At 59.2% G+C, this 57,671-nt stretch carries 39 protein-coding genes and 5 pseudogenes (1 of these 44 running past the window's edge); 30 read left to right on the top strand and 14 right to left on the bottom strand.

Going from position 1 to position 57,671, the window contains the following annotated elements; translation table 11 throughout:
• From I6F37_RS36130 to I6F37_RS36065, 14 genes are all read left to right on the top strand, one after another.
• Positions 1 to 547 carry the 3' portion of a Crp/Fnr family transcriptional regulator gene (locus I6F37_RS36130; RefSeq protein WP_225129786.1) on the top strand. The gene continues 173 nt to the left of window position 1, outside the view, so the window shows 547 of its 720 coding nt (coding positions 174–720); its start codon lies off the left edge, out of view; the stop codon is at positions 545 to 547.
• Positions 548 to 1,009: 462 nt separating this feature from the next.
• The gene (locus I6F37_RS36125; RefSeq protein WP_225129784.1) at positions 1,010 to 2,530 is read left to right on the top strand and encodes a porin; all 1,521 of its coding nucleotides are present in this window, start codon (positions 1,010 to 1,012) and stop codon (positions 2,528 to 2,530) included.
• Between the two features lie 310 nt (positions 2,531 to 2,840).
• A complete protein-coding gene (locus tag I6F37_RS36120) occupies positions 2,841 to 3,827 on the top strand; it encodes a DMT family transporter (protein WP_225129782.1) in 987 nt (328 codons plus the stop codon).
• A gap of 1,389 nt (positions 3,828 to 5,216) precedes the next feature.
• A complete protein-coding gene (locus tag I6F37_RS36115) occupies positions 5,217 to 5,576 on the top strand; it encodes a hypothetical protein (RefSeq protein ID WP_225129780.1) in 360 nt (119 codons plus the stop codon).
• 37 nt (positions 5,577 to 5,613) lie between these two features.
• On the top strand, positions 5,614 to 7,077 hold the full coding sequence (locus tag I6F37_RS36110; protein WP_225129779.1) for a trehalose-6-phosphate synthase: 1,464 nt from the start codon (positions 5,614 to 5,616) through the stop codon (positions 7,075 to 7,077).
• A gap of 1,150 nt (positions 7,078 to 8,227) precedes the next feature.
• The gene (locus I6F37_RS36105) at positions 8,228 to 8,713 is read left to right on the top strand and encodes a hypothetical protein (protein WP_225129777.1); all 486 of its coding nucleotides are present in this window, start codon (positions 8,228 to 8,230) and stop codon (positions 8,711 to 8,713) included.
• A 122-nt stretch (positions 8,714 to 8,835) separates the two neighbouring features.
• Positions 8,836 to 9,504 (top strand): hypothetical protein, encoded by a 669-nt coding sequence (locus tag I6F37_RS36100; RefSeq protein ID WP_225129775.1) that lies wholly within the window; start codon positions 8,836 to 8,838, stop codon positions 9,502 to 9,504.
• Positions 9,501 to 10,325, top strand: coding sequence for a prolyl oligopeptidase family serine peptidase (locus tag I6F37_RS36095; protein WP_225129773.1), 825 nt, complete (start codon positions 9,501 to 9,503; stop codon positions 10,323 to 10,325). Before I6F37_RS36100 ends, I6F37_RS36095 begins: the two co-directional genes overlap by 4 nt.
• Positions 10,326 to 11,051: 726 nt before the next feature.
• Positions 11,052 to 11,258, top strand: coding sequence for a cold-shock protein (locus I6F37_RS36090; protein ID WP_122406874.1), 207 nt, complete (start codon positions 11,052 to 11,054; stop codon positions 11,256 to 11,258).
• A 1,108-nt stretch (positions 11,259 to 12,366) separates the two neighbouring features.
• Positions 12,367 to 14,499 (top strand): prolyl oligopeptidase family protein, encoded by a 2,133-nt coding sequence (locus I6F37_RS36085; RefSeq protein WP_225129771.1) that lies wholly within the window; start codon positions 12,367 to 12,369, stop codon positions 14,497 to 14,499.
• 37 nt (positions 14,500 to 14,536) lie between these two features.
• Positions 14,537 to 15,271, top strand: coding sequence for an aspartate/glutamate racemase family protein (locus I6F37_RS36080; RefSeq protein WP_225129769.1), 735 nt, complete (start codon positions 14,537 to 14,539; stop codon positions 15,269 to 15,271).
• Between the two features lie 601 nt (positions 15,272 to 15,872).
• The gene (locus I6F37_RS36075; protein WP_225129829.1) at positions 15,873 to 16,139 is read left to right on the top strand and encodes a helix-turn-helix domain-containing protein; all 267 of its coding nucleotides are present in this window, start codon (positions 15,873 to 15,875) and stop codon (positions 16,137 to 16,139) included.
• Positions 16,114 to 17,403 (top strand): type II toxin-antitoxin system HipA family toxin, encoded by a 1,290-nt coding sequence (locus I6F37_RS36070; protein ID WP_225129767.1) that lies wholly within the window; start codon positions 16,114 to 16,116, stop codon positions 17,401 to 17,403. Before I6F37_RS36075 ends, I6F37_RS36070 begins: the two co-directional genes overlap by 26 nt.
• Positions 17,404 to 17,413: 10 nt before the next feature.
• Positions 17,414 to 17,575 carry a hypothetical protein gene (locus I6F37_RS36065; protein WP_225129765.1) on the top strand — a complete coding sequence of 54 codons (162 nt, stop codon included), beginning with the start codon at positions 17,414 to 17,416 and terminating at the stop codon, positions 17,573 to 17,575.
• 593 nt (positions 17,576 to 18,168) lie between these two features.
• Here I6F37_RS36065 and I6F37_RS36060 read toward each other — a convergent pair.
• Positions 18,169 to 18,777: pseudogene (locus I6F37_RS36060) on the bottom strand (DDE-type integrase/transposase/recombinase); the annotation flags it as partial.
• A gap of 521 nt (positions 18,778 to 19,298) precedes the next feature.
• Positions 19,299 to 19,592, bottom strand: a complete 294-nt coding sequence (locus I6F37_RS36055) for a hypothetical protein (protein ID WP_225154040.1) — start codon at positions 19,590 to 19,592, stop codon at positions 19,299 to 19,301.
• Positions 19,593 to 20,553: 961 nt separating this feature from the next.
• On the opposite strand from I6F37_RS36055, the gene I6F37_RS36050 reads away from it, so the two are divergent.
• From I6F37_RS36050 to I6F37_RS36035, 4 genes are all read left to right on the top strand, one after another.
• Positions 20,554 to 21,825 carry a DNA repair exonuclease gene (locus I6F37_RS36050; protein WP_225129761.1) on the top strand — a complete coding sequence of 424 codons (1,272 nt, stop codon included), beginning with the start codon at positions 20,554 to 20,556 and terminating at the stop codon, positions 21,823 to 21,825.
• 3 nt (positions 21,826 to 21,828) lie between these two features.
• Positions 21,829 to 25,371 carry a YhaN family protein gene (locus I6F37_RS36045; RefSeq protein WP_225129759.1) on the top strand — a complete coding sequence of 1,181 codons (3,543 nt, stop codon included), beginning with the start codon at positions 21,829 to 21,831 and terminating at the stop codon, positions 25,369 to 25,371.
• Between the two features lie 296 nt (positions 25,372 to 25,667).
• On the top strand, positions 25,668 to 26,717 hold the full coding sequence (locus I6F37_RS36040; protein ID WP_225129757.1) for an SIR2 family protein: 1,050 nt from the start codon (positions 25,668 to 25,670) through the stop codon (positions 26,715 to 26,717).
• 161 nt (positions 26,718 to 26,878) lie between these two features.
• Complete coding sequence (locus tag I6F37_RS36035; protein WP_225154044.1) at positions 26,879 to 28,453, top strand: ATP-binding protein; 1,575 nt, start codon at positions 26,879 to 26,881, stop codon at positions 28,451 to 28,453.
• Positions 28,454 to 28,741: 288 nt separating this feature from the next.
• On the opposite strand, the gene I6F37_RS36030 is transcribed toward I6F37_RS36035, so the two are convergent.
• The 7 genes and pseudogenes from I6F37_RS36030 to I6F37_RS36010 all read right to left on the bottom strand — a co-directional run bounded on the left by I6F37_RS36030 (position 28,742) and on the right by I6F37_RS36010 (position 32,801).
• A complete protein-coding gene (locus tag I6F37_RS36030; protein WP_225129753.1) occupies positions 28,742 to 29,218 on the bottom strand; it encodes a hypothetical protein in 477 nt (158 codons plus the stop codon).
• Between the two features lie 127 nt (positions 29,219 to 29,345).
• A pseudogene (locus tag I6F37_RS45680) lies at positions 29,346 to 29,768 on the bottom strand (HipA domain-containing protein); the annotation flags it as partial.
• Entirely contained in the window at positions 29,710 to 29,967 is a 258-nt protein-coding gene (locus I6F37_RS45675) for a HipA domain-containing protein (protein WP_345944125.1), read from the bottom strand. The pseudogene I6F37_RS45680 and the gene I6F37_RS45675, both read right to left, overlap by 59 nt.
• Before the next feature lie 122 nt (positions 29,968 to 30,089).
• Positions 30,090 to 30,713: pseudogene (locus tag I6F37_RS45670) on the bottom strand (HipA N-terminal domain-containing protein); the annotation flags it as partial.
• Positions 30,713 to 30,964: a helix-turn-helix domain-containing protein gene (locus I6F37_RS36020; protein WP_225129751.1), complete on the bottom strand. Its 252-nt coding sequence runs from the start codon at positions 30,962 to 30,964 to the stop codon at positions 30,713 to 30,715. The gene I6F37_RS36020 and the pseudogene I6F37_RS45670, both read right to left, overlap by 1 nt.
• Before the next feature lie 272 nt (positions 30,965 to 31,236).
• The gene (locus tag I6F37_RS36015) at positions 31,237 to 31,581 is read right to left on the bottom strand and encodes a hypothetical protein (RefSeq protein WP_225129749.1); all 345 of its coding nucleotides are present in this window, start codon (positions 31,579 to 31,581) and stop codon (positions 31,237 to 31,239) included.
• A gap of 53 nt (positions 31,582 to 31,634) precedes the next feature.
• Positions 31,635 to 32,801: a GSU2403 family nucleotidyltransferase fold protein gene (locus I6F37_RS36010; RefSeq protein WP_225129747.1), complete on the bottom strand. Its 1,167-nt coding sequence runs from the start codon at positions 32,799 to 32,801 to the stop codon at positions 31,635 to 31,637.
• 330 nt (positions 32,802 to 33,131) lie between these two features.
• Here I6F37_RS36010 and I6F37_RS36005 point away from each other — a divergent pair, with 330 nt between their 5' ends.
• The 6 genes and pseudogenes from I6F37_RS36005 to I6F37_RS46060 all read left to right on the top strand — a co-directional run bounded on the left by I6F37_RS36005 (position 33,132) and on the right by I6F37_RS46060 (position 41,405).
• Positions 33,132 to 34,658 (top strand): Wadjet anti-phage system protein JetA family protein, encoded by a 1,527-nt coding sequence (locus I6F37_RS36005; protein WP_225129745.1) that lies wholly within the window; start codon positions 33,132 to 33,134, stop codon positions 34,656 to 34,658.
• Positions 34,651 to 35,289, top strand: a complete 639-nt coding sequence (locus I6F37_RS36000; protein WP_128932111.1) for a DUF4194 domain-containing protein — start codon at positions 34,651 to 34,653, stop codon at positions 35,287 to 35,289. The genes I6F37_RS36005 and I6F37_RS36000 overlap by 8 nt, the downstream gene beginning before the upstream one ends.
• Positions 35,286 to 38,720: an SbcC/MukB-like Walker B domain-containing protein gene (locus I6F37_RS35995; RefSeq protein ID WP_225129743.1), complete on the top strand. Its 3,435-nt coding sequence runs from the start codon at positions 35,286 to 35,288 to the stop codon at positions 38,718 to 38,720. Before I6F37_RS36000 ends, I6F37_RS35995 begins: the two co-directional genes overlap by 4 nt.
• Positions 38,721 to 38,722: 2 nt before the next feature.
• Entirely contained in the window at positions 38,723 to 39,892 is a 1,170-nt protein-coding gene (locus I6F37_RS35990; RefSeq protein ID WP_225129742.1) for a Wadjet anti-phage system protein JetD domain-containing protein, read from the top strand.
• A 925-nt stretch (positions 39,893 to 40,817) separates the two neighbouring features.
• Positions 40,818 to 40,943, top strand: a pseudogene (locus tag I6F37_RS35985) (integrase core domain-containing protein); the annotation flags it as partial.
• Positions 40,944 to 41,192: 249 nt separating this feature from the next.
• Positions 41,193 to 41,405: a class I tRNA ligase family protein gene (locus tag I6F37_RS46060; RefSeq protein ID WP_368736805.1), complete on the top strand. Its 213-nt coding sequence runs from the start codon at positions 41,193 to 41,195 to the stop codon at positions 41,403 to 41,405.
• Between the two features lie 310 nt (positions 41,406 to 41,715).
• On the opposite strand, the gene I6F37_RS35975 is transcribed toward I6F37_RS46060, so the two are convergent.
• From I6F37_RS35975 to I6F37_RS35965, 3 genes are all read right to left on the bottom strand, one after another.
• Positions 41,716 to 41,901 (bottom strand): hypothetical protein, encoded by a 186-nt coding sequence (locus I6F37_RS35975; RefSeq protein ID WP_225129740.1) that lies wholly within the window; start codon positions 41,899 to 41,901, stop codon positions 41,716 to 41,718.
• Positions 41,902 to 41,975: 74 nt separating this feature from the next.
• On the bottom strand, positions 41,976 to 42,524 hold the full coding sequence (locus tag I6F37_RS35970) for a hypothetical protein (RefSeq protein WP_306469178.1): 549 nt from the start codon (positions 42,522 to 42,524) through the stop codon (positions 41,976 to 41,978).
• Between the two features lie 204 nt (positions 42,525 to 42,728).
• The gene (locus I6F37_RS35965; RefSeq protein WP_225129738.1) at positions 42,729 to 43,118 is read right to left on the bottom strand and encodes a hypothetical protein; all 390 of its coding nucleotides are present in this window, start codon (positions 43,116 to 43,118) and stop codon (positions 42,729 to 42,731) included.
• 1,209 nt (positions 43,119 to 44,327) lie between these two features.
• Here I6F37_RS35965 and I6F37_RS35960 point away from each other — a divergent pair.
• Both I6F37_RS35960 and I6F37_RS35955 read left to right on the top strand, forming a co-directional pair.
• Positions 44,328 to 45,626 (top strand): glycoside hydrolase family 28 protein, encoded by a 1,299-nt coding sequence (locus tag I6F37_RS35960; protein WP_225129736.1) that lies wholly within the window; start codon positions 44,328 to 44,330, stop codon positions 45,624 to 45,626.
• 214 nt (positions 45,627 to 45,840) lie between these two features.
• Complete coding sequence (locus I6F37_RS35955; RefSeq protein WP_225129734.1) at positions 45,841 to 46,878, top strand: pectinesterase family protein; 1,038 nt, start codon at positions 45,841 to 45,843, stop codon at positions 46,876 to 46,878.
• A gap of 672 nt (positions 46,879 to 47,550) precedes the next feature.
• Here I6F37_RS35955 and I6F37_RS35950 read toward each other — a convergent pair.
• Positions 47,551 to 48,753, bottom strand: a complete 1,203-nt coding sequence (locus tag I6F37_RS35950; RefSeq protein ID WP_225147989.1) for an NEL-type E3 ubiquitin ligase domain-containing protein — start codon at positions 48,751 to 48,753, stop codon at positions 47,551 to 47,553.
• A 23-nt stretch (positions 48,754 to 48,776) separates the two neighbouring features.
• On the opposite strand from I6F37_RS35950, the pseudogene nopM reads away from it, so the two are divergent.
• From nopM to nolL, 4 genes and pseudogenes are all read left to right on the top strand, one after another.
• Positions 48,777 to 50,099: pseudogene (gene nopM, locus I6F37_RS35945) on the top strand (T3SS effector NEL-type E3 ubiquitin ligase NopM); the annotation flags it as partial.
• 728 nt (positions 50,100 to 50,827) lie between these two features.
• Positions 50,828 to 50,965 carry a nucleotidyl transferase AbiEii/AbiGii toxin family protein gene (locus tag I6F37_RS35940; protein WP_225129825.1) on the top strand — a complete coding sequence of 46 codons (138 nt, stop codon included), beginning with the start codon at positions 50,828 to 50,830 and terminating at the stop codon, positions 50,963 to 50,965.
• Positions 50,966 to 51,431: 466 nt separating this feature from the next.
• Positions 51,432 to 53,687 carry a hypothetical protein gene (locus I6F37_RS35935; protein ID WP_225147987.1) on the top strand — a complete coding sequence of 752 codons (2,256 nt, stop codon included), beginning with the start codon at positions 51,432 to 51,434 and terminating at the stop codon, positions 53,685 to 53,687.
• A gap of 711 nt (positions 53,688 to 54,398) precedes the next feature.
• Positions 54,399 to 55,481 (top strand): nodulation factor fucose acetyltransferase NolL, encoded by a 1,083-nt coding sequence (gene nolL / locus I6F37_RS35930; protein ID WP_225129823.1) that lies wholly within the window; start codon positions 54,399 to 54,401, stop codon positions 55,479 to 55,481.
• A 245-nt stretch (positions 55,482 to 55,726) separates the two neighbouring features.
• On the opposite strand, the gene I6F37_RS35925 is transcribed toward nolL, so the two are convergent.
• Complete coding sequence (locus I6F37_RS35925; RefSeq protein ID WP_225129821.1) at positions 55,727 to 57,016, bottom strand: carbohydrate porin; 1,290 nt, start codon at positions 57,014 to 57,016, stop codon at positions 55,727 to 55,729.
• Between the last annotated feature and the right edge of the window lie 655 nt (positions 57,017 to 57,671).

Raw genomic sequence — 57,671 nt, 5'->3', positions numbered from 1 at the left:
TGTCACCTCCGGCATTATCCTTGAAACGGCGGTAATAGGATTTCGGGGAGCGGTCGGCGCTTCGGTTCTATTGGGAGGTCATCTTTCGACGCATCAATCTGTCGTGCTTTTTCCTGGAACCGCTCTCAGGATCCGCGTCAAAGATTTGCGTCAGCTGATGAACGAGCGTCCGCAAATCCGGGAACAGCTATCTCGCTACGTCGACGCGCTATCATTGCATTGCGCTCAGACAGGATTTTGTGGCGTTTGGCACCATCGCGAAAAGCGGCTCGCGAGCTGGCTCTGTCTATCGAGTGACTCAGCTGACACTCATGTTCTTCCAGTTACCCATGACTACCTTTCGTCCGTCTTGGGATTGCCTCGTCCGGGGATAACCGAGACCCTGAACAAGTTTGCTGAACAGCGTCTTATTCGCAAGGTGCGCGGCGTGTTGCGGATCGATGAACGCAAGTGCCTCGAGCAAAGGGCATGCACTTGTTACAAGCTTGTTTCCGAAGCGTATGCCTCCTTGGGATCCGCAATTGCAGCGAAAGAGTCGACCAACTAAAACAAGTGCAGCCAATTTCGGCTTCGCCTCTTCTGTTCAATTTGTAAACGACTTGTACGGCAGGTGTCGCCTGGAGGTGCGCATGCATATGCCTCGGCTAATGCTTTCACGGCGTTCAGCTCTAATCTCATTGAGGCGCAAGATGCGTTGCTATGAAGCATACGTTCTTAGCCGATTGCAGTCCGAAGCATACCGTTGTGAGACGATTAGAGCACACCTGCCAGAGCGAGCGTGAAGGTTCGTCTGTTTCCTACACAGTTTCCGCGCCGATAACGAGGGTGATCTGACATCATAGCGATGCGAGCTGCGGAATGGTCCGCGCCGCGACGTTCACTGGTTCAATCAGTCAGGTGGCGTTCGAATAGAGCCCTTTCTGTCGAAAGTGATTGGGGGGCGAAGGTGATGGTCTCTTCGGTGCGCCTTGCTGGCCGCCTTTGAGATGGTACAGTTTAGAGGCCAGTTATGAAGTTCGTGGAGAAGTTTTTGTTCGGTTCGGCGGTCGGTCTGATCGCCGTGGTCGAGGCGCATGCAACCGATCTTCCCTGGAAGGCCAGGCCAATCGAGTACGTGAAGATTTGCTCGTTGTATGGGGCCGGCTTCTATTACATTCCCGGCACCGATACGTGCATCAAATTGGGCGGGTATCTGCGCGTTGAAACCACACTGAACACGAGCGGCCACTATGACATGCCCAGCAGCGGCGTCCCTGGGGCTCGTAATCGCCTGACGGACTATTACAGTACACGTTCTCGCGAATATCTTTCTATCGATACACGCACTGCGACCGAGTATGGTGTAGTGCGCACCTTCTTCGATGGCGCCTTTACCTGGACCACAGGTACCTATGCCGGCGTGGGTACAACTGGCGTGAATGGTTCGACAGCGTATACGTCGTCACTCGGTTCTGCGGTTGGCGCTGGTTCCCTTGGTGTCTACGACGCCTTTATCCAGTTCGCTGGGTTCACTTTCGGCAAGGCGGCTTCGCAGTTCAGCTCGCCTTGGACGGGATATCCCGGAAACAACATCGAACTGCCTGGCGGCGGCGGCTGGGAGCCCGTGAACCAGTTCACTTACACCGCTGACCTCGGTCAAGGAGTCACGGCTTCGTTCTCAGTCCAGGATCAAGTCGCCAATTACACGAGCAATGTCTGGAACGTGAGTGGTGCGACAGCCAGCGGTCTAGCCGTCGGCGCATACGGTGCCAACGACATCGGCGGTTCGCGCACACCAGACCTTGTCGGTATGGTGCGCGTTGACCAGGCTTGGGGCCTCTTTCAGGCGTCGGTTGCTGCACATGACAACCATGCTGCATATTATGGCGCATCCGAAGTCACCGGCAATCCGAGTGACAAGTGGGGCTGGGCCGGTCAGTTGGCATTGTCCATCAAGAACGTCCCGACGGGGCCGGGTGACACCGTCAACATCCAAGGCGTGTATACGAGCGGCGCGAGCCGCTACAACTTCGATAGCTATAAGTCGACCACCTACGCGATGTATGGTGGCACCGGACTTTCGGGAGCCTACCAAAGCATCGGGCTTGCTGGCATCTCTGACTCTGTGTTCATAACTGGCGCCGGCCAGGAGTTGACCACGAGCTACGGCTTTAACGGCGCGTACACCCACAATTGGGATCCTCATTGGAGTAGTGCCATCTACGGTGCGTGGACGGCTGTGCGGTACAACAACACGGCCAAGGGCTACGTCTGTGGCACGTTCGTCACGTCCCTCGCGTTGTCAAGCGGCGGTTCCGGCTGTAATCCCGATTTCAACTATGCCGTTCTTGGTACAGTTACGCGTTGGACTCCCGTCAGGAATCTGACTTTCTCGGCTGAACTCTCCTACATGGTGCTCGACCAGAAGTACGCGAGCGGAAGCACTGTGACGCTGCCGCAGCAAGCCAATATCGCTAAGCCGGGTACTGTGTACGAACTCAAGGATCAGAATAGACTGACGTTGCTGCTGCGCGCTCAGCGCAACTGGTAGATCTTGCGAACTAGGGAAAGGAGAAAAGTAACGGCTCCATAGATCAGCGTTAAACACCCAAGAAGGCTTTCGGCATGTCCGCCGGAAGCCTTCCAACTAGACGCGATGATCCGACACGAGATCGTGAGTCCACATTAGTTCCAGCGAGGTAGGCGAGCCTAGCCGCGAAACATGCTTTCAGCCGAGGACACTACAAATGTTGATGCGTTGGAATGCTCGCGGAGCGGCACTGAAGCTCGTATGTTCTTGACGTGGTTCCCACGCCGATGACGAACGCGACCTGCGAACGCAACCATGCTTACGCGGACTTATGGGCGCCGAGATGTTCGCTGGCTTTTCCAATCGTTTCGCCAACATAGCCGATCCTGAGCGATCATTTAACAACAAAACTATCGCTGGGAGGATTCCAGGCGTGAAAAGTGTCAAGAAGGTTCTTGTACAGGCCGGGCTTGTTTTGGCCTGGAGCTCAGGTTTCATCGGTGCACGGATGATCAATGGCGGAGAATCGGTTTACCTGGTCCTCTTCTGGAGGTTCGCAATAGCTGCAGTCATATTCTCTCCATGGCTGGGCTTGACATTGATCCGAGGGGTGGCGCTCCGCGACGTTGCGAACCAAAGCTGTCTTGGCTTCTTAGCAATGTTCTGCTCCACCACCTTTGCAGTAAAGGCCGTCGCAACAGGCCTGCCTCCTGGAACGGCAGCATTGATAAGTGCATTGCAGCCTCTTGCAACGACAATTTGCGCTGGGCCTGTATTAGGCGAGAAGATTTCTGCCAGAAAGTGGCTGGGGTCCTTGATTGCTCTTGCAGGCGTAGCACTTGCAACGGGAGGGCCAACAGGGCATGCCCCGCTTTCGGCGTATGGATTGGCGGTAGCAGCTAGTCTATGTCTGGTGTTGGCGACGCTTATTTCAAAGCTGAGTTCCAACTCTATGTCCATTTTTCCTGCATTAGCAGTACAAAGCGCGGTCTCAGCGCTTTGTATGCTCCCCTTCGCCGTTCTGGATGGAAGACTCGCTCCTCACATGACGGCGCAATTTGCCACTGTCGTCCTGTGGTTCGTAATTATCTCAACCGCCGTGGGTTATGGACTTTACTGGTTCTGCCTACGGGAAAATGCGGCGAGTGAAGTTGCAACGCTGATCTATCTTACTCCCGTGATTACGGCGGCCTGGGCGTACGTTGTGTTTGGCGAGCCGACGACAATGAAGGCAACTCTCGGATATTTTGTGTGCGTGATAGGTATAGCTATAGGAACCAGCGCGTTCACAACCAAACTAAACTTAAGCAAAAAGTGAGATTGCCGGTTTTCCAAATAATCGATTTCTCAATTCACGCTTCCGCCGCCGCGTGGGAAGAACTTCGGGCCATCCGCCAGTGCCCCTGGAACGAATAGCGCGGTTCCCAAGTTGCTGGACGGCGAGGCTAAGCTGGATCAAAATTACTCACGCCGGGCTCTCCTTTGTGAAGGTGCACTCCGCGATCAGCAGATCTTCGCTGGTGTTGATTTCGGAGCATAGCATCTGAGGTCGTCGCGACGTGCCGCTGTCACCTGTAGGACACGCTTTCCACTGGCTAAACAAGAAGCTAGTCGGTGTAGTCCTGCCCAGCACGGGACCTCATTATATAGTCCGGCGCTGGAACGATCATCGTGCTGAGGGTTGTCGCTGAAAATTGTAGCAGGTTCATGGTCTTGAAAAGTCCTCGGCGTTCGCGCTCCGGTCAAAGGTGGTGTATCCCTTCTTCGGACGAAGCCGAAGCAATCGATCAATTTGCCCAGTCTTTTCGCCGGCAGACGCCGGCCGAGCTATTCGCGCGGCAATGGCTAGTGCCATACTTCGTGCGTTTTCCTGGCAAGTGCCCGGAATTCGAGTGATCTGAACCCGACCATTTATCTCAACCTTGTCGTGCGATGTGCTCCCACTGGAGGAGCACGTGCTCAAAGACACACGCTTAGGCCGTTAAGCCCGACAACTGACCTCTCGAACGTAGTTCGGCTGTTTCCGGAATTCGAAGCTGCCGCCCAGCCGGCTTCGCAATCCGAATCCGCCTGGGCAACAACCCGCAACGTCGACCAGGAAGCCGTCGCCGGTGTCGAGAACTGGCAACAACTGCCATAGCGGCGCAGGCTGTCCGGCAGCAGGCGGCGAGGCCGCCGGTTAATGATCGCCATCTGTCCGTCGCACGGCAACCAATTGTTGCACCGACGACGATCGTGCGGTTCACCTCTGCGTTAGCTGTAGATCACGACCAGGCGCGATGCCGCACTTGCGACCTTTCTTTGCGATGCCCCAACATGATGATCGGATTCTCAGCAGCACCAAGCTGGCACCGTAGGCGATGTGGAGATGACTCCTATGCGAAAGAGTGCCACGGGACGAGGGCATCTGGTGCGCTCCACAGCTGCACATGAATGGCCATGCGCACCACCATTCCTGCGATGAGCGGAAGAACGTCCAAGGACACTTCGAAGGATCGACCACTTGACCACGCAAATCTTGTCATCAGCACCGTGGCTGGCCGCACAAAGTGCGTCTGATTAGCGGGGGGCGGCTGGAGAGTGATGCGCGGTGCTGGTCATCCAGAACCTTCGATCCTGCTATCTAGCTCGGCGACCGGTCAGCTTTCGGAAAGCTAGACCCGGCATCCTAGCGTAGTGGAAAGTTGCGGCCAAAGGGAGTTACGAGATGGTTCGAATCCATGACGCGCTCGATACCGCAACGGTGGATTCCGGCGGTACATCAGGCGCAACCCAGGAAGATGAAACCTCAGCCCAAGCGGCCTTCGCCCTGCACCTCGACGAGATACCGTTGGAGCAGGAGCAAGAAGGAGGTGCAGGTCCTTCTCATGCTGTTGCCTCGGGCGACGCGGAGCATCGCTCGGTAAACCAGCAACCCGACATGAAGCTGGTCGTGATTTCGAACCGCGGCGCGCCGTTCGACCCCAATAAACCCCAGACCGGCGGACTTGCCGCAGCCCTCGAGTCGGTCGTCGAACGTTCCGGCGCGGTCTGGATGTTCTCCTCGGAGAATCGGCGACGGGACTGAGCGGCCCCTGCCACTCGTGAAGGCTGGCGAAGGCCATGTGGCCGAACTCGATCTTCCGGCCGCGCACCATCGCGGCTACTATCGAGATTATTCGAATTCAACCTTGTGGCCGGTATTACACTCCCTGTCCGACCGGATGTCGCGCGCGGAAGAGGGATACGACAGCTATCGACAGATGAACAACTTCATCGCGCGTGCGGCGTTCGACTTGCGGGATCGGGACGCATTCTGGGTGCATGATTATCACTTGCTCCCGCTCGGGGGCGATCTGCAAAAGCTCGGCATCGAGCGGCCGACCGGCTTCTTTCTGCACACGCCGTGGCCGACGCCCGACATGATAGAGCGAGTACCCAATCATCGCGAACTGATGAAGTCGATGCTGGAATACGATCTGCTCGGCTTTCAGACGAACCGGGATCTGAACAATTTCTCGGCCTGCCTGCGAACCTATTTCGGGCTGGAGAGCAAGGATGGCGTCGTGACCACGGAACGTGGGCAGTCGCGACTTCAAAAATTCCCAATCGGTATCGATCCCAGGCAGTTCGCAGAGTATCTTTCGGCAGAGCTCTCGCCCGCAGAGCAAGAAAAAATCTCGTCATTATTGCAAAACTTTGAGGGCGCGAGGTTTGCGATCGGCGTGGACCGCCTAGACTACACGAAAGGTATCGACAAACGCGTCGAAGCATTTAACCAACTATTGGCGGTCGAGCCGGGCAGCATATCGCTGTTGCAGATCGCGCCGTCCTCGCGCGCCGACGTCGACGAGTATCGAAAGTACAAGGAGGACGTGGAGAATGCGATCAACCATGTCAATGCCGAGCATGGCACAGAGGAGTGGAGGCCGATCCACTACACGAATGACCCGTTCAGCCAGGCTGCACTCGCGCGTCTTTACCGCGCGGCACATGTAGGTGTCATCACGCCGCTGCGGGACGGCATGAATCTGGTAGCGAAAGAATATGTTGCTGCCCAAGATCCGAAGGATCCCGGCGTTCTGGTACTATCGAAGTTTGCTGGGGCGGCTGAAGACTTCAACGAGGACGAGGCGCTGCTGGTGGATCCAAACCATCCCGAAGAAATCGCAGCCGCCATTTCGAAAGCGGCCAATATGCCGCTTGAGGAGCGTGTCAGGCGCTGGCGGTCGATGATGGATAAGATCGAATCCTATACCATCCACGACTGGTCGGCGGACTACCTCCGGGAGCTGGACAAGAGCCGCATCACCGTTCCGGCTGATCAGTTCCACCATCTCGGTCTCGGATGGACCAACGAGGCTCAAATGCCCCTGTACCAAAACTATGCCGCGGCGCTGACCGCCTATAACGACATCGATCCCGCTGATGCCGCTTTGAAGGAGGCTGCCTATGCAGACGTGAAGTTGGCCTTTGTGGCTTTAGCGGCTCCACTGAAGCATACACAGGACAGACTCTGGGATCTGCCGGCGCCGGCAGCTTCACGCGATGGTCATCACGGACAAGAGTTCGGTGCCAGCGAGGACTGACCGCGAAAAGCATAGCACGGCGGATGAGGCTTCTATAGCAGGACGGAGGAGCAATCCAGGGCGATGACGCGGTTCTTGCGCGCGGCGCAGGGCCGCAGGAAATCAAGACATCATGCGAGTGGTCCATGATCAGAAGGGGGCGATGCAGTCAACTCAGGTTGTATCTCTAAACGACGCTGATGCGGGTGGTGGCGGCGGCAGCCGGCGCGCTGCTGCCCGTTGATCGTTCCGCCCGGAAAGCGGCGCTTGTTCTGGGCCGCAACAGCACCGTTACGGAACAGTTCGCACTGAGGGTTGCACTAGCCTTGAACCAGCCCGGGTGATCTGGTCGGAGCGGGCGTTCTCGACCGAAAATCTCGCCCTTGATCTCGTTTGTGCAATAGGGCTTCGATGAGGATCACGGCTCGTGCGTCGGTCCCCGCCGGGTGGATCAGGATCGTTTAAGCTGGACCGTAGCTCCCTCAATTGCTGCTCATGCCCAGCTTCATTTCGCCGTTGCGCCGAAGAACCTGATCTGGTGCTTGTACTTGTTGTTGATTGTTGGCTCAATCTCAAGACGTAGCGTAACTAGCCCGTTTCTAGGGCGTTTTTACTCTCTTCGCTCGAGCGCAATCCTCTCGACAATCAGTCAACGAACCGAGCTATCGGCTTGACTTGTGGGTTTCGCGAGGACAAAGCTCGTCCAAATCGGCAACGCTTGCAGTCAACGACCAGGAGGTCGCCATGCATACCACCCTTGCCGATGTCGATCTGGCTTCTGATCAATGCGCTGCTCTTCGTGGGGATGATGCCCGTCGACAAGTCTGCCCGGTGACGCCAGCGAGAAGGCGCAAGCTCATATGCGGAGGAAAGCAGCATCGCTGCGTCCCGGTTTTTGACGCTGGCGCTGTCTGGCAGGCGCTTCGCCGACCCGCTGTGATGTCCGCTTGGCAAGCAATGTCGGCAACCGAACAGGGTCGTGCAGCTCCGAACGGCTGAAACTCACGACTCTTTAGCCGGCACGCAGCTTGCAATAAGGGGGCGCGACACAGCGTAAGCCGCGCTACGTCATGCGCTTGCGTGCTTTCCGCCGCTTCTGCTTGACGCGCCAGGGCCCGCGACTGTGGCCACTCGACCTCGGCCGGAGCAAGTCCCTGACGAAATCACTCCTATGCGCCACGTTGCTTTCGATTGCCTGCGCACGGCGCTTTCACACAAGCGAACGGATGCGGCGGTGACTGATGACCCATTCCTTTGGCTCGAGGAGATTGAAGGGCCAAGCGCGTTGGCTTGGGTTCGCGCCGAGAACGAGAAGACGCTCGGGGTACTCCAGTCGGATCCTCACTATCGGCGCTTCTACGAACAGGCGCTCTCCATCCTGCAGTCCAACGATCAAATCGCAGATGTTCGATCGGAAGAGCGCGGTTTGGAGAGTTTCTGGCGAGACGAGGACCACATACGCGGCGTCTGGCGGCGCACCACGCCTGAGAGCGATCGTAGTCAAGATCCAACGTGGGAGACCATCCTCGACGTGGACGCCTTGGCAGTCGCCGAGAAAAGAAACTGGGTCTTTCAAGGTGCGAACTGCCTTCCGCCTGAACAGCGCCTCTGCCTGATTAGTCTTTCCGATGGCGGCAAGGATGCCGCGTCCATATGAGAGTTCGACTGCGACGCCAAAACCTTCGTTGCGGATGGCTTTTATCTCCCAGAGGGCAAGCAGACGTCAGCTGGGTCGATGGTGACACACTCCTTGTTGCACGGGAGTGCGGTGAGGGGACTTTGACGCAAGCCGGCTACCCCTTTGTGGTGAAGGAGCTCAAACGCGCTCAGCCGCTCAGTGAGGCTCGCGAGATGTTTCGTGGCGAGCCCACCGACGTTCTGACGTCCCCCTTCGTGCTTCGTGACAGCGAGGGCAATATTCATGCGACCGGCGCGGGCCGCGCGATCAGCTCTTTTGAGTTCGAGTATGTGGTCTTTCGCCCCGACGGACCCGTCAAGCTCAATCTGCCGACGAAGGCCGCGATGAATGGCCTAGCGGGTGGTCGCCTGCTTGTAACGCTTGATGAAGATTGGACGCCGCCGGGCGATATCAGCTTCACCGCCGGATCGCTGATCTCGTATGACCTCAACGAATGGAAACAGGATCCGCTGCGCGCCAGACCATCGCTTGTTTTCCAACCTGGGCCCCGCCAGGCCCTGAGCGGGTGGGGCGCCACAAAGAATTTGTTGATACTGACGATCCTTGAGAACGTTCAGAGCAAAGCGTTCGTTTATAAGTACGATCGGGGAGCTTGGTCGGCGGCGTCGATCCCGCTACCGGAACATGCATATGTCAGCCTGTCAGGCATCTCCGATGAAGCGGACCAGGCCATGTTCACCGTCTCGAGCTATCTCAGCCAACCTCAGTCTGGTATTTTGATGCCGAAAGCAAAAACCTTAAGGAATTGAAGACGACACCGGCTGCCCTCGATGCGTCCAATCATGTCGTGGAGCAGCTCGAAGCCACTTCGCGCGATGGCACGTCAATTCCCTATTCTCTGGTACGGCCGAAAAACGCAAGGTTTGACGGCACAATTCCGACACTTCTCTATGGCTATGGCGGTGTCCTGGAGTCGCTTCTGCCCTCTTATCTGGGACCGGTCGGGCGGCTCTGGCTCGAACAGGGCAATGCCTATGTCGTGGCGAACCTGCGCGGGGGCGGCGAGTTTGGTCCAGAATGGCACCAAGCGGCGCAGGGAGCAACGAAGCAGACGACATGGGATGATTTCATTGCCGTTGCAGAGGACCTGATCCGCCGCAAGATCACGAGTCCACGCCGGCTAGGAGTCATTGGCGGCAGCCATGGCGGCCTGCTCGTTGGCGCTGCAATCACCGAACGTCCCGAGCTCTTCAACGCGGCGATCATCCAGGTGCCGCTGCTTGATATGCTTCGATACACCAAACTGGGCGCCGGCACCGCCTGGATCGGCGAGTACGGTGATCCCGCCATTGCCGAGCAGCGTGCGTGGATCGAACGCTACTCGCCCTACCAGAAGCTGGTCGCGGGCAACACCTATCCTGCTCCCTTAATTCTTACCTCCACCAAGGACGACCGCGCGCATCCAACGCATGGCCGCAAAGCTGCCGCGAAGCTCGCCGGGCTGGGCCAGCCTTACTTCTATTACGAGAACATCGACGGGGGACACAGCGCCGCGGCCATTCTCATGGAAGATGCGCGTCAACTGGCTCTTGAATACACCTATGCATCGAGGCGGCTTTGTTCTGAGTAAAGTCGGTGGACGGGCTGATCGAAGCAGACAAATAGAGACCATCGGTTATCTCAACCTCTTCACGGTGCTCAGCTGAATTCATCGAACCCAAGGCGAGAGGCTGATGAACCGCCGGCGGCGCGAGGAAGTTCGTCAGTAGTTACCGTTTTGAACAAGCTCCACAGTTGCCGAGCGGGTTTGCTGGCTTCCCAAATACAACATGACGAGCGGATAACTTGCCAAATGCGCTTTATTCAGGATTGTCTCGGCAGACCCTGCTCGTTCGATGGGACTCGACGTGCGGTTGACATCCGAAGGCGAACAGCCAAAGCGCAGCCCTGCGGGCCGTCTTCAAAGCACGTCAGGTAGCTTCAATACAGGCATGCGCGGATTGACAATCCTGCTCTAGGCTGCGCAAAGGAGTTCACGACCGCCCTGTTGTTCAACGTCGATGAAAACGATCCGCCGGCTCAGGATGAGCGCGGCATGTTCGAGGCTCCGCAAGCCTTCTGTAAGCCGGTCGCGCACGACGAGTGAGGCGAAGGTCAAACGTCATCTGGGCAGAAGCCTTGAGGCGAACTGTCGTCGACGTCAGGACGCTTTAGTCGCTTGCACAATGCGGCCTCAGCTAGACCACGCGGTGAAAAACGAGCACGTGACTAGCGCAGCGACTCGTCTCTTGCCGACCCTCTTGATGGCCGGGAGACTCTTCGCTAGATCACAACGGTTCACTATGGAGATGCTGCCGTGGCAATGGGTATTGTGAAGTGGTTCAACTCGACCAAAGGTTATGGCTTCATCAGGCCTGAGGACGGAAGTCCCGATGTCTTCGTGCACATCAGTGCCGTCGAAAAAGCCGGTTACACCACTCTCGAAGAGGGGGCCCGGGTAAGTTATCAGCTCAAGGCCGGGCGTTCGGGTAAGATGTCAGCTGAGGATCTCCGGGTTGGCTGATCCGACTCGCCTCCGGAAACTGCTCTCTGCAAAGCGGGTTCTCGCACCCCGTCGGGCGATGCCTTTGACGGCGCGCTGGGCGTTTGGCCTTTCTACGGTCGGGGGCGGCGGTCTTGCGGACCGGATCGCGCCGGCCCGGCGCGGTCTTACAATCAGGATCATCGGGGTATCCGAAAGGGCTTCTTCCGCCCAACGTTCGACGAACCGCTCCAACACGCAAACTCTAAAATCCCGGTCGATCAGAACTATCAGGATCGGCTGATGGAAGTCATGAGAACGGCGATCTAGCTGGAAGCCTGGAAAACCTTATCCCCACTCCGGCACTTAACTTCTAAGCCTTCAATCGGAATTCGCAGATGTAGAGCGAGATCGCCCGCGCCAGTACTCGTCAGCATCATACAAAGGCGCGCGGCTGGCCCGACACGGCACGCGTTGGGGTGGTGCCGTTACATGGAATTGATCGGCAATTATCTCCGGTGGATCGCGTACGCGTGTCCTTTATCTCAGGCGCAAAAGCACAGCGCATCCCGAAATCCCTGCGCTTGGAGGAGATAGATAAATTGGCCCTCACTTCACGTTGCCTTTCAGCGTCCCAATGAAATTAAGCTGGTAGTGTCGTGTTGCGACATCCTCAAATCGGCGTTCGCAGGTGTGCCATGAACACGGCCTTTTCCTGGCGGCGATTTGGCTACTGCTAAACGAGCTCTTCTTTGTCGCACGATGCCCGCTCGCAAATCAGGCCGCCAACACTCAGGCCGCTAAGAGCTCACACGCCCTCTGTCCGAACGCAAGCGAGAAGCAGCCCCGCCGCAATTTCGCACTGCTGATGCGGTTCCGCGGTCGAACCGGCGGCCTCAAAGGGTGATGCCGAAACGTTACTCGGCGGACACCTGATTGTCACTTCAGAGCCAATGTCGGGAAACTGGCATGGCGATGCGGCACGATGCGGCGGAAACCTGCTGTTTGTCGGCGGCATGCTGCTTGCACAGATCGAGCTGCGAGTGGCGCGACACAGCGCGTGCACGGTCGCAACACGAATTTCGCTACCTTCGCCCACACGCAAGAACTTGTGGGCTCGGCCTGCGTGCCTGGTCCGAGGATAAGCCAAATGAAGAAGTCCCTTCTGCGCGCCGCGTTGCTCTCGATGATGTGTTTCACGGTCGCGCTGCTCCATGGGCAGTCTGGTGCGACTCCAGTGGACGATCCGTTCCTCTGGCTCGAGGAGGTCGAGGGACCGCGCGCATTGGCCTGGGCACAGGCCGAGAACGAAAAGACGCTCGGCTTGCTGCAATCGGATCCTCGCTACGATCGCTTTTACCGGGACGCGCTGACGATCCTCCAGGCAAAAGACCGGATTCCGTTCGTTTCGCTGCAACGGCAAGGTCTCGAAAATTTCTGGCAAGACGAGAGCCATGTGCGCGGCATCTGGCGGCGCACTACGCTTGAGAGCTACCGCGGCCAGGATCCCCGATGGGAGACCATCCTGGACATTGACGCGCTCGCTCTCGCCGAGAACAAGAACTGGGTCTACAAGGGTCGCAGCTGCCTTGGGCGGCGCTGCCTCGTCAAACTCTCCGACGGTGGCAAGGACGCCGTGTCGATACGCGAGTTCGACAGCGAAGCCAAAAGCTTTGTTGCAGGTGGATTCCAACTGCCCGAGGGCAAGCAGAGCGTCAGCTGGATTGATCGTGACACCGTCCTTGTTGCACGTGATTGGGGCGAGGGGACCGCGACCGAGGCCGGCTTCCCTTTCGTGTTGAAGGAACTCAAGCGCGCTCAGCCGCTCGATCAGGCGCGCGAAGTCTTTCGCGGCCAGCACACCGACTTCAGGACCTTGCCGTTTGTGCTTGGTGAAGGGTGGATGGATGTAACCGGCGTGGTCCGTCAAATCAACGGCTTCGAGCGGCAGTATGTGCTGTTCGGGCCCGCCGGGCCGATCGAGCTCGATCTGCCGAAGAAGGCCTTGATCGTCGGCATCGCGAGTGGCCGGCTGCTTGTGAGACTGGACGAAGACTGGATCCGCTCCGGCGATACCAGCTTCAAGGCTGGCTCAATGATCTCGTATGATTTGGCCGAATGGAAGCAGCATCCGCTGCGTGCGAAACCCTCTGTCGTTTTCCAGCCGAACTGCCGGCAGGCACTCAGCGGATTTGGCAGCACCAGGAATTTCCTGGTCCTGACCATTCTTGATAACCTTCAAAGCAAGGCGTTCGTCTACAGGTACGATCAAGGTGCCTGGCTTGCCACACCAGTCCCGCTGCCGAAGAATGCGACCGTAAGCCTATCAGCCACTTCCGCGCAAAACGATGAAACGACATTTACCGTCTCTAACTATCTCACGCCAACATCGCTTTGGTACTTTGATGTCGAAAGCAAACGGCTCGAGCTTTTGAAGACGGCACCTGCGACGTTCGACGCATCGAAGCATGTCGTGGAGCAGCTCGAGGCGACTTCGCGCGATGGCACGCGGATCCCGTACTTTCTGGTGCGGCCCAGGAGCGCCAGATTTGACGGCTCGACCCCGACGCTTCTCTATGGTTATGGCGGGTTTCAGATTCCGCTTCTCCCCTCCTATGGAGGAGCTTTGGGTCGGCTATGGCTCGAACAGGGCAATGCGTACGTCGTTGCCAACCTGCGGGGAGGCGGCGAGTTCGGTCCACTATGGCACCGGGCTGGCCAGGGAGCAACGAAGCAAAAGACATGGGATGATTTTATCGCGGTCGCCGACGATCTGATCCGTCGGAAAGTCACAAGTCCGCACCGGCTCGGCGTGATCGGCGGCAGCCAAGGGGGCCTGCTGGTTGGCGCCGCAATAACCCAGCGCCCCGAGCTTTTCAACGCGGCGATCATAGGGGCGCCGCTGTTCGACATGCTTCGATTCACCTACTTGGGCGCGGGCGCGTCCTGGACCGCCGAGTATGGCGACCCGGCCATTCCCGAACAACGAGAGTGGATCGAAGCCTACTCGCCGTACCAAATGCTGGTACCGGGCAAGACCTACCCGGAGCCTTTCATTTTTACCTCCACCAAGGACGACCGCGTGCATCCTGCGCACGGCCGTAAGGCCGCCGCGAAGCTCGCTGCGCTCGGCCAATCTTATTTTTACTTTGAGAACATCGATGGGGGGCACAGCACTGCCGCAAATCTCATCGAACGTGCACGCCGGCTGGCTCTGGAATACACTTATGCATCCAGGCGGCTTTGCAACAACGCCGAGATTTTGCCGCCGAAAGCGCGGTAAACCTGTGCCACCTTCGCAATGAAGTGGAGATCTCAAAGTGCAGCGGACGATTGGGCTGATCGGAGGGATGAGCTGGGAAAGCACGGCCATCTATTACAAGGAAATCAATGAAATCGTCCGTCAGCGCCGCGGCGGTCTCGCCTCGGCAGACATCTTGCTGCGCTCGGTTGACTTCGGCTATATCGTCACCCTTCAGAACGCAGGAGATTGGAAGCAAGCCGCGGCTTATTTAACGAGGATAGCCCGGCAGTTGGTTGACGCGGGCGCCAGCTGCATCCTGATCTGCACCAATACGATGCATGTGATTGCCGACATTGTTGCTGCCGAGCTGAGTGTGCCGCTCATCCACATCGTCGATGTGACCGCTGCGGCTCTTCTCGCTGCTTCCTTCAAGCGACCACTGTTGCTTGCGACGCGCTATACGATGGAGCAGCCGTTCTATTGTGATCGCCTGCGGCAGCGCTTCGGCCTTTCACCTGTCATACCGGGGGAGGGCGAGCGGAGCCGGATCCACAATGTCATCTTCGATGACCTGTGCTGCGGCACTGTTTCTGATCTGTCGCGCCAGGAAGTTATCGACATGATCGCGCGCGGTCGTACACGGGGCGCCGACGCCGTTATCCTCGGCTGCACGGAGATTGGGCTTCTCATCGGCCCGGAACATTCAGAATTACCGGTGTTCGATTCGGCGAGGCTGCACGCCACAGCGGCAGCTGATTTTGCTGAGGGTAAGCTGTCAGTTGGTGCCGTCTCCATAAACGCGCAGCGATGATCGTCTTGCCGATCGACACTTGATCTTGTCCTCGGTGATGCCGACCTCGGCCTTAGCCGGGGTCCCAACGCCATGGCGGGCAGCGCGGTCGCGCAATGCAATTGTCAGCTTGTGGCAAGATCAAACCGGCGTCCCGATCACGATGAGCTGCCGCCGCCTACAACATCGCCGAGATCGTTGTGGGGCCGGCAGCGCCGCTCGACACCGAGCGGACGCTAAGGAACATGCTTCGCTCGACGGAGATTAGCGCGGATTTTCCCGCCGGTCGTCTCGATTCTCCTTTTCAAGGAACCCAGTGCTCGGGGAGCAGAATTCCCGACCGGTAACTTTTTGGGCCGCTCACCGTTGGCTTGAGGTAAATGTTCCCGCCCGGTAACTTTATCCTTTCTTTCCATTGGAATGGTAACAAAAGTTCCTGATCGGTAACTTTTTCCTGGACATTTGCTGTTTCAACCCATAAAGTTCCCGTTCGGTAACTTATAACGAGAGAGCTATGAACAAGCCTCCAAACGGCACTCCCCCCTCGGGCGGAAACGAGGCTCCTGGCGAGACCGGTGTCGCCCGCCAAGCCGCCGAGTTCGCTGCAGCATTCGGTCGCCTCATCCAGAAAGAACGCAAACGCCAGGGCCTCCGGCAGGACGAGCTGGCCATGGTGAGCGGGACAGGAAAGCGCTTCATCGTCGACCTCGAGGCCGGAAAAAGCACCTGTCAGCTCGGGCGCAGCCTGCACGTGGCAAACGTGCTCGGGCTGCGCATCGAGGATGTTCTCAGGGATGCCCAAGCCCGCCGCGCGAACACTTCCGAGACACCGGACATTCCCGACAGCGACGAGGAGGAGCCTCATGGACCGTCTTCCGGTCTACTTTGAGACGCGAGAGGTCGGCTGGATCACGGCCGCCGACGAAGCGTCAGGCTTCACCTATGCCGAATCCTGGCGCGGGCTGACCGGCGCCTTCCCTGTGTCGCTCACCATGCCGCTCTCGCGGGCGTCGTACGATGCCTCGGTAATTCTGCCATGGGCGGCAAATCTGCTGCCGGAGAACGCAACTCTCGGGACCGTAGGTCATATGCTCGGCAAGTCGCCGGCCGATGTCATCGGTCTTCTTGCCGAGATGGGCCGCGACACCGCCGGCGCGCTCTCCGTCGGACAGCCTGGCACCGGGCTGATCGCCGGCAAATGGCGAGAGATCCCCGACAAGGCCTCCCTCGAGCGCATCCTCAATGAGCTACCCCACAAGCCCTTCCTCGTCGGCGAAGATGGCGTGTCGATGTCGCTTGCCGGTGTGCAGACGAAGCTCGCCGTCGCTCTGGATGGCGACACCCTGTACATACCGATCGACGGCGCGCCATCGACCCACATCATCAAGCCCGATGGCGAGCGCTTGCCTGGCGCCGTCCAGAACGAGGCATTCTGCCTGACGCTCGCGCGCATGATCGGAATCCCGACGCCGAAGGTGACGACCGGGACGGCAGGCGAACGTACCTACCTGCTGGTTGAGCGCTATGACCGGCGTCATGAGGGCAAGAGATGGCGGCGGCTGCATCAGGAGGACTTCTGCCAAGCCCTGGGCCGACCGCCAGCTGCCAAATACCAGAACAACGATAGAGGCCTAAAAGGACCATCATTGGCCGACATGGTCGGCGTGACCCAGCGCCACATGACAGCACAGGAGACCGCCCGCTTCGTCGATCTTGCAATCTTCAATCCGATGGTTTGGAACACGGATTCTCACGCCAAAAATTACTCGTTGATGCTATCGGCGCGCGGCGCCGCCATGGCGCCAGGCTACGATATCGTCTGTGCGGCGCCATATCCGAAGATCACCCGCAACATGGCGCAGAAGATCGGCGGGCAGAAGCAGGCTGACCAGCTCGGACGCAACCACTGGGAGCGCTTCGCCACCGACTGCAAGCTCTCTCCAGCGCAGACGATCCGGCGCGTCTCCGAGATTGCTCAGGCCGTGACGCAACATGCAATGGCGGCCAAGGCCGCGGTCGAAGCCATGCCTGCCGGCGGCGATCCCGTCCTGGACACAGTGGTCGAGGCGGTGATTTCGCGCGCACGCGGCTACCTAGAGCGCCTGAAGCAAGCGGAGCCAGCGCCGGAAGGCGCAGCAGCCCCATCGCCCTAGGAATAGACGCATGTGGCGAGAAAGCCGAGCCCGCCTGCCTCACCGCCGGAAAACGTGGCTGCACTGCGCTCAAGGCTTCCGGGGGGAGGTGCCCGACGATTTTCCGCACAAGGATACGATTATCGCACTCGAGGCGCTGCTCGAAATCGACAACAAAGATTTCACCCAGTAGGCCCCGATCTTCCGCATCGCTTATGTAGCTTGGCGCGGCGCGCAGGATAGCAAGATGTCTGCTCCCGGCACGATATTCGCGACGTGGCGCGCGAAACCGCAAACGGCGGTTAATCGCAAGGCTATGATGCGTGCCGATCGAGTGGCAGACGCCAGGCTACGGCGAGCTTCGTGCTGATGGTCGTAGCCTTCTTCGCCATCAAAGAGACGAACTCGGCAAGCCGCCGCGCCTCATGCTGGTAGTTGTCTCCAAATCCTTGTCTCCAAACGCTTGGCCCGCTCGCGTTGCGAATCGCGCAGTGGTCATTGGATGCGTACCAGCGGCGGCAGGGTCAGTGTGCGAGTCTTTGGATTTCTACCTCGTCAAAGATGCCGCTTACGACATGGCTCTCGCTTCGGAGTTGGCCGATCTCTGACAAAGTCGCGCCGGACCGGAGAAGCTCGCCAGCAAGGCGGTGTCGGAAGATATGGACCATGCAGCGGCGGACATATGACCTTACGTTCAATGGACCACAGGGGTACCGACATTGCGATTTTTCCCAGCATGAATTTTCCAGCGCCCACAAGCCCGGACGTTCTTGACGGGCATCATTGAGATCGAAAAAGAGGTTCGTTGAGCAGCTCATCGCGCATCCCACCATTGAAGCTGTCCATGAAACCATTCTGCATTGGCTTTCCTGGCGCGATGAAGTGCCAGTCGATAACCGGTCCTTGCTCCAGGCCAGCATGGCGTTGCCGGTGAACTCGGCGCCATGGTCAGACACGATCAGTCCTGGCTTGCCGCGTCGTGCGACGATCGCCGTCAGTTCGCGGGCGACGCGCCGTCCCGAGATCGATGTATCCGGAATGGCGCCAGACATTCCTTAGTCACGTCATCGACGATGTCGAGGATGCGGAAGCGCTGCGTGTTGGCGAACTGGTCGTGGACGAAGTCCAGCGACCAGCGAGCACTGGGCTGACCTTCATCAGCATATCGGGGGCTCGTCGCTTGCGGACAGTGAGCCATCCTCCCGGCAAACCCGGTAGATCCGGTTGAGCCTCCCGCCGCAGCAAGTCGAACGGCCGGCGGTATCCGAAATGCAGCCCATCGTTGGCGCGATCGCGCAATCGACCGGGCCGAGGCGTGTCTGGAGGGCGGCTGAAGCTGTAGCGGATCATCGTCCGATCAGCGCTGACGCGCGAACAGGCCCGCCGCTCCCCGAGAGAACGCCGCCCAATGTGCTGAGGTCTTCGCGCGCTACCAGCTGATCTCTGATCCGGCCGCTGACGCGCGATCGCTTCTGTACCCGCGGCCGGATCACCGGCCTCTGATCGCGTTAGGCGAGCCGTTTACGGATATCGAGCTGCACGCCTTCGCGCGATATGGATCGCAGTCGCGCTTAAAGGCTTAAACAATCCAGGACGCCCAGCCCTGGTGAGGTGGGGCACTTGCTATAGGTGTCCCGTCCATTTGGCGTCAGTGGAAAGGTTGAGCGCGCTACCGAGGAGTGACGCACGCGGATTCCTTCGTGCGCGGAGGAATTCTTACAGCGCGACCGCACCGTAATTGTACGGAGTTCACTTGGCATTTAGATACCGATAATTTGACCCTCGCCGGGGCTGGAATTTCATCCCGAAGTCGATTGCAACCGGCAAAGGGGTCGCTAAAGGGCGACCCCTTTTCGATTGTATCGCGCTGTTCGACTTCTTCGAGTCGCACATCACCGCCTGAAAACAAGGGGCGCTCACTCGCGATCGGCCTGCACGCGCATCCATTCCAATCTGATATCGATAAATCCCAAATTGGTATTAGCGTGATCATTGGCGGCGATGGCGTACCTGCAGTACCGCATGGGTACATCGATGCAGTTGATTTCTTCGATGAACTCCAGCGCGAAATGATGAAATTCGCTTGATATCTGCGGTGCCTGGCAGAAATTGACGAATTTTCCTCTTCGTGACGAGGTAAGTTTCCGTTCTGGACGGTGTCCGGCCGACGGGCCCGGGTCCAGATCAAGACTCAAGCCGAATGAGCTCACGCAGCAGCAGCTTTCGATCGATGCCGAGCAGCGAGGCTGCTTCGGATGCTCCGTACCAGAGTTTCTGACTCCGGAGTTGCAGAAGATGAAGTTGGGGGATCGTCGCGAAGGCTTTAAGTCTCTCCGAGGAGCGACAACTGGAAGTGATCGGGTACCTCGGCAATTCGGCTCGCTGCGATCGGGTTCCGTGAGAGTGACCAAAGTTGGTCGTCTCCAAAGCGATAGCTCCGATTCTTTGAACGAGCCGCGTGAATTGTGGGTTCGTTTTCGCGCTTGCACTTCCACTGCACAAGCTCGGAGCCCCGTTTGGCTACGACAACGAATCGGCTGTAATCGGGTCGATTTCTAAGGGGCCGAAAAGCAGTGCGATCCTATTGCATTGGTTACCACAAGGCCCGCGACTACTCTCCGGCCACGGCGGCGCTCCATGTTTTTAGCGATAATTCCATCGCGCGGCAGGATTGCTGCCTTCCGCAGTGAAGAGCCTCTTTACCATTATGGCGGCGTCTTACGTTGCGACGAGGCGGCAGTATCGACTACGAAGTCGATGTCGCAGCGGCCTGTCTTGGGCCGGTCTGACAACCAAAGTCGTCATCTGACGAAGGTCCTGGGCGGATAAACCGCGGTTGCGGCACGGTGTGTGTTCCCAGCCGATCGCCGCATTTGCGAGAATTTCGACGCGAGGTCGCTAGGAAAGCGGCTCGCAGGACTGGGGAGCTAGCTCAGATAAGACCTTGTCCGAACCGTTACCGAAGACACGCTGTCCGCAACATGGATAACGCGATACTCATGTTAAACGTGCCACCGAATCTTCGCGTCGCCCTCAAATTCGGCGGCCCCTTCGAGTCCTCATCGACAATCCCTTTCCGCGTTTGCGGATACTTGGTGACAACGCTCCGCTCAAGATTGCGATAAAAGGATTTTACTAGTTTGTTCTGATTGGAATTAAGCGAGTCCTGTTGTGAGCACTTTCCAATTTATCCATACCGGCGACATACATCTGGACAGCCCCCTGAGAGGCCTGAGCGGACAGGAGGGGCCAGCGGCCGAGCGCATTCGAACGGCGACCCGAACTGCCTTTGAGGACCTCATTACTCAGGCGATCGATAGACAGGCGGCTTTCGTGGTCATCGCCGGAGACCTCTACGACGGCGATTGGCGCGATTTTCACACCGGCCTGTTTTTCGTTCGGCAGATGGGTCGTTTGCGGGGGGCGAAAATCCCCGCCTTCGTGTTGCACGGCAATCATGACGCCGAAAGCCAAATCACGAAGCGGCTGACGCTTCCTGACAATGTTGAGGTGTTTAGCTATCGAAAGCCCCAAACTTTCAAGCTCGATGATTGCCGCGTCGCCCTTCACGGTCAAAGCTTCCGCCTGCAGGCGACGACGGAAAATCTGGCAGCAGCCTATCCCGCGCCGATCAAAGGCTATTTCAACATCGGCGTGCTGCATACTGCACTCGGCGGAATGGGTGGTTCTCACGAGAACTACGCCCCTTGCACGCTCGAAGAGTTGGTTAACAAGGGGTACGACTATTGGGCGCTCGCGCACGTGCATCAGGGCGGCGTACTGCATCAAAATCCGCACGTGGTGTTTTGCGGCAATCTACAGGGGCGCCACATCCGCGAAGCCGGCCCGAAATCGGCGCAGCTCGTTACGGTCCAAGACGGAGCGATCGAAGGCGTTGAGCTGCTCCAAACGGATGTCGTGCGGTGGATGCATGTCGATGTACCGGTCAGTGGTAGCGCGCGGTTCGGGGATGTTGTAGATCAAATCAAACGTTCGATCGACGAGGCGGCCAAGAACGCAGAAGGCCGACTGCTGGCTTGTCGCATCAAACTAAGTGGCCCGACGGCTCTTCACGCCGAACTGATGGCGTCTGCGCCGCAATTGTTGGCTGAAGCGAGAGCCGCAGCACTGGCTCTTGGCGAAGAGGTTGCATGGATCGAACGTGTGATCAATGCGACCGTGCCTGCGACGGCAGTTTCTATCCAGTCAGCGGGCAGCGCGATCAACGATCTCAAAGTCCTGCTAGCTCAGGCTGCGGGGGATTCCGATCTCCAGGCAGAAATCGCGAACGATCTGGGCGACCTTGTCCGCAGGCTTCCTCACGACGCGGCACTTGATATTGACGATTGTCTTCTCGAAGCGGTGATCGCGAAACAATACTCGGTTGTGATTGAGCAGGCTGGCGAATATCTGAGCGCACGTCTGACCGCGGAAAGGCGTTGATCCGTGCGTATTCGTTCTCTTGACCTGATCCGTTACGGACATTTCACCGGCACGACGCTTCATTTTCCGTCAGGCGAACCTGACTTTCATATCGTGTATGGCGAGAATGAGGCTGGAAAGTCGACGACGATGTCGGCGATTGAAGATCTGCTCTTCGGTATTCCCGGGCAATCATCCCGTAATTTCCTGCATGAGAATGCGGCGCTGCGCATCGGCGCCGCCCTAGAACGCGACGGCGCGCTGCTTTCGGTCCGGCGTCGCAAGGGCAACAAGGACACGCTTCTCGGCCCGGACGATCTGCCGATTGCGGCTGGCGATGGCCTGCTTGCTCCTTTGCTCGGCGGGATGGACCGCGCGTTTTTCTGCCGGATGTTCTGTCTTGACCATGAGCGCCTGCGGGCTGGCGGACGGGATATCACCCAGGCCAAGGATGATATCGGCGCGGCATTGTTCGCCGCAGGGGCCGGTGTGTCAGGTCTCCGCGATCGGTTGGGTGCGATGCAGGCAGAGGCGGATGGGCTCTGGGCCAGCCGCAAGGCGGGACACCGAAAATACTACCAAGCGGAAGACCGCCTTAAAGAGGCTGATGCGGCGTTGCGTCAACACATGGTGAGCGCAAGCAAATGGCAGGAATTGAAATCCGCCCTTGAAGAGGCGCGCGGCCTTTGCAATCAGATCGAGAAGGAAATCGAAGAGCAAGTTTCCGAACTTGCAAAGATTTCTCGAGTCCGGCGCGTATATCGCGGTGTGCGTCGGCTTCAAGAGATTGAAACCGAGATAGTGGACCTCGGCGCGGTGGTCGAATTACCTCCCGACGCGGCTAGGCAATTTGAGGAGGCCTCGGGCGATAACGCTGCTGCAGAAGTGCGCATAAGCGCATTCCGCGAACAGATTGCAACAATCGGCGCGGAAATTTCCGGACTTGTGGTTGACGATAGCGTTCTGCTCCACCAAACGGAGATTGAACGCCTCTCGAACCGCAGCATACAGCTCTCTTCGGGCCGGACGGACTTACCGAAGCGGCGGGCCGAACTCGCCGCAGCGGAAGAAGGCCTGAAGCGCGCGGCGATTGAATTGGGTTGGACAGGTCCCGTCGCCGACCTGGTCGAGAGAATTCCGCCGCGGGCCAAGGTTGCAGCAGTCCGCGGACTGTTGACATCGCGTGGCAGCCGATTTGCCGCCGTTGATAGCGCTGAAGCAGCGCTAGAGGGCGCCAGCGAGAAACTCGCTGATATCCAGGCACGGATTGAAACGCTCGGAGCGCAGAAAGACCTTTCGGCGCTGGCTGGGGTCGTCGAGTCCATTCGTGCTTTTGGCGATCTCGATGCGCGTCTTCTGAGTATCCATCAAGAGCATCAGGATGCCGATAGATCATGTCAGCGGCAAATGGCTGATATGAATCCGCCTATCGTGAGTGAAACGAGTTTGCAGGCGTTGAAAAGTCCGGCGGAAGAGGCGGTAAGGGTGCATCGCGATGCTGCCCGCGAGCTTCAGGCGCGTATTCAGCGCCAGCAAGCTGTGACGCGTGAGCTGACCCGTACAGTCGAAAACAATCTAAAGTCTTATGCTCGTCTTGTGTCAGATGAAAGAATTGTCGGCGTTGAGGAGTTGAAGAAACTGCGCGAACGGCGGGATGCCGGATGGTCTATCATCAGGCGCAGACATGTCGACAAGATCATGGTGCCAGAATCGGAGGAGCTCGCTTTTACAAGCGGCGAGCCGCTGCTCAATGCGTATGTGAAGGCCATCGAAGACGCCGACGCCGCGGCGGACCGTCGTTTTCAGAATGCGCAGTCGACGGCTGCGGCCATGGTGCTGGCGCGGCAAATCGCTGAAGAGCAAGACGTCCTTGAATCCGCCAAGCAGGAGCTGTTTTCGTTAGCCGAAGAGCAGAAGGCATTGGCCGAGGCCTGGGCGATCCTGTGGAAACAGGTTACCGATAACCCGCGTTCTCCGGACGAAATGCTGGATTGGCTCGATGCAAGGGCTGGCGTGCTCGATCAAATCGCCAAGCGTGACGCCGCGCTTCATGCAGAGTCCTCGCTCCAGCAGCAAATTGCAAAAGCCAAGCAACAGCTCGCCAGCTTGATGGCGGACACGGCAATCGCAGCCTCGGCAGATAGTCTGCCGCTGAACGGAATTCTTGCGGCTGCCGAAGCGCGCCTCCGTATGGAGGAGGGCAACACACAAAAGAGGAATGAACTCGCGCTAGAGCAACGGAAGGTCGCAACAGAAGTCGAACGCAGGCGCGTGGCTGTTGAAAACGCTGCGAAAGAGCGTGATGTCTGGAATGCGCAATGGAGGGAGGCCCTGAGGGGTATCAATCTGTTACCCGAAGCCCCGCTTGAGACCATTCAAGCGCAAATCGAAGCAATCGATCAGATGCGGGAGACGTCTGCCAAGATCGCGGATTTGAAGCACGAGCGCATTGGAAAGATCGAGCGGGACATCACGGCGTTTACCGATGATGTCGAAAAGCTCGTAAATGCGATCGCGCCGCGGTTTTCCGGGCAGAATGCAGATGAAGCAATCCTCCAACTCCATGCGCAATTGAATGCGGCGAGGCAGACTGTCGTGTCCCGCGACGAAAAAGCTGAGGCGATGCAGGGCCTGCAGAAGAAATTGGAAGAATGCGACAAGTCCAGGACGGACGCCGAGGCGGTAATAGATCGCCTCAAGAGGGCCGCAGCCGTCGATTCGATCGACAGATTGCGAGCGGCTATTCTTCAGTCCGATCTACAACGCGCGCTTAGGGATGAGCGATCGCGCTTGCGGACCACGCTTGAGGCTGATGGCGATGGGCTTGGTGTCGAACAACTCGCCGAGGAATGCCGCAGCGCCGATCTCGATCAAACAACGGCTCGGGAGCAAACGCTGAAGGCAATACTCAAAGATGCCAGGGAACGCCAGCTGATCGCAATTCAGAGTCGCAATGATGCTGAGCGTTTGTTCGAAGCCGTCGGCGGCGACGCCGCTGCGGCCAAAGCTGCTGGTGATCGTCAGCTGGCTTTGGCCGAGATGAAGGAGGTGGCGGCGCAGTATGCGCGCGTTCGCTCCGCAACCATCATCCTGAGGTGGGCGATCGAGCGGTTTAGGCGCGAAAAGCAGGCACCATTGCTCAAACGGGCAGGGGAGCTGTTCTCTATTCTGACCGGCGGCTCGTTCCAACGCCTTACGCTCGAATACGACGAAAAAGATGTGCCACATCTGGCGGGCGTGCGTGGGGACGGTGGAGCGGTGCCCGTATCAGGTCTCAGCGAAGGAGCCGCCGATCAGCTCTTTTTCGCGCTGCGCATTGCTGCCGTTGAAGAGTATCTGATGCATGCTGCGCCGGTGCCATTTATTGCCGATGATCTGTTCATCAATTATGACGATGCGCGCGCCTCGGCCGGTTTCAGGCTGTTGCAACTGCTTGCGGAGAAAACGCAGGTGCTTTTCTTCACCCATCACCAGCACCTGCTTGATGTGGCGTCTACCGCGTTTGGCAGGAGTGTTTCGACGGCAATGCTGGAGCCTCGTCCACATCAAATGAAAAACGTTGCTTAGATGGATTGCAGAATGCAAGTCTCGAGATCATTATCTCTAACTACAAAAGCCGTCCGCGACGCGGAGTTTGCGTCGACATGCTTCTCGGACTTCCTTTTGGGGAAAATCAATCCGAGAAAGTTCACGGTCCTGCAGGCCCTTCGTCGTCTCGACACCAAGCGTAACCTGATCGGCTAAGGGCTAATTTCAGATTTAGCGAGGATGCAATCCTCGCCGAAATTGATCCATTCACTAAATCTCATAGGGATGACGACGGCTGTAGTGGATACAGTCGGCGTTGGCCGGGAAGGGACTGTATGGCGGCCAAGAGCGCGCCGGAGATCGCGCAGGAATTCGCGCAGGCGGCGCTCAGCGCCGCACCGGTGATCATTCTGGGCAGCGGCGCCTCGGCTGCGCACGGTGTGCCCGGCATGGGCGCCTTGGCGTTGCAGCTTTCCGCTGTCAAGCCGCCCACAAGCTGGACAGCAGACGAGAGGAGCGAATGGGATAAGTTCATCGCGCAGCTTGCGGCCGGCGATGATCTCGAAAGCGCCCTCCAGGCCGTGCGCCCGACGGAACGCCAGACCCAGTTCATCGCCAGCGAGACCCGCGCCTTCTTGCTGCCGCACGATCTTCGCGTCCTCCAGACGCTTGTGGCGGACCGGCGCGCGCTGCCGCTCTCGCGGCTGTACCTCCATCTCTTCGACAGCACGCACAAGACCGTTAATGTCGTCACGCCAAACTATGACCGGCTTGCCGAATATGCCGCGGACGCCGCCGATGTAAGCACGTTCACCGGCTTCAACTACGGTTATCTGCAATCGCGCGCCCGCGATTCGAACACGCGCATTTTCGTCAATCGGCAGGTGACCCGTACCGTTGCCGTCTGGAAAGTGCATGGCTCTCTCGACTGGTTCCAGGATTCCGCTGGCCAGATCATCGGCGTCCGCGGAATGCCCGACGTGCCGGCCGGATACTCGCCGCTGATGATCACGCCGGGAATCGACAAATACCGGCTGACACATGGCGAGCCGTTCCGAACGATCCTAGGCCGCAGCGATGCCGCGCTGGAGAACGCCCGCGCCTATTTCTGCGTTGGTTATGGCTTCAACGACGAGCATCTTCAGACCAAGCTGATCGAGCGTTGCGACCGCGATTCCGTCCCGCTTGTCGTGATTACCAAAGAGCTGACTACGTCCGCCCGGACCTTCCTCGGCGGCGGACGCTGCCGGCGCTATCTCGCGATCGAGGAGGGGACGATAGGCGCGCGCGCCTACATGCACGACGTGCCCAACGGGTTTGACGTAGATCAACCGATCTGGCGACTCGACCGCTTCCTCAATGAGATGACAGGAGTTTCCGCGTGAGCATTCTGAATTTTGCGGACGAAGAAGCGCTTGGCCGCGTCCAATCGGTCGACACGACCACGGTAATCGTCCACGTCGATGATGTCGAGGCGCTGCGGGCGCTGCAGGTGAACCGGCTGGTTGCGCTCCAGAGCAGCCTTGCCGGCCACAAGTTGATTGGCGTGATCCAAAAGATCATCCGTACCGCGCTCGGTGAAGCGAAGATCGCCGATGTCGAGCTAGGCGAGGCCGCGCATCCCGAAGTCAATCTGGTGCGGATTATGTTGATCGGCACGCTGCTCGATCGGGACGGACCGCGCGCCAATGTCTTCCGCCGGACGCTTGAGACCGTCCCGGAGATCGATGCCTGCTGCTTCGCTCTCGAAGGCGAGTGCCTTACGCGATTCATGGGCGTGATTTCGGAGGTGACCGGCGGCGCGCAGCGCCTGTCGCTTGGCGCCTATACGCTCGATCCCAACGCTCAGGCGTTCGTCAATGGCAATCGGTTGTTCCAGCGTCATGCGCTCATCGTGGGCAGCACCGGCTCGGGCAAGTCGTGGACGACCGCCCGCCTGCTCGAGCAAATCGCCGAGCTCGACAGCGCCAATGCCATCGTGTTCGACATGCACGGAGAATATGCGTCCATGGCTGGCGACGGTTTCGTCCATCTTCGTGTCGCGGGCCCAAGCGACATCGAAGCGGGGAAGGGGCTGAACGATGGTGTGCTGCATTTGCCCTATTGGCTTATGAGCTACGAGGCGCTTGTCTCGATGTTTGTTGACCGCTCCGATCAGAACGCCCCAAACCAGGCCATGATCATGTCGCGTACCGTCGTGGACGCCAAGACGGGCTTCCTGGAAGCCGGCGGTCATGTCGAGGTGCTCGCCAACTTCACGATCGACAGCCCGGTGCCTTTCAGGATGGAAACCGTGCTCGGCGAGCTCAACCGGCTCAACACAGAGATGGTACCGGGAGCCAGGACGGGGGAGAAGCAGGGCGATTTCCACAGCAAGCTCAGCCGGCTAATCCAGCGCCTCGAGGGCAAACGCACCGATCGGCGCCTCGGCTTCCTATTCCCTGCGTCCGGCGTGGCGGACAGCTATGATTGGCTCGATCGCGCAGTTGAGCTGCTGCTCGGTGGCAGGACGGCCAAAGGCGGCCACGGTGGCGTCAAGATCATCGACTTCTCCGAAGTTCCCTCCGACATTTTGCCGCTGATCGTCGGCATGGTCGCGCGCATGGCCTTCCACGTGCAGCAGTGGAGCGCGCAGGGGCTTCGCCATCCGGTGGCACTGTTCTGTGACGAGGCACATCTTTATATTCCACAGGATCCGACTTCGGGCGCCGCGGAGAATGCGATCGCTACCTTCGAGCGCATCGCCAAGGAGGGGCGGAAATATGGCGTCGGACTGGTGGTGATCAGCCAACGCCCCGCCGAAGTGAACCGCACGGTCGCCAGCCAGTGCAACAATCTCATCGCGATGCGGCTAACCAACGGTGACGACCAGGCCGTCGTGCGGCGGCTGCTGCCCGACAGCCTCGGCGGCTTCGGCGACCTGCTTCCGGTCCTCGACACGGGCGAAGCACTCGTCGTTGGCGATGCGATTCTACTGCCCACGCGTATCCGCATTGCCAAACCGATAAACGAACCGCTTAGCGGCACGATCCAGTTCTGGGATCGTTGGGCCGACCCAGCGGCTGCGGCGACGCTCGATAAGGCTGTCGAGAGCTGGCGCCGTCAGACGCTTGTCAAATAGTTGCCTTCCGGCAAGCCTCTGGCGCATCTCGATGCTGGGCCAAAAGTGACTCGCTCATCGACATTTGTGAAGTCTGAAGTGAGTTGTCGCTCGCGGAACCAAGCTTAAGGTTGCTTCTTCACCACAGTAACGATGCCGTAGATATACTGCGGCGCGGGCCTCTAAAGTTCACATCCGCTCCTAGGGAAGGCAATCGCAGATTTCCGCAGATTGCGCGGCACCCGCGCTTTGCCTCTGCGTTCTCGAAAGATAGAATATGTCCCCTTGTCATCTCGCTCGACCTGTCGATCACCAGCTTGAAGCGGCTGGCGAAATGGCGGTGTCGGTCACGTGACGCGGATTGCGGTCGGAAACCTCCTGATGTGCGAGTCGACGGAATGGCGGAAGCGCATCGAACTGAAGTTTGTGTTTTGGCTGGCGATAGGTTTTAAGCCCTTCACTCCATGACCTCGGCGTGAGCGGAAGAGGCTCAAGGGGGCAGTTGACGGGCGGCCTCAGCGCGTCGAGCGTGAAGTGAAGGACGTCGCTCATGGTTAGTTTGGAAACGCAGTCGCTTTTGGAGCTTGCATACGGACGGCGCGGGCCGCTCGCCGTCGAAGGAGAGCGGCAATCGCCGTTCGAGAACCGGGCCCGTTTCTTGAGCCGCTGGTTGGCTGCTTTCGGGCAACGCTCCCTATTGCTGATCGCGCTGCTGCTCTTCTGGTAGGCAGCATCCAGGTTTGGATTGGTCGATCCGGTCTTCCTGCCACCGTTCACGGAGGTCATCGTAGCCGGCTGGCAGCTTGCGCAAACCGGCCGAACTCTATGACGTCTCCGCGAGCTTGCTGCACGCCTTGAGCGGATTTCTGATCTCTGTTGCCTTGATCGTTCCGCTTGGTTTGGCTGTGGGCAGTCAGCCCGGCTGGGCAGCCAGCGAATTCACACGACGCTTCGCGCCATCAGCAATCGATATGGCCATCTTCTCCGGAAATCCTTTTGGAAGCGCGTTCAGCACCTGATCTATGGCTTTTGCGGCTGTATCGCCGAGCTGCTGGATGACAAGCTTGACTGTTTTGTCGGGGAGACCGCAGCTTTTCGCAGTCTGCACGACATGTCGGCCGAGAACCGTGTGGACGACGTAATGCCGGTTGCTGCCGATCGCCATGGCCAGCCTCATTTGGTTTTGACTGATCTGTCCAGCGTCCAAGCTCGGTTGGGTCGAAATGATGTCGTAAAGCGGGGCAAGATGAAAACGTCCGCCCGGCGCCAAATGAACGCTAAAATTCTTCGCATGGCCATCGGTGGCGGCGAGCAGCCAGAACACGATCTGCGCCTTGAAAGAAAATGGCCTGGTCGTCCTCAGGCGTATCGCTGCCCTTGAGGAAATCCGAGATTTTGCGGATGCCGGGTCCGCCATCGGATTCATACTTTCGCGCGGGTGGAACAGACAGCGCCTGGCAGCAGTCTTCCTGCGGCGGCCGCAACAGGCGGCCGTCGCGCGTCCAGATGCGATCGAACCGCTCAACTGCGAGCACTCGGCGTCCGGCGAAATCGATGATGCTTGATTTGGCGACGGCCGGTCGCAAAGCCGCGAATGCCGCGGCTGCCGACGGTGAATTGGCCGCCGGGGCAAGCCGAGTGCCGCAACCAGCTCAAGGCACAGATGCTCGTTTTCAACGCTGCCGGTCAGGTCGATTCCGTTCGGCAACTTCCCGATCTGCGGCTTGATAATGTGCGTAGTTGCGGTCGTGCCATGAGGCACGTGCCACCTGTCTTTCCAGTAAAGCAGCGCTGTCTTTTCCTGCGCGCCCGCGAGAGAAATGCGGAAGTCCTGGTCGGCGCCGATGCCGAGCGGATTGCTGGCAAGATTGCCGAGAATGGCGGCGACATCCTGATCGCTAGCGGCGCGGCCATCAATGGCGCCGGCGCCCCCGGGTGCGGCACCGTCGGGAAGGAATTGCAGCGCGCCGATGCAATCGCGGCCGATTGCGGAGAGCAGGCTGTAAGCGTCGGCGCCATCAGCATGCGCGCGTTCGGCGACGCGTCGGCGGATGTCGTCATTATCGGGCAGAAGATTGTCAAAAACGGCGACGACGGGATCGCCGATATAACGATCCTCCCGCAATGGCAGCGACACCGAAACGGGGGTGGCATTTTCCCACGCGAGCCACTGCTTGTCATACTGGAAATCGATTGCGCCGCTGCTCTCGCGCCGCAGCTGCCCGACCAGCGGTGCATTGAGATAGACGTTGAGCGGCGCGCGGGCAGGACGACGCGCCATCAGAACAGATCCTCAATCGCTTCAGCCGTCAATTTGGTCCGCGGCCGGATGACCAACTCGAGGTCGAGCGCGGCCAGCGCATCCATCAAGGTGCGCAGCCGCGTTGCAGGTACACCGGCTTCCAGCTTCGAGACCGTCGCTTGACGCGCATGCATCTTCTCACCGAGGCCAGCCTGGGTGAGCTTCTTCTGCCGCCGGTAGCGCCTGATCCCGGCGCCAACTTGTTGGGGGGTGCGGGCAATCGTATCCATAGGTTACCATACGCGAATGCGTATACATCGTCAATATACGCGATCGCGAATATCAGCACGATTATACGCGTCCGCGTATATCTGCGCATAATACGCAATTGCGTATGAAGCCCCGCGATTTCCCACGACCTTATTGAAATTATTAAAAAACCATCACGGGCCCCTGCTCGTATCTGCCAGTCGGGCGTACGTCGCCTTGATCAGGTCGTCCAACGCCGCAGCGGCGTCCTCGTTGAGATTGGGATCTTCGCGCAGGATGGACGAGACTTGGGTCAAGGGGCTGGCCGCGCCGAAAGCGACTTTGAAAAAGACACCCGGGCGGCAATCCGGGCCAGGGCGGAGGTCATGGCGGTGGCCCCGACAAGCCCGTCAGTCCGTTCGTCATCGAAAAACCGGTCACGGTCGAGGACAACAAGCAGACCGGCCATCAAACAGGCCAGCACGTTCCGATCCAGCTCTACTTCGTGCTGAGCCTCGAGCGCGTCGGCGGCAAGACCGAGCTGATCGAACGGCATGATGCACATCACCGACATGGTCAGCTGCATCGGCAGCGAGATGATCAGCGAGCCAATCACGTGATTCGGCATGCCGACGCCGCCGATGATCAGCAGCAGCACCGGCGCGCCCGTCGCCGATGATGGGCGAGACAGCCTCGTCGACCGAATTGGCATCACGGCGTTGGCGACGCCGTCGGCTTCGCAATTGAAACGCGCGCCAGAAGACCTTCCTTGCCTCCCGTAAGCCCGTACTCCTCTGCCGGCTTGCCGTCGAGTTTGGCCGCTTCGGCTACGCCCTTCGCGAGCATGTCGAAAGTGTCGTCCGAAAGACGCAGGGCGCCAACACCAAGCCGTCGTCGCCATCTGGCTCCGCGTTCCCAAGCTTCGATCCACCCAAAGCCTAGGTCGCTGCTACGTTTGACGGCATTGAATGCTTGAATGAGCGCGCCAGCCTGGTTGATGTCCTTTTTGGCCTTATCCGCAAAGAACACATTCCGTTTGGTCGCGATGATCAGTTTGTGGACGGCGTAGCGCTCCGGGGCCGGTACAAGGACCGGCACTCCGGCGTCGTGCAAGACCACAGAGCGGATGGGCTCATGGATCAGGTAGTCTAGGAACCGCAACACCTGCGCACCTACAGACGGTCCCAATGAAGGCATCTGCGTCAGTCTGGAGGAGTAGTCCTCGTCGCCACGGTTTGGTGTAAGGAATTCGACCTTGAAGCCGGTGGCATTGGCAAAACCGCTGAACAGCTTGGTTTCATCGGGGGAGAATGAGGGCGCAAATGTCGGATCCACCTTTTTCAGGATCTCTTCGATGTCGGGCATGCTTTCATCGATCGAGATCGAGATGCCGTAGAATTTCGCGATGTCCAGATCCTCGGTCGTCACGAGCTCGTCGGGCAGCTTGACGCCGAGTACGCCGCTGTATGTCTGATAGGCCATCGAACCGACGAGCGTGGCGCGAAGCCGGAAGAGTCCCGCGCGCGCGAGTTCGTTGACGACGAGACCTTCCATGTGGGGAGGGGCAGGGTAGCCGGCCCGCCTCAACTTCGCTGCCAGCTCGCGTCGCGCGCGATAGCCAATCTTGGTGCGCTGGAAAGCTTCCGCGCGTTTGGCAATCTCGGGATCATCGGCCGGACCGACATATTTGAGAGTCGTCTTCGTCGGTCCCTCGCCACCGGAGGGCTCGTAGGCCTTGTAGTAATAGTATTCGCGGTTGGCTCGCTTCTGTTTGAGAAAGGTCCCGTTTTCCGGGAAGTTCTCGTCGAAATCCGCGTCGGTCGCCTTCTGAACCAGGTCGGAGAACATGACTTGGTCGATGTTGGAAAACTGCTTCATAGGTATTTGTTACCATTTTGGCGGAGTGGTAACAATGGTTTTGTATCCATCCTGCCAAAATGGTAGCAAATTTGTATCCATTTTGCCATAACGGTAACAACAATGAATTCAATGACTTGAGGCCGGATTGTTCCGATCCACGACCGGCACTAGCTTCGATCGGACTTTTGGAGTCTCGACAGCGATTGAGCTGGAAAGCTATATTAGAACATACTAAGAACTGATCTTCCGGTTGTATTTTCCAAACCCACTCTCAACAACATTTTGCCCGGCAGGCCGTGCGTTTAACGCCGCCGACCCAAGATGAAGTCGGGCCCAGGAGCTGCGTCATTGACCTTGTTCCGCCATTTGCATGACGATGCGTTTCTAGCTTTTTCGCGCGATCACAAGCACCTGTACGCAGCGTGTCTGCTCGATCTACATGAACGCTTCTTTTCAGGCGCCCCGTCGTTCCCGACGCCGCAGCAGGTGGTCCACGCCATCTACGACGTCATGCGCGTCAACCCCGCCCTCTGGAACGAGGGCGATGATTTCGGCAGCCTGCCGGAAATGATTTCCGCGGGACGCCGCCGGATCCGGAAGGCCGACGTCGCGCTCGCTTCCGAGAAGGGCGACAAGGCGCTCGGTCTTGCCCGACAATTGTACGCCCGGCTGCTCGCCTGGGGATGGCTTGAAGAGGAGGAATACGGGCTTCGCGTCACCGTGGACATGGCTATGGGACCGCTGCTCGTGATCCAGCGGCTCGCGAGCCTCAACAAGGATCTCTCGCAGCGATTCGGCGGCTTGATCGTGCAAATCCGCCTCAACCTGGAGGCCGTCGAAAAACTGAGGCCCGAGATCACCGACCGCAAGCAGCGCGAAGCCGCGCTCGCCGTCCGCGAGGCGCGCAATCAGGCCGACCAGTTCACTAAGAGCCTGCGTGCGATTCTGGCCGACCTGAAGCGCGTCCGACGGACCGTCATGGAGTCGAAAACCGTCGCTACCCGGCTGGAAGCCTTTTTCGAGGAGTTCGTCGACCAGCTCCTGTTGAAGGATTTCGAGTCCATCCTCACCGTCAACCATCCGTACCGCTTCCGCGACGCCATTGTCGACCTCGCGCGGAGGATCTCCTACACCCCGGAAACCATGCAGGTCCTCGCCGAGGAGTACACAGCTTCCAGCATGGCAGCCGACTTCGAGGACGGTCGAATGGCCGCGGCCGACGACCTGCTGGCCATCGAAAGCATCTTCGATCAGATCGGGGAGATGTTCGATAGGATCGAGGCCTTCCGCAGGCAGCTCGAAGCCCGGGTCCGCAACACCATTAAATACGCCGAGCGGGGCGGGCAGGGACTCGTCGGCCGGGCCGGCGACCTGGTGCGGCGCCTGGATGCCCTACTGCGCGACGGCAGACACCAGAAGGCTGCAATCGAATGGAGCATCGAGCCGTTGCGGTCCCCCTGGTCGGAGCACCATCAGGCGCCGGCCAGGCAGCCGCGCCGTCCCGTCGAAGCAAGGGAGCTCTCCGAGCCGCCGTCGGATCCGCTGTACGAACTGCGCAAGAAGCTCCGCCTCGAGTACATCGCTCGCATCGCGCCCCGCCCCGAGGATGTCAGACGATTCCTCGAGGGCCAGGTGCCGCCATTCGCGACCAGGGAAGCCCGCTTCATGGAAATCGGCACCGTGGACGACTTCCTCGCCTTCGATTGCGCCCGCCGATATGCGTTGACGGGCGAGGTTCCGGCGCAGGTCGCGGCCGGGTTCGAACTCGAACCGTGCCCCGACACGCCACCACACGACAGCGAATGGCTCCGTTGCGCAAACTTCCTGGTCAAGCGATCGGGCGCAGTCCGGAAGGCGAGGGCGGCTCATGCTTAGTGAATTCGAAAATGTCGAGCGCTCCTTCGGCGCGGAAAAGGCAGCCGACCTCCGCAAGGCGCTGCACTTCCTGCTACGGCGGCAGTTCGTGTTCGCGGGAGACCCCCGGACCGGGACAGTCTACAACACGATCATGGATGGCCGCTTCCGCGACGTGGTCGACGGCTTCTTCGATAGTTGCGGATACCGCGTCCATCGCGATCCGGAGGCGCAGTGGGCCGGCATCGTCGCCATGGACGAGGACGTGCCGCTGCCCCGGATGAAGCTCGACGAAACCATCGTGATGCTGGTGCTGGCGGCCTACTGGCAGCAGGAGGTGAACGTCGGAGCAGTCGAGGACCGAGCCGTCGTAGTGGCCACTTTGAACGACCTGTTCGATCGCTACCGCGAGATGGCCCAACACGGCGGCGGTGGCGCGATCTCGCCCGCCCGCTTCCGGGACATCCTGCGCGAGGCCGCCCAGCGCAGTTTGGTCGAGATCGGTGATTTTGACGACGAGCAGCAGGACTGCGAGATCAGGATCCGCCCGATGATCAAGCTGATTAGTGGCGGCGATGCCCTCCAACGGCTTGAGCGCTACGTCCGTAGCGAGGAGGCGCGGTTTCCGCAGCCCGCAGGAGACGAGGCATGATGGAGCTGCGACACCTCACGATGGTGAACTGGCACCTGTTCGACGTCGCCGACATCGACGTGACAGGACACGTCGGGGTGCTGGGCGAGAACCGGTCCGGCAAATCGACGATCCTCGACATGGCACAGGTCGTCCTCACCGGCGGGAGCCGGCGGTTCTTGCGCCTGAACGCGGTCGCCGGCGATAGCGGAAAATCGCGCAGCGGCTCGAAGCGCAGCGTCGTCGATTACTGCCTTGGGACGCTCGGCGAAGACCAGCGCCGGCGCGACGAGGCGCGCACTTACATCGCGCTCGGCTTCCAAGACACGGAAGGCGCCCGGCCACCGGTCACGATCGGCATGGCGCTCGAGGCGCGCAAATCCGACAGCAGGGAGACTGTGCTGGCACTGTTCGTCGCCGTCGGGACCGTTCTGAGCTCCAAGGACTTCATCGAGCAGCGAGGAAAGTCGCAATTCCCGGCGCAATGGGAGGACGTGCGCGCCCGGGTCCTCGCGGCGGTCGGCGAAGGCAACTTCGTCAATCATCGCGACCGGGCGAGCGACTACGTCCGCGAGTACATGCGCCATCTTCTGCCGCATTCGCCCTATGGCGAGCAGAACGCCAGCGCCCTGCAGAAATCAATCGTCAACGCGATGACGCTCGACCACAACCAGACCGCCACGCAGTTCGTGCGGAACTACATCCTCGAGGACAGTCCGATCGGCATCAAGGAGCTGCGCGAGTCGATCCAGACATACCGTAACATCAGCGAAACCATTCGAAAGATGCGCCTCAGGCTCGAAGCCCTGAGGGCGCTCCGGGGCGTCCTCGGCACCCTTGAAGAGGCGCTCGAGACCAAGTTCAGGGAGGAGTGGATCGCAAAACGCGCGACTTGGCTCGCGGCGCGCGCGACAAACCTGGACTTCAAGACCAAGCGGCGTAGCGAGATGGCGCGCCGGGACGCCGCAGCAAAAGAACTCGAATTCATCGACGACGACGTCAAGGCCGTCGACAACGAGATCGAACGGCTCACGGCCGCGATCGCCGAGCACGATGCCAAGACCGGCAGAAAGTCCCTGCAGCAGACCGCCGATGTGGCCGGGCAGGCGGCGCACCGCGCCTCGGCGGACTTCAAGGCTCGCATGGAGAACATCCGTCGCCTGGAGCCGCTAAGGGCGATGTGCGCGGACGGTTTCGAGGACTTCGTTCCTGCGCTTGAGCGTCTTGTGACGGCCACCGCCGGGGCGGACATCGAGGGCGTCTCCGACGAGGTCACCGCGGCCGAGAAGTCCTTCGCGGCAAGCGGCGCCAAATGGCTGCCGAAGATCGACGAAGCGCGTCAAACGATCATCGCGGAGCTTTCCGGGCTCCGAGGCCGCCGCGACGAGGTGCTCGAACGGATCCGACAGCACGCCGCCGGAGGGGCGCGCGCCTATCTCGGCGACGACACTGAACTTCTTTGCCGCAGGCTGCGGCAGAGGGGAATGGTGCCGCGCGTGCTCTGCGACATCATCGACGTCGCCGAACCCGAGTGGATAGGAGCCGCCGAGGCGCTCCTAGGCCGCGACCGGGAAGCCGTGTTCGTGGACAGAGCGGATATCAGCGCCGCCACGTCAATCTTCAAGGAAGGTCGCCGCGAGTTTCGCCATGCATCGCTAGTGAGCCTAAACAAGCTCGAGCAGTTCAGGGCCAAGCCGGAGCGCGGCACTTTTCCCTCCATCTTCCGGAGCCAGGATCCGGACGCGATGGCCTTCATCATGCGCCGCTACGGCAATGTCCGTCTCGCGGACACGCTCGACCAGTTCAACAGGCCCGGCCGGGCTATCATGAAGGACGGCCTCTACGACGACGGACTCGTCCGGAGCCATCGCTGGATCGAATCCTCGCAGCATAAGATCGGAAAGGCGGCCCAGGCGAACGCCCTGCGCTCCCTGCAGGATCAGGCCGAGGAACTGGGTCGGATTCTGACCGACAAGGGAAAGGAGGCCCATGCCGCGGAGCAGGCTTTTGCCGCTCTGAAGAACATCTGCGAGGAACGTAATGACCTCGCGGCTTGCGCGGCCGCTTTCGCGGCCGCGCAGACTGAGATCGCTGAAGCTCAGGCCAGGCTCGATGCTCTCGACGGCGCGGGGGACGGGGGGCTTCGCGACAAAAAGAGGGCGCAGCAGAAGCTGAAGGAGAAGAGGCTGGAGGAGAGAAAGACGCAGCAGAAGGCGTTTGGCGAGCACGACGGCGAGGTCAGGTCGGCGGAGAGGAGGCTCGGAGAGGGCGAGAACGTGCCCGGCTCCGAACTCAACCTCAGGGTCGCGCGGTCGATATACCGCAAGTTCTTCTCACTCTACTCCACCGCGAAAGGCAGGGCCGTCTACCGCGACCGCCTCGATGCCGCAGCCCAAAAGGGCTCCGCGGAGAAACACCGGGCCATCGCCGAGAAGGCCTTGAAGGATGCGGACGCGTCCGACAACGAGCGCGCCCGGATCGAGCGACGGGTCCGCGAGCTTCTTTACGATTACTTTGACCAGTTCGGGATGAGTTCGCAGGTCGGCGCGGAAAGCGAGCCGCTGCGGGAGGTGAAGCCGTGGATGGAGCAGCTCATCTCGGATATCGAATCCAACGAGCTGCGCCAGTACGAACGGCAGGCGCGGGAAGCGGCGGAGAAGGCGTCCACCCTGCTGCGCGGCGAGTTCATCAACGCGCTCACGGCCCGGATCGGAAAGATGGAGCGGGAGCTGCAATCGTTGAACCGTAGCCTCTACGCACATCCCTTCCATAACGAGCGATACTCATTCCACCGCACCCAGATGGTGGAATTCCAGCCCATCCTGAAGATCATCGAGATCGCCAAAACCTCTCCGGAGGCGCTCGATATGCTGTTCCGGGGCGACGTGCCCGATGACTTCCCGCACAAGGATACGATCGTCGCACTCGAGGCGCTGCTCGAGGACCCCGACAAGGATTTCACCCAGTTCGAGGACTACCGCAACTTCTACACCTTCGAGATCCACATGGAGGATGTGGCCACCGGCCGCTCGACCCGCTGGGAGCAGCGGCGCGGCACCGGGTCTGGCGCCGAACAGCAGGTGCCTATCTACGTTGCCATCGGCGCTTCGCTGGCCGCCGTCTACGGCAGCGCGGAGCGTCGTGCCGGCAAGCCCGCCGGTTTTGCCTTGGCCATGTTCGATGAGGCCTTCTCCAAGATGGACGGCAAGAACCAGCGGCAGATGATGAGCTTTTACAAAAACCTCGGCCTGCAGTTCGTGATTGCCGCGCCGTTCGAGAAGCGCGTCGCCGTGCTCGAGCACATGGACACCATCGTGGAGGTGGACCGGATCGGCGAGCAGTCCAGGGCTACCGTGGTGGAACTCAAAGAGAAGGCCAAGCGCGAACTCATGGCCATCGATCCGGACCTGATGTCCGAAGATGAGCTCGCCACCCGTCTGGCCGCCGAGTAGCCATGGCTCGGCGTTTCACGGATGCGCTCGGCCTGCTGAACGACCTGCTCAACCGCTTCGAGGCGGGGGCCGCAAGCCCGATCGCCCACCCGGACTACCCCGCCTTCCCATCAGTCGTCGCGGCGGACGCCTTCCTGAAACAGATCAGGGAAGCCGAAAGTGCCGGCGCGGTCTCCATCCGCTGGGGGCGCGGCGCCAGCCGAGACCAAGTGGCGCACGTGCGGTTGGTCTCGGCGGAGATCTTATACCGATATCTCGGCCGCACCCCGGCCTCACGCATCGCGGAGCATGCCGCCGTCCGGCTTGTAGCCGGAGTGGCGCTGCACGAGTCCTTGAAGAACAGCGGCTCTCAAATCGCAGAGGTGTGGGCGCGGGGTAAGACGTGGCACGGATTCGGTTCGTCCGACGTCGACACGCTGCGCCACGCATTCGTTCTCGCCCAGGCGATCCTCGACAACAAGCATCTGGACGTCGACTACAAAACTTTCTCGCGACGTACGGTGGGGCACAGCAAGATACTCGAGCGCATCGAGGGGGCCGTGGTCCGGCTTTTGAGCGGCATGATGGACTTTCCGCCTGGCGCCCGCCCCCGCGAGGCACTGCGAGCGATCGGGCTGGAGCGCTTCGCGCCGCCCCTGCTGATCGCGGGCAAGATCGACCTCGACGGAGCCGATCTTTCCAGGATATCTCCGCATTATCTCGGAATCACTCCCAAGGAGGCTGATCGCGTCCGGTTCCGGGAGCGGCCAGCCTACGTTCTGACGATCGAAAACTTCGCAAGCTTCAATCGGCACATCGCCGAGGCGGACCCAGGTCGATTAGGAACGACCATGTATGTCGGCGGGTACCCCTCGCTTGCCACCCAGCAGGCGCTGCGGACAATCGCAGGATTGGTATCCGAACAGACGCCGATCTTTCATTGGTCGGACATCGATCCGGACGGCACCTGGATCTTCCACACCATCGAGCGCGCCGTCGATCGACCGATCCGTCCCCACCTCATGAGCGTCGAAGTTGCCGAGCGTTTGGGACAAGTGCCGTTCAAAAAATCGGCACCCGCTCGATGTCCAGCGGACTCCGGTATCGCAGCTCTGGCAGCGTACCTGGCGAAAGATGGAGCCAAGACGCTCGAGCAGGAAGAACTCGATCCAGTCCTGCCAGAGTTTCATTAGAAAGTGCGCGGATGCTCGTGGTTGCGACCTTGGCTGTCTCGCTCAAGACGCCGTTTGTTTCAAGCGCGACAACAACACCGCCTGCAACTACGTGCTGCGGGAAAACCGACATCGTTTCTTCATAAAAACGCTCAATCGGCATTGGCATGCCGGTTGCTTGAAGATGTGACGAAACCACCTGTGACTATGATGCTCCTTCAGCATCCGGTCGAAGTATTCAGATGAAACTTGCCCGCTTGATCGATGGCAGAGGTCCCCTGATGCGCTTTCCAAACCGTGCGCCTGCCTCGCGAACTCTGCGATCTCCAGGTCGCGCTCCGGTTTGCCGGGCAGAAGCCGATTGTCTTCTAAGGGGCTCGCAACGAATGGTGGTTCTCAACGAGAACGCCAGCGTAAAGGCGTCCTCTGGGCGGTCGTTGGACATCGCTTTAGCCCATGGCTCAGGGTGGGGCATCTGCGACATGCGGAGCCTGCATTCTTGAAGCTAGGTGCCGGCCTTGCATCGGTGCTTGCAGATGGTCAATGAGCTAATGCAGAACGATTCGGATCTTGAGAAAATACTCAGGCAACAGGACGAGCTCAAGGTCAAGCTGCTTCGCGCCCAATCGGTTGTCGCCGAATGTAAGGCAGGATTGGCGGATCTGGAGCGGAGGCTTGAGTCTCGAGCGGTCTCATCGTCCATCGATGAACGCCAGCGCAACTCTGCGGCAAACAATTCAATACGTAACGCACGACCGCCCAAATCGCGAAGCGTCGATGATCCTGTTGACCCGGATGCAGCCGTGGCGTTTCCGCCTCGATCATGGGACCGTTGAAAGCTGCCGCCGCGCACGTTGACGGCGACAGGTTTGGTCACGGACCTGGCGAAGATCTGCCGCAAGGCCGGGATCAGCCAGGCGACCTATTTCAACTGGAAGAAGCTGCGGACGCCCAGCAAAAAGTGGAGACTTGGCGCAGATAGTACAATGAAGAACGGCCCCATGGGGCAATCGGAAATCGACCACCGATTTTGCTGCACACCCACGTCGGCGCCACCAGCCCGCCAACGTGATCAGAGGCGCAAAACTCTAGTTCCGGGTGGTCCAAAGTTCGGTCTCGCTGCAAGAGGCGCAAAACTCTAGTTCTGAGTGGTCCAAACTTCGGTCTCGCTGCAAAAACCCCGAGACTCTAACTGCGGCTGGATGAAAAGCAATGGCAGGTCACTCCTTCGTCAAGCTAATCGCTGTCGCTCAGGGATGCTGCTCATGTACCCTTGAAGCACGACTCAACTTTCAGGAAAAGTGGGGACTACGCTAGGCCAATGCCACGGCTCTTCATGTATTCGCCACTATCGAAAACATGGACAACAAACGCTCTAAAACGCAGTGCTTGGACCATCTCGCGCCAGCTCTCGTGGGGTCATCGCATCCCGGCTTGGTTCGGTCCGCGCCAAGATGTCGAAGTCCAGGGGAACGTTATGGACCCTCTGGAACTGGTGGACGAGTTGGAGCCGACGCCTTGCGCTTCACGCTGACCGCCATGTCCGGAGCTGCACGCGATCTCAAGCTCTCGCGGCAGCGCAAACCGCGGAGATAAACTGCGATGAGTGCGGCGCAACTGCGCGCTGAGGCTTTCTATCGTTGCGGCTTCGTCTGTGGCCGACGTACCAATCTACGGCATCGCGGGTAATCTGCCGGGCAAGGTCACCGCTTGTTTGGCCAGAGGTTGAACCGTCGAGAAGGAGAAATAACACGGCATCGGCGCGCACTCCGACTCCCCCGCAATCCCGGTTATCGCGCGTCCTCTTTCCTTGCTCACTGCGCCAGTTGATCTCCATTCCCCTCTCACTCGCCAGCATCGCTCTGGCTTATGGCAACAAAGCGCTCTCGTACAATATCGACCCGGCCTTCAGGTCCCTTGATATTGCCGTCGAGGAAATGGTCAAAATCCTCATGACCTAAGAGCGCTTTGAACTTCTCTGCAATGTAGCAGCGAACATCATCGTCTGCGTTTTGGATTTCAACCGCCAACAAATACTAGCCGCTCGCGCAGTTCATCTCCCAAAGATTGCGCGACCGTTTGCAACATTTGAAGCAATCGGTCTTTAACGGTGGTCATTTTCTGAGAAGCCTTTCCGATAGACGCTCGGCCGCGAACCCAGCCTCCCTTTGATTTCCAAGCCTGACACCATCGATAGGGCCAGATATTCATACAGACGATCGTCTTTTTGAATGGCCTGGGGCACGCTTTTGTACAACGGTTCTACCGCCTGCCCCATGTCTTTGCCTTTTGCATACGGCCAGACATAAATGTACTCTCCTGCGCTGATAAGATTTTTAAGCGGGGCGGCGGCAAAGGCGGTGGGGATGCCCCGGGTCATCGCACCCGGTTTAGCCGGAAAAACGAACTTCAATCCGTGCACCACAAAATTATGAAGATTGCGGCGGTTAGGCTTTGCGTGGCCGGATTCCCGATCTTTGACCGCAAGTCCCGACGAAAGGCTCCGGTTGATCGAGGCATTGACCTCTGTCTTGCTGATACCAAGGGCTGATTCCAGGCTGCGTACGGAGTAAGGGTCATCGTGATACGCAGCCTCCCCAGGATGCGCATCGCCCTCATTTTTGGCCTGCTGAAGGCTCACGAGCTTCAGCAATACAACAAGGTCTTGACTTTTCGTACAAATTCGCTCCGTCCTTTGTCCTAGGACTAAGGACAATAGACCATATGGCGTGCCTTTCAGGGATACCTGCTTGGTGGCCGACGAGGGGAGGTCTGCCGCCGCTCCTGGTAGCATCTTCGATTTGCAGTCACTTCAAACTGTTGCTGCCTCAGGTCTGCCCTTGCCGGTCAGCCGAATTCATGCGCCCAACCGGCCCGCCAGCGTTTCTAACGAATCCATAACCGCTCCCTTGAGCGAGGCGGTGGCGCCCGTGTGGATTTCTAGCAATACATCGAGCGCGGTTTGCGTGCCGTGCGCGGCGATCCTAGAGACGGCTCCGGAGGCTCCGTTGTAGGAACATCGGGCGACCACTCTCTCGAGAAATGGAAGTGGCAGAAGATGCTGTCTTTCACGCAACTCGTCAGTGCATGCCCCGTGTGCTGCCGTGTCAGAATCTAGAAGATCAATATCGTTCGAACCAAGCACCTGCTTCAATCTTCGCTCGATCGCCGACAAGGCGGCCTCGGATCCGAATCGCGCAAATCCCTCGGCCAAGTTTAGCCCCTCGATCGGTTCATAGTCTTCCATGGCCGCCCAGTCCTGGTTCCCGGTGCGAATGCGATCCGGAGCCGGCTGTAGCCTCGTCAGCTTCTCGAAAGATTCTCCGAGTACGGACTAACCCACTGAAGTGATCCTGGACGGGAGACTGGCATGGACTCGCACAATTTCGAGATATCCAACACAGGACCCCCGCCATCGGTACAGCACGCCGTCAGACGATCAGCAGCCGAACCAGCCGGTAGAAGACGCCTTTGAGCAGCGATTGGATGCGGCGCGCGGGAACGGTTCCGCTGGCCTTGCCCGACGCCTCGGCCGCAAACCGCCGCCGAATGTGTCGCGCGGATTTTGATTACATTCACGAGATGATGAGCGGCGTCAGTGCTCGACAAAAACTGTCACGGCGACTGCTGAGAAGTATCTTCAAATGCTTTACAAGGTGGCGCGTTTCCCCGGCGAGCGCGACCAGTCGCTCGAAGCCAGTGATGACAATGCACGAAATCGGCTCTCTAACACCGTGTTCAAGGAGAACAAACACGTAGGTATGGCTTTGCGGGCGCTTCAAGAACAGCGAGGAGGTTCATCAGCAGTCAAGGTCAGGCGCGTGCGGGCTGCGGCTTCGGCGAGGTGTCGGGTGCACACCCGTGGCTCCCACTGAGGCGATCTGGCAGCGGCTAAGTGACGAGGCCCAATCGGAGCGCCGCGGATCGCCTTCGACAGCTCCTAGCGTCAGCGGCGGTGAACAGTCGATTTCCTTAACCCCGCGAGCGCTCGACCTCGATCTTGCCGCCGTGAAAGCCGATCGCCCCGCGTTCGTCCAACGACGTGTCGCTACAAATGTTGCGGTGCGCCCTCCTGGCTGAACGGCAGCTTCGGTGGTCAGGTGACCGTGGGCGCTCCTGTCACTTCTTGTAGTGCGGCTCTTCGATCAAACGTCGATCCGACGCAGCGTCCGGATTCACGCGCAGTTGTTGATGCCGAAAATCGGGGCCGGTTGGGCACTCTCTCAGTGTGAGAACGCTGAGAAGCTGTTTGGATTTTGGACTAACGCACAACGCTTCGTCTTGTTCGCGCATAGGCAAGGTGCTGCTGCGCAATCGTAAGGTTCAGGCCTCTGCTGCGTCTTATAAATGTCATCTTGCGCGGGCCAGTGACGCGCGCGACGGCTCGATCGAGCCAGCGCTCAATACCAGAAAAGGCACGCGCCAAACGTGGGCGTGACAAAGCACGAGCAGGTCAATGACAAAGCGTTTTCGCAGCTGGGCCCTATTATCCATACTCGCCTCCATGGTTGTCTGCCCCGCCGCAAAAGCGCAAGACCGCCGGACTATCGCCGAACCTGTTGCACCTCAGACGGTCTGCGATCGCCCTGTGCCTTCCGGCAAGAACGATACAGTTAGCCTACAGGACGCCATTCAACATTGCCCCGATGGCGCTGCAGTTTATCTTGGGCGCGGCGAGTTTCACTCAGGTCCACTCGAGATGAAATCGGGCGTGACCTTATGGGTCGGACGCGGTGCGACACTGATCGCCATCCCCGAACCTGCTGCTTACGACAAGGGCCTCGGACAATGTGGTCGCATTGCAGAAAAGGGCGACGGTTGCCGGCCATTCATCAGCTTTTCTAAAACGCGCGGCGGCGGCATCTACGGAGAGGGCATCATCGATGGTCAGGGCGGCGCAATGATCGGCGGCGGCGCGGAAACCTGGTGGCAGCTAGCCCGCCGCGCCCAAGCCCAGGGCGGCAATCAGAACGCCCCACGCTTGATCCAGGTCGATCATGCGCTGGACATCACGTTCTCTGGTGTCACCTTGCGCAACGCTGCCAATTTTCATGTCGCGATGAACCGGGTTGAAGGTGCCACGTTTTGGGGCCTCACGATCGATTCGCCGGCGGATGCCCGCAACACCGATGGCATCGATCTTGGCGCCAGTCAGGATGTGACCATCACCCACAGCGTGATCCGTACCGGTGACGACAACGTCGCAATCAAGGCCGGCGACAATGGCTCAAGCAGCCATATCTCGATCATTGATAATTATTTCGGCTGGGGGCATGGCATGTCGATCGGCAGCGAGGTGAATTCCGGGGCCAGAGACATATTGGTGCGTAATCTGACGCTGGATGGTACGACGTCGGGCCTGCGCATCAAGAGCGATGTTAGTCGAGGCGGTCTGGTCGAGGGCGTGACTTATGAGTACGTGTGCCTGCGGGGCAACCGGTGGCCGCTGGCCTTCGATACAAAATATGATCCGCGCGCTCAAGGCACGAGGATTCCGGTCTATCGGCAAATCGTTCTCCGTCATGTGCATGGCGACACTGGTGTGCTGCTGATGCGCGGCGTAGACGAGCGGCATGCCCTGGACGTGACACTCGAAGATGTCCGATTCGCCAATTCCGCGACTTGGCAACTTGAACATGCGAAGGTCACCGCAAATCACTCTGACGTATGGCCCCCGCTGCCCGGACGAGCTACACAACCGCTGCTGCGCGGATCGGAGGTATGTTCCAGGGCATTCCGCGACGGCAATCAGTAAGCACTACACCCGGCACCGAACTCAGATGGTGAGTTCCGCATCTGGGGCCAAGATTACTGTACGCGGTCGGCCTCATGTCCCGAGTTGGTTGCAATTTGGCGAGGGTTTTGCAAGGCCGAAAATGCCAAGGTGACGAGCAGGTTCTGATTTGGCGTTGACAATCTCGTGTCGATGCGCGGCGACTATCCCGCTGAGAAACGAAGTGTGAGATCACATGCGAATTTTCATTTCCGCCGCTGCACTTCTGGCGGGATGTTTCTGCATCTCGGCAGCGTACGCTCAGGCACTATCGGTGTCGCATGCCGGAACTGCAGACTATCACTCCTTGCAGCAAGCCATCGACGCGTTGCCGGCGGAAGGCGGAAATATCCGGATCGCGCCGGGCGTCTATCGCGAGAAGGTCAAAATCTCCAAATCCGGTATTCATATCGAAGGGACTGGCAGGAAGCCGGAGGATACGGTCATTGTGTATGGCGACGGCGCGATCAATGTAGGAGGAACCGCCCGTTCGGCGACGCTGGATGCCGCCGGCGATGACTTCCGGCTCGAGAATCTGACCATCCAGAACGACTACGCCCTCGATCCGGCCAATCCACCCTCGCAGGCGGTAGCGCTGTCCGTTACCGGAGATAGGGACGTCATTACGCGCGTCCGTCTGCTCGGCGCCCAGGACACGCTGTTTGCGGGCAAGGGACCAAACGGCAGAATGTCACGACAATACTTCTCGAACTGCTACATCGAAGGGCATGTCGATTTCATATTTGGCAACGCCAAGGCCTGGTTCCGGCAATGTGAGTTGCACGGCATCGCCAATCAAGCGGTCATCTACACCGCTCAGAGCAAGGCAGTGCCGGATGAGGACAGTGGCTATGTGTTTGATCATTGCAGGCTGAGTGCCGACCCTGCTGCGCGCTCTATCGCACTTGGCCGCCCCTGGCGCCCCTACGCCACCGTGGTCTTCCTGTCGGCGAAGATAGATGCCCCCGTCACCGCGGAAGGGTGGCGCGAATGGACGCCCGGCAAGACGAATACGTTGAGGACAAGCTATTATGCTGAATACAGATCCTTCGGCGTCGGGGCTAACCCCTCAGGCCGCGAGCCTCATTCCCATCAGCTGACAGAGGGCGAAGCTGCGAGATGGTCGCTGAGCGTGTTCTTCGGGGGTGTCACAGATTGGCTGCCAACGACTCAGGATGAAACAAAGAGCAACGTTCACGGTGAAGGGGTTCGACGGCGATCCTCGGGTGAATGACGGGAGGAGAGCCTGATTGTGATGGAGAGTCTTGTACAGCAACCCAACTGCCGCCGGAGTCACACCGACAGAAGGGGCAGGCGCGACGATCTCATCGGTTCGCGGTCCGCCCACAGCGCCCGCTCCAGCTCGCAGATCATCTTGTCCGTTTTCGGCGGATCAGTGTCGGCAAGCTCTACGGACCGTCACGTCGGCACCGTCGTCATCGCTTGGGAACGGCTGATTTTCTTGCTCAGCGCCTGCGCAGATCTCTGGAGAACGAAGTGGCTGATGCTTCGGGGCTATCTTCGTTCGGCCAGTGATGGTCAGGCCCCTCGTAGCTCAGCCAGCAGCGGTCTCCTCGATCAGCCGACACGCGGTGCAAGTACGGTGGAATCCGGCGTTCTTCCATGCCGGCTCCGAAGCCGTACAAACGCGCGTATCGGCTCTCCGATTTCGACAATTTGCCCGTATCCATGCGGCCCTCGATAGCAGCCGACGATCATCCGCCTCATCGCGAGATCGGCCATCGTCGCTTTCGGGAAACACCCGCTGGAACGAGTCGAGCAGCGCCGGTTTCTAGATCGGCGCCGCTCCGCTTGCTGCGCATCACGTGAAGGCTCTCGGGCACAAACCGGCGCACCAGAGGGAAACTGTAGCAGGAATTAACAGCTTCCTGCAGCAAAGCTGGCTTCACAGGGTGAGGCCGAGATCATTGAGCACCTTGTCTCTTAGAGCGCCCTTGATCTCACGGGCGATCTCTTTGCGAACTGCGGCACCCAACACTCGCTTGGCATCTTCGACGAGGCCAGCTTCAGCCCCGGTCAGGCCTTGATCGGCGAGCTGTTGCTCCATTCGGCTGTCGAACTCCTTTCCCATTGCACCAATGAGCTGGTCCTGCGTCTTGGCATGCTCTTCAGGTGCGATGCGGCGAATCACATCGTCCCAAGGCTGCCAATCCATTGCCAAATAGTCGGCAAATTCCGCCGCCTCCCTGTTCCGCACGGATGTCTCTGCGCTGTCAACGTCAGAGTCGGTAACGCCGGAAACTTCAAAGAAGCGCATGTCCGGCGCGACGTGTTGTAGTCCCAGCCGCTCGCGCAGTTTGTTCTGATAGGCAAGAAAGACTTCAACGGCGTCGATGTCTTCTACGTTGTCGACCGAGGCGAGCGAGTGAGCCTTATCGCGCGCGATCGCCTCGAGCGCGTCCATGCGGAACATGACGCGCCCCAATTCGACGAGATCGGCAAGCCGTGCCTTGTTGTCATAGAGGCCGTTCTCGACTTCCGCGATGAGGCGCGCGGTCTGCATTCCGTTCCAGGTTAATGTTCTGCGGTCCTCGCAGCTCTGGTTGGCATCCCATGCCAGTTGAAAGTACTGGGCACGCAATTGCGGGTTTTTTGCCGCCTGACGCAGATCATTGGCCACCGATTGCCGGAACCCTTCATTGCCAGAGCTGACGGACTCGAACAGCTTGGCGAGGAAAAGCCCGTATTCCCGAGCGCCCGGCTCTTCTGCAAAGTTCTGCCAAGCGGCAAGCACCTCCCGATCGACCTCCTGTGGATTGCCCTTCAGCCATTCTGCAACTGTTTCAGCGAGAGCGTCCGCCTGCTCATCGTCTGTCCCGGACGATTCACTTTCGTCGTCGTGCGAAAGGTGGACAGTCGGGCCGACATAATCCTCCGCGCTTAGGATTGTACTCAGGTTCGCCAGGACCTGCTCAGACAGCGGATTTTCAGTCAGAACTAGGGTGCCATCATCGCCCAAGGCCGTCAGCAGGTCCTCGGGCAGACTCGTCAAACGGTTTTGGCTTACGTCGAGAAACCGGAGCGAAGCTGGGAGAGCCGGCGGCAGATCCGTCAGTTGATTTTGGCTTACGTCGAGATATTCGAGCATAGCAGGGAGCGGCGCCGGTAGAGCCGGACGATCTTCCGGCAACCCTCTCTGAGCTGGAGGTCGCTGATAACAGGTTGACCAGTCTGCCGGCAAACCTTCCGGCCGGACTGCAGATCCTGAACGCAAACGACAACCGGCTAACCAGCTTACCGGACGCTCTCCCGAGCGGGCTCACCGCGCTTGCGGTCAGTGGCAATCAGCTGACCGACATCCCCGAGTCCCTCCCCTCGTGGCTCATTGAACTCAATGTCAGCGGCAATCAATTGACCAACCTCCCCGACCCTCTTCCGAGCACGCTCCAATCACTCAATGTCAGCGGTAACCGGCTGACCAACCTGCCTGAAGGTGTTCTAGAAGCTCGTGTACCGCATAATAGCCTCTACTACCCGCATCTGGAGAGCCTCGACTTCTGGGATAACCCGCTGCCGGACGATGTTCTCGCTCTGGCGGCTGAAGCGCCACCGCAGCTTGCGCAGCAATCCCTGCATGAGGCTGCCGCACACTGGCTCGCAGACGACCCGGCCGCGCTGGGCGAATGGCAGCACTTTGCGGATGAGCCCGGCGCCCAAGACTACGCACAGTTCCTGGAGAGGCTGCGAGCCACTGTGAACTACGGCAATGACGGGTTTCGGCAGGCAGTGGCTGATGATCTGCGGCAGGCGGCCGCCAATCCGACATTGCGCGAGCAGTGCTTTGCGCAGGCTTCCGAGGCCAACGCGAGCTGCGAGGATCGTGTCACCTTGCACTGGAATGGTATGCAGACCGCGCGCCTCAACGCTGACGTCGAGGACGGGGTATATGACGATCGGCTTGGCGATCTGATCCAGCGCGGCCGTGTCGCCTTCCGCTTGGAGGCGTTGGACGAGATCGCGCGCGACAGGGTCAACTCGCTCGCCAACGGCAACCCGAACGTAGACGACATCGAAGTCTACCTGGCCTATCAACATCGGCTGCGCGAGCCACTGGAGCTCAGTCATGTCGCCCCTGACATGCGCTTCCTGGCGGTCTCTCACGTAAGCGAGGATGATGCGACGGAGGCGCTCAACCTGGTCCGGGGGCGGGAAGCAAGCCAGTTCACCGACTACATGGCAAGCCGCTGGCAACCCTGGGAGACGGTGCTGAGGCGCATCGCTCCGGGCGAATATGAAGCGATGCGAGACCGGCTCGTCGAAGCCATGGGCGAGGAGTTTCAAACCCGCTTGGATCAGCGACTGGCCGAGCGTGGTCTTCTAGGCGATCCGGATGCCGAGCGGTTTCTCGGCGCCCAAGTCCGAAAGGAGATCGCTGGCGAGATCAAAGGCGAGGTCATGCACCGTGTGCTCGCAGAGCGCGGCCTGAAACTATGAGGCTCCCAAACCGCCGCAGAGATATTTATCATTGCTCTGCGGGCGATACGTAAAGATCGATCGTGAAGCCTCACCCATCGCTGCCAAGGTGCTTTTGCACCTTGGCAAGTGCGCTGCCGTCGATCAGGGCCTTTCGGTCTTGCCGAGCGACGAAAGTTCCCGCGCGCGAGGCGACGCGCATTTGCGTCGCGTCGAAAGCCGCTTCGGGACGAGAGCTCAGTCGGTCGAAAAGTTGTTCAGGAGACCAAGGCGCGCAGCGGTGAAATTATTGGTTGCGCAGGCGCTGGCTCAGCCAACCAACTCGGTTTGACGAGGTAGCTGACTGTTCGGCAGGTTTATTTGACTTCGGGGGCTTCCCGCGAGCTCCATCGTGGCAAGCAAGTTTTTCTAGTTCAAGCATGCACCGCGTTGGCAGCTTACGATGGCAAGCCGTCGTGCCGGTGAGGTCGTGCGCGCGCTCGAGCGCGGCGATCCCGAGACTGCACGAGAAACCTTTTGGTCCCTCAGTCAAAGACGAAGCCCGATTGAAGTGAGCGAATCCAAGTCTGCCGGATCTTCATTGCCAACTCGGCTTGCGAGGCCCGTAAGCAAGCTGCGTGCTGGATAAACTTTTAAACCTATCCGATCCCGAGAGGCGCTCACCGTTACTGCTGCGAACTCAGGACGGCCTGCACATCTTCCCGAAAAAGAATGTTTGGGTCGTTGACGCCTGAACGCGCTGGTGGCCACTGGGCGAGAATCTCGTCTTCAAGGGCGGAACGTCCCTTTCCAAGGCTTACGGCGCAGTTCGCCGGTTCCCGGACGACCTGGATCTCACATACGGCATTCGAGCAACAGCTCCGAACCTGGCGAAACACAATCGATGACAATTCGGTCCCTCAGAACTGCAGTGAACTCCAAGGCACGAGAACGCCTCCCGGTCTGCGTCGGGGAAAAGACGTTGTGCGTCATCAATGAACGCCTACAACAGGACAAGCTCACTATCAAAAATGATGCCAAGGACGACAAGATGCTCGTCACGTATGATCCATTGAGACTGGTAGCAGCTATGTGAGTCCCGCCGTGATGCTTGAATTCGGCGATCCACCGGCGACCAATTTCGTCGGCTCGAACACGAGACCGGCGAAGAGGTGCGGCAAAATTGGAACGACCCCGTCCGTCGTCAGGCGGGCGCCGATGCGACGCCGGTCTCGCGCGCAGCAATATCCTGATCTCGTCAGCTTTTTGAAAGGTTGCGGCTACAACAATCGAGAATCTGAACGAGCTGCTATCTCGCCGTAATCCAGGTCGTATGGATTGCTGCAGAGTCGATACAAACATGAGGAGAGCAGGATGGATCCGGTTGACCCATTCTTCGATTCAGGAGCCTGGATGCGGGAGTACGCCGCGCTGCAGGGGCGGGCGGGGCAGCGATCGGGCGAGTCAAGCGAGCAAGGCGACTTTGAGCAGCGGATGGAGGATTTGCATCTCGGTCCGTCTGATCAAAGCAAGTCACCTTCGCCTGATCGGCCTCCCGCAGGAGGTGGTCGAGCAGTCCGGCGGGACGATTTCGGCGGTTCGATGCGGGCGCCGCCGCACTCCGCTTTTAGGAAGGGTGCGCTCGGCGACACGCGCCGGAGCGTAGACATTCTCAGCTTTCAGCTTCCCGCTTCGACGCAAGTGCCGCAGTCTGGTTTGCGAGATGATCTGTTCAGCAGCGCACGCTACAGCTTTCCGGACCCAGAGTCTGCCGCGTCGGCCAAGAGCGGAAAAAGCCTCGGATTATGGTCACGCTTCAAGTCGGGAATCGGCAAGGCGCTTGGCCGGAGTGGCAGCGAAAAGTCGTCGCGCGAGGCGGGGCAATCTGACCTCTTTTCGACGAATTTACGAATTGATTATGCGAGGCAGCCGGGCCGGACGCGCGGGGTCTCTGCGGCCGATGAGGAGCTCATTAAAGATTTCCGAAACAAGGCGGCGGGTAAACTCACCGACGGCACGATCAAGAATGCAGCAACCGATTTGCGCCATTTGAGCGCGCGCTTGAGCACGGCCGGCAGGCCCTCAATTGCGGATCGAATTAGCCGCGAATTGGATAACGCGCAGCAGGACAATCCCGAGGTGGAAAACCACCAGCTGGAAGCTGAGCTCGATGAGGACGTCGACACCTATGCAAAGGACCGCGTCACGCGCATCAAGGCGGCCTTGAAGAAGCTCCGTGAGGTCGGTGCCGGAAACGCCCTGGCGCCTGATCTCCGCCGACTGGCTCCTCACGGAGCGGACGCAACCCTCATCGGCATGTGGGTGGCGGCGGAAAAGGCGACACACAGGATCGAGCCGGCGACAATCGACAGGCAAGCTCGCCGCATGTCTAAGCTGAGTGAGTGGCTGCAGACCCATGACAGGCCACCAATGGCCGGCCGACTTTCCGCCCCCGCGTTTGTCCGGGATCTCGAGGAGTACAGGCTCGAAACCAACGATAAGAAGATCAACGCTGATCTGGTCAAACTTGGCCGATACCAGCAGATCCTGGAGGCGAACAGGGCGCTTGGATTGAGGCCTCCTGAGGATCCGGGCCAGACTTCTCGGGAAGCTGCTCGACAGCCGCATGCAGTGCAGGATCCTCCCGCAACGCCAGGTAGCCCGAGCGCGGGAACCTGGGATTGGCGTCGCGAGCAGGTCCCCGGGCCCAACATATTGATGCCACCGCCGCCCAGCCATTGGCAGGCCGGTTCGTCGCAGCAGCTTCCCGCAACCCCGGCGACGCCGAGCGCCGGAGCCTGGAACTGGCTTGGCGAGCAGATCCACGGACCCAGCTCACCAGAGCCAGCGCCGCACTGGGCCGCGCATGCGCATCCGCCACTCGAGCTTCCTGCTACACCGGCCACCCTCGGCCAGGGAGCCTGGGCCTGGCTTGGGCAACAGATGCAAGACCCCGCATCGCCGTCGTCCGTGAGGCCTCGATCGTCAAACATCTACGGCGGTCTGGACTCCTTCGTTGATCTGGATCCACCCACACCTCACAACTTGCGCGACGATGCGCGCTCTGCGCCAGCATCTGAATTTGCAGACGCCTCGTCGTTCGCGGGACCGCCGGGGGCGGCTCCGGAGGTGCGGGATATTGGCGCGATCGTTGGCACCGGCTGGCGCCACGGCTCCCAGACGGCTTCAGACGTGTTGATCGATGTATTGGGCAATATCCATCTGCTGCCAAACCAGTTCGGGCCAAGTCAGTTTGTGATCAATGGGGAGCGCTATTCGGCGACGCTTGGACCGGGAGGCCGCAGGGATGTTCGCCTGATCCATCATCCCCGCGTGAGCCAGCCGGATGAACCTGGCCCGTCTCAGTCGCTCCATCGTCCCCGGCCGATCGTGTCAGCCGCGCAATCCGGTGAGGGGCCTGTTGATCTTGGGTATCTGATCCGCGGGGGATGGGAGCACCGAGAGCGATTCCTGCCGGATTACCTTATCCGCGTCCTTGAAGGCCAGGGCATCATGCCCGAAGTTGGGCGCCCGACTTATTTCGAGATCCGCGGAGTGCCTTACAAGGGCGAATTGGTGGAAAGCGAAGGCGGCCGCCAGCGCGTACGCATTTATCCTGAACGTGGCTGAAGAGGCAGCAGGGCTGCAATCGGACTTTCGGCGGGGCAGCTCGCGTAAGGCGTTCTATGTTGGCGAGGCTATTGGCAGGCGATGGATCGGTTGCAGGGGCACCGCCTGAACCGTCCCGCCGTCCTGCCTTCTCTTTGCAGAATCTGCCAAGCTCAACGGATTCTACGAATTTGGTGCATGCCCGGACCTGCTTTCTGCATCCCTGATCCTTTCACATAGTCCGCCAATTCTTGTCTTGAAAACCGCAGCTACTACGGATTGAACGCATTCGTGATCGACGGAGCACCGCGCCGCGTGCTGGCGATGGACAAGTGCCCAAATTCCTCGGCGGGCGCGGTAGTTCGCAACCTGCATAGCTTAAGCCTTCATGCGCAGTTCAGTTATTGCGCCGCTATGCAAAGTCTCCTCGCGCCGCAAACACCGGGTCCGCTCGGGAGCAGAGTGCAAGTGCCCGCTGGACCCGGGAAGCCGATGAAAGCGAGCTTGGTGCGACAAAAATCGATAAACCATCGTATAGCTCGTTTCCCCCTTCCTTTCGGTCTTTATCGCACAGTCAGCTATTGGAGCGTAGACCCTCGGTGACAATTGTCTCCGCTGTCATCGGATATCTCGATTTCCATGCAAAGAGACTACGCAACAGCGACGTGCCATTAACAATAGGTGCTGGCCAACCCCAGCATGTATTCGGCTGGTTGGATAAAGTGTGCCGAGATGTTGATAGATCATGTAACAGGAAAGATTGTGCCTGAGATAGCGCACGATCGCGATCTCGCTTTGGACTTCACCAAAGGAGTGCTCATCATTTTAGTGATCACCGGTCACCTGATCCAATATATCCTCTACCAAAATGAAGGATTTTGGGATTCGGCATGCTTCAAATGGATCTACATGTTCCACATGCCCCTCTTTATGGCGATAAGCGGTTATCTTTCTTGCCGAGCGCTACTGGCAAAGTCGTTCACGCAAGCTATCGGCAGTCGTGCGACGCAGCTCCTGGTGCCGATGCTGTTTTGGTGCTCTCTTCTGGAGTCATTAAAGTTTGCCGTGTTTCCCCGATCGGCGGGCGCACCAGACACCGTTTTGCAGTTCCTGAATGAGTTCGTCGGCACATACTGGTTCGTATGGGCCGCGTTCATTTGTTTCATCCTCACTAAAACTATTTCGATCTTCAATCGTTGGTTGCCCTGGGCCTTGTTCGTATCCGTCATTCTGGTCGTGCTTGCGCCTCTGACTTTTTCCATATTCCCTCTTATAAAGTATATGTACCCGTTTTTTTGCCTGGGATTCTTATTTGCGCAGTCGAGAGAACGGTGGACGAGCATAATGCGCTCTCACAGGGTGTTCTTGATTATGTCTGCCTCAATAGCGGCTATGATGTGCTTTCTGGCCTGGCGCACCGACACTTATGTCTACAACAATCTCGCTGTGGTCCAGGATTTGCAGTCGGCAAAAAATGTGCTTCTGATGTTTCTCGGCTCCGCAGCTGCCTCAGTGGTAATGATTGAGGTCCTGCTTCGATGCTGGAATATTGGTCGCTCAAATCGGGTGGTCCGCTTTATCGCCGAAAAACTGGGACCGAGCACGCTCGTGCTGTACTTGATTCAGGGTACCGTATTCCGTCTCATGGATTCCATACAGTATGGAGAACTTTGGGACCCCACAATGAGGTCTGCCGCGGCTGCATTTCTGGGGACAACGATTGTTGCCGTCGCGCTAGCGGTTCGCTGGACCGTGCGCGACATTCCTTATCTGTCCCAGCTCATGCTCGGAGTGCCACCCCGCTCAATTCGATAAGTAGCTGTAACCGAGATCTGATCAGGAGGCTCTCGCAAATCATCGTAGGTTGCGTGCCTTGCGAACCTGCTGTCTATGCAAGGCGAGACAATCTGGAAAATGTCCTCGAAAATTGGGTCGTTGCTCCACGTAGTTTGCTTCCCTCGAACGGTCTAGCGCAGATGCGGCCGGTCCCTTCAAGGGGATCGCGAAGGTCCGGTCCCATGCGTCACGATAACGTCGGAGCAGAACGGCGCTTGCGATGATCAGAAGAATATCAACGTAGATACCAACAGATTGAGCGCGTGTTCCGTTTGGGGCGTGTGTGTGATGCTTGTCGGGTAATGAATGTATGACAGTCCGACGCTTGCATATATCCCCGGAGCGAGATGCGCGATGTATGTTCCCGTGACTGCTGTGCTATCGCGGTGCGCAAGCTGGCCTTTAGCCAGAGCAGCATCCACTGCAAGCGTACTCCAGGCCGTGTTGGTCGCAACGAGGGCAATCAGATCACTGGGCCGGTTATCAAAAGGTCCCTTCGCATAAAGACGAAGCTCGTAATACCGGCTTATCCTGTTGCGCTCAGGTGGAGCTCCCATGATGGAAAAGCCGCCGTAGATGCCGCGAGACGGCGACCCAAGGGCGTCACTCTGCCAGAGCTGCCTGTCCGCAGCGATGTAGTGAAAATTATTTCCGCTCTTCCTTTGTTGCTTGGGATCCGCCAAATCCGTGTAGCGGCTAGTGTTGAAGCCAATGCCCGCCCGCAGCCACGTGTCGGGTAAGCCGGGAGCAGCCTTGCTCTTGTAGCCGGCTTCTTCGACGAAAAGGATGCCTGCATTGGCCGTGCTCCAGTTCAAGCCAGTGGGATTCTCCGTTATGTGGGCATAGGGACCATCGGGACTGATTGAGCGCTGGACGGAGACCTTGTTATACAAGCGATCGTCGACATTGCACTTCAAGTTGACCGCCGGCGTGGGCGCGGCATTGGTGCTCATCCCTGCCTGGAACAAGGCAGACATGTTCGATCCTGTAATCCCTCCGAACAATGTACCGGTGAATTCATTCTGGTTTCTGAGGTAGCCAATTTTGAGCTCTAGTGTCCTGTCGAAGAAAGTCTGGTAGTAGGCGAGCGTATTGAGTCCCACTCGATCTGGCCCTGGGCGATCCCACGTCCAGTATTGCTGCTCGGCTCCTACGACAATCTGTCCGTCGGCAATGCCGAACCGGCTCAGATCGTAGGTGACGATCATGAGGTTCGCCGACGCGAAAGTCGGATTCTGGCCCATATAGAGCTGGTTTGCGATAGTGCTTCTGGCTGCATGCGGTAGCTGGTTGCTTGCAAAGGAGTTATGTGTCCACCCGATATAGCCGATGCCGACGTCCGCCAGCGCAGATCTAACGCCCCCCTTGTCCTGATCAATCGTATCTGCAGGACCAGGGATGGGGAACCACAACCCTTTTTCACGCAGATTGTCGTACCTTTGGAAGGGATCGATCGTTTTTTGCGGTCTCGTCTGAGCAGCCCTGTCCGCATTGCCGCGCTTCTCCAAAGGCACTCCGGGACCTGCTGCTAGCGCCGGGGCAGGAGGGCGGATTGCCTGACGGACCAGGTCGATCGGGAGCTTTGCGGCCCGGTCGGAAGTCTTTCCTCTTTTGCGGGTCTCATCCACAGGGTGGTTACTAGGATCAAGTCCGCTGGCGGTTTGTGCCCGAACGGAATTGCCGACCAGACAAGCCGCTAGCGAAAGTGCGATAGCAAGCCCAGATTGCTTTCGCCTTGGTCTGAAATTGAAAGAAAGTGCTGACCTAGCCGAGTATGTTCGAGGCGAGGTCGTCGCAAGAAGGCAATCACGCATGGCGTAGTTCGGGTCCATGTCTGCCGGACATGAATAGATTGAACTGCGGCCTGATTGGCCCAGAGTGAGCTCCCGGCGGAGTGTGCCACGCGCCTGCTTCCACATCGTCATTGCGAGCGCAGCGAAGCAATCCAGAATCCCTCCGCGGCGGCAGTCTGGATCGCTTCGTCGCCAGCGCTCCTCAGCAAGCGGCATCGCCGGCGTCCTTTCGCGTCCGAGGGCGAGGGGAGAGCTGGCCCCGGTTGTCTGAACAGCAATTCCGCGTCGATAAGTGGAGTTTCTGCCAGAGTTAGGCTGCCGCGCGGAACGGCAGCGGGCTGAAGTAAGCTTGATCGGGGGTGCCGCCGTCAAGGCT

Source organism: Bradyrhizobium sp. NBAIM08, assembly GCF_020193935.1.
Taxonomy (GTDB): Bacteria; Pseudomonadota; Alphaproteobacteria; order Rhizobiales; family Xanthobacteraceae; genus Bradyrhizobium; species Bradyrhizobium yuanmingense.
The sequence above is the reverse complement of the archived record's forward strand: the minus strand, read 5'-3'. Positions and strand labels throughout refer to the sequence as shown.

Coding starts and splice junctions, on each gene's coding strand:
- I6F37_RS36125 (WP_225129784.1), top strand. CDS start 1,010: ATGAAGTTCGTGGAGAAGTTTTTGTTCGGTTCGGCGGTCGGTCTGATC.
- I6F37_RS36120 (WP_225129782.1), top strand. CDS start 2,841: ATGGGCGCCGAGATGTTCGCTGGCTTTTCCAATCGTTTCGCCAACATA.
- I6F37_RS36115 (WP_225129780.1), top strand. CDS start 5,217: ATGGTTCGAATCCATGACGCGCTCGATACCGCAACGGTGGATTCCGGC.
- I6F37_RS36105 (WP_225129777.1), top strand. CDS start 8,228: ATGCGCCACGTTGCTTTCGATTGCCTGCGCACGGCGCTTTCACACAAG.
- I6F37_RS36085 (WP_225129771.1), top strand. CDS start 12,367: ATGAAGAAGTCCCTTCTGCGCGCCGCGTTGCTCTCGATGATGTGTTTC.
- I6F37_RS36070 (WP_225129767.1), top strand. CDS start 16,114: ATGGACCGTCTTCCGGTCTACTTTGAGACGCGAGAGGTCGGCTGGATC.
- I6F37_RS36065 (WP_225129765.1), top strand. CDS start 17,414: ATGTGGCGAGAAAGCCGAGCCCGCCTGCCTCACCGCCGGAAAACGTGG.
- I6F37_RS36040 (WP_225129757.1), top strand. CDS start 25,668: ATGGCGGCCAAGAGCGCGCCGGAGATCGCGCAGGAATTCGCGCAGGCG.
- I6F37_RS36030 (WP_225129753.1), bottom strand. CDS start 29,218: ATGACCTCCGTGAACGGTGGCAGGAAGACCGGATCGACCAATCCAAAC.
- I6F37_RS36020 (WP_225129751.1), bottom strand. CDS start 30,964: ATGGATACGATTGCCCGCACCCCCCAACAAGTTGGCGCCGGGATCAGG.
- I6F37_RS36010 (WP_225129747.1), bottom strand. CDS start 32,801: ATGAAGCAGTTTTCCAACATCGACCAAGTCATGTTCTCCGACCTGGTT.
- I6F37_RS36000 (WP_128932111.1), top strand. CDS start 34,651: ATGCTTAGTGAATTCGAAAATGTCGAGCGCTCCTTCGGCGCGGAAAAG.
- I6F37_RS35995 (WP_225129743.1), top strand. CDS start 35,286: ATGATGGAGCTGCGACACCTCACGATGGTGAACTGGCACCTGTTCGAC.
- I6F37_RS35990 (WP_225129742.1), top strand. CDS start 38,723: ATGGCTCGGCGTTTCACGGATGCGCTCGGCCTGCTGAACGACCTGCTC.
- I6F37_RS46060 (WP_368736805.1), top strand. CDS start 41,193: ATGCCACGGCTCTTCATGTATTCGCCACTATCGAAAACATGGACAACA.
- I6F37_RS35965 (WP_225129738.1), bottom strand. CDS start 43,118: ATGGAAGACTATGAACCGATCGAGGGGCTAAACTTGGCCGAGGGATTT.
- I6F37_RS35960 (WP_225129736.1), top strand. CDS start 44,328: ATGACAAAGCGTTTTCGCAGCTGGGCCCTATTATCCATACTCGCCTCC.
- I6F37_RS35955 (WP_225129734.1), top strand. CDS start 45,841: ATGCGAATTTTCATTTCCGCCGCTGCACTTCTGGCGGGATGTTTCTGC.
- I6F37_RS35950 (WP_225147989.1), bottom strand. CDS start 48,753: ATGCTCGAATATCTCGACGTAAGCCAAAATCAACTGACGGATCTGCCG.
- I6F37_RS35935 (WP_225147987.1), top strand. CDS start 51,432: ATGGATCCGGTTGACCCATTCTTCGATTCAGGAGCCTGGATGCGGGAG.
- nolL (WP_225129823.1), top strand. CDS start 54,399: ATGTTGATAGATCATGTAACAGGAAAGATTGTGCCTGAGATAGCGCAC.